The following is a 57,671-nucleotide window of genomic DNA, read 5'->3' on the forward strand; positions in this document are numbered from 1 at the left end:
CGGTATAAAACCAGCAGTGCAGAAATAAGAGGTAAAGTGAGATCGTAAAAATGCAGGGTTATACCCGCAACATCCTCTTGCTTACTGAGATGACCAGCGATCAGCTGTAATGCAAAAAACGCGATGCCTACACAAAAATAGTCTCTAAATGTATTAATAAAATTTATATTTTCAGTTTTTCTTAGCAATATCATCATTCGCAATTCTCAGTGAGTTATCACCGTTCTCGATTTAAGTCATCTACTTAAAACAGGTTAGACTGGAGGTTTGAAATGTGTATTTTTGGATGTTTTCGCTAATTGAAAACCATTCTAAAATATGTTATGTAAATTTTTTAAAGGTAACCCTCGATAATTTCCGTGTGTTTCACAACGCAGGGAAGAACAATCTTTATGGCTGTGCTGATAATAAAAATTCCGTCAGTAGCCATTATTTAAGACAGAATAGACGATCGATAAAAACGATCAATATAAATTTTTTGATAGATTTTATCGATAGGTTTGGCAGATCATAAATACCACGAAAGATCGATAAAAGCTATTAAAATGTTATTTTTTAATGGTGTTTATTTCATAAATGTTAATTTAGCACTTTGTTTATTAAAAATTAACCTATGCAGGCATCCTTCTAAAGGAATTATTATGATATTGGCGGGAAAGTGAGTTTCCCCACCTTCCCACAATACACTCAATTGTTAATCATTAACGAGGTTGCTGCTGTGTCGCGCAGTGAATGCCGCCGCCGCCAGCCGCAATGCCATCAATATTCAGTTGTATAATTTCACGATCGATAAACAGCTCCTGCAAAATAGCATGGGTATTACGATCGGTGCGCTTATCGCCAAATTGTGGTGCAATGACGGCATCATTACACAGATAAAAATTGATATACCCTGCGGCAAAATCATCACTCGCATAAGTCTGGCGGATGGTAGAAGGTCCTTCCAGCGTGACGACCTTCAACCGTCGGCCTTTGGCATCCGTGGCGGCTCGTAATATGTCCAGATGACGTCGGGTGATCGCGTAATCAAAGGACGACGGATCCTGCTCAAGACCTGTCACCACCGTACCCGGATGCGTGAACCTGGCATAAAAATCTGTATGGCCGTCGGTAATATCCTTGCCGGCAATACCCGGCAACCAGATGATTTTCTCCAGACCTAGCAGTCGCTTAAGTTCTTCTTCGCATTCGGCTTTGCTGACGCCGGGATTACGGTTGGAGTTAAGCACGCAGCTCTCGGTAATAATCGCCGTGCCTTCGCCGTCTACCTCAATACCGCCACCTTCCAGAGTCAGCGCCGAGCGGATGAACTCGGTATGAACGTAATCAGTAACGAATTCAGCCACATCGGCATCACGTTCGTGCTCTTGCTTATTGCCCCAGCCGTTAAAATTAAATCCCACACCGCCGAGCGCACCGCTGGCGCTTTTCACAAACACCGGCCCGGTGTCGCGGATCCACAGATCGTCTATCGGGTGAACCAGAAGATTGACCGACGGTCCGCACAGACGCGCGGCGAGTTCGCTGTCTTCTTCGCGTACCAACATATTTACGGGTTCAAATGCGGCGATGGTTTTAGCAACTAGCGCCAGGTTTTCCTGCACCACCGGTAGCAGATGAGGCTCCCAGATCTCCGCACTGGCACCAAACGCCATCCAGGTTGCTGCATGCGGTGCGCCTTCATCCGGCATTTGCCAGCGGCGGTCCTCTGTTGCGCGGGCAAATTGGCTAAAACTGATGCCTGTCATACCGGCGAGTAACATACTCGTTGAAGTCACCAAACCTTGCCAGACGAACGAACGTCTTGTCATCATAGGATTAACCTTTACGTATATTTATCTGATATTGGATGAATAAAATAATAATAGATAGTTAATGTTCTGCGTGTTTTAAATATTGAATAACAAATGAATTGATTGCGGATAAGTTTCATGCGGAATATATCACAGGAGATATTCGTTGCAATCTCTTCGTTTTATATTATGAGTGAAATTGACTACTATTAAAATTTCTCAACTATATATTTATATATAATTTATATTTATCAGCATGAACATGTGTCACACCGTTGGCTCTGAAGCCCCGTCTGACGGGCCTTGCCGCGGATTGTGATCTGGCCGATTGTTCTGTTGTATTTATTAATGCCATGAACCGTGTGGACTATAGTAAAGATGGCCGTTATTTCTCATCATTAATAACCGTGAGTGGGGGATGTGAATGAAGAAGATACTGATGCTGGTCGGAGATTATGTCGAAGATTATGAAACAATGGTGCCTTTTCAGGCTTTGCAAATGCTTGGGCATCGTGTGGATGCCGTCTGTCCGGATAAAAGTCAGGGTGACTACGTTCAAACCGCCATTCACGATTTTGATGGGGCGCAGACATACAGTGAAAAGCCGGGGCATCGTTTTACGTTGAATGCGAATTTTGCCGAGGCGCGGGCCGCCGATTACGACGCTCTGTTGATCCCCGGCGGGCGTGCTCCGGAATATCTTCGACTGAATCCAGATGTCATTAAGCTGGTGCAAGATTTCAACACTGCCGATAAGCCTATCGCTGCGGTTTGTCATGGGCCCCAACTATTAGCGGCGGCGGGAGTGTTAGAAAACCGGACCTGTAGCGCTTATCCGGCCTGTGCGCCTGAGGTCCGTCTGAGCGGTGGACATTATGCCGATATTGGCATTGATCAGGCCCACGTTGATGGCAATCTGGTGACGGCACCAGCATGGCCCGCGCATCCGCAATGGTTAGCTAAATTTGTTGAAGTATTAATGAAGTAAGCGACGATGAGATGAAAAAGTCGGTATAACCAGCCTGGCTATACCGACAGGATATATTACCTCTGCATGAGTGCGAACACGCCCCACCCGATATATTCCCGGGTGAAGGTAACGTGGCGTGCTGGTGAACTTCTCAGTTGCTCTCTGACTTCGACGGCAAACTCATCGTCCGGATTTGCCTCCAGCCACCGGCGCATCGTCAACCATTTTGCCGCCTCGTATCTGTCCCAACCCTCCTGGTCCGCCAGTACCATTTCGACCACGTCATAACCGAGCTGATCGAAAGACGAAACGCGTTCTGGCAGAGAGAGGAAATCAGTCACTGAGGTCGCGCCGCAAGACTTAGCGATCTCCTCCGTTGCGGGTATCTGGCGCCAGTACGGTTCGCCGATGAGCAGGATCCCGCCTGATTTGAGACTTTGTTCCAGCTGTTTGACCGTTCCGGCAACGCCGCCGGCAATCCAGGTTGCACCAATGCAGGCGGCAATATCGAATTTTTCTTCGGCGATATAACCTGTTGCATCGGCATGAATAAAACGCACGTGCTCAGTGACGCCCAATTCACTTGCCCGCAGGGTGGCTTGCTCGCTGAATAACTGGCTCATATCGATACCAACGCCGGAAATTCCATGATCGCGTGCCCAGGTGCACAACATCTCGCCAGAGCCGCTGCCGAGATCCAGGATGCGGGTTCCTGGGGCCATCCGTAAAACCTGACCTAACGTTGCATATTTCTGCGCGGTGAACGGATTATGAATGCGATGTGCGCTTTCGCTGATTGTAAAAATCTTCGGGATATCCATCTCTCTCTCCTTAGCGATTATCCAGTTGGGCGCGAACGTTGTTCAGCCCAGTGGTATTGATGCGGTAGGGCTGACCATTGACGGATTTGATCAGTTTTTTCGTTCTGAGCTTTTTGAATACATCGAGCGTGCAGTCGCAGAGCAGTAACCCTTCGCGGCTATAGCATTCGACGGAAGTGACACGGCCTGATGCATCACGGACGTGAGCAATACGGCCACCTTTGGCGAGTACGTGTAAGGTACGTTGTTCCTGACGGGATAAATTCATACTGGAAAACCTGTTTAATCATCATGTGCAAAACGTGCAAACACACAGCGGTGTCCGCATTCGATTTCGGCGCATTGATAACCAGGCCGGCCTGAAAAGGTCGGTAAGCTGATTATCTGATGATTACATTCTCCAGCATCAAAGCCTCGGGTTGAGTTGATAGATATTTACCTGCTGAATCATACCAGCCTGGACGAGTAGGGGAATCGTCCTGTCGGGAAAATGTGATCTATGACGAAAAATTGCGTTTAGTTTATTTTATAATTTTTTAACTCTCAGCTAGCTGAGCGGTGTATGAATGTATTAAATTTATTGAATTTTCAGACATCGTCAGTAGCGGTATTGGTCGTAATGATGTGTAGTTGGTCTCACTTGCGTCACACTATAGATTAGTGATATTTAATCTTTTCTTATCTTAATTTTGTTTTATTTGATAAACAGGTCTTTATTATAAAAAGAATTTTTAATGGTGTTTGTGTTTAATTCTATTTAGGAATTTTCTTAACGTCATGAAGTGTGTATACTCAATCCTGCAAGAAGCTCTTCTGTTATCATCAAAACTATAAAAATGTCCTTAACACCCGTATTACCTCTGCCCTGTATCTCTTCTCAGGGGAGAGGTTTTTTTTCTGTATATTATTTTGATAGTCATCATAAATAGATAATTTAATATTATTGTTCTTGTTGCTTTACATTAGTGATGACGACAGATTTTTTCTGTGAACCATACGGTACTATTGAAATAGTATCGCTATGAATCTATTTTATAGTGAATAGTGTAATTTTGTATTTATTTATAATGGTATTATATAGTTTTTCTTATAACTGCCTGTTTTTCAGCGTTATGTTAATTCTTGCTTTTGAAATAATTGTGATTTTGTTCACGGATTTTAGTGCGTTAAGTAGCTATTTGTAGAGAGGTGCAAACGGTTGCATTTTGCTGTTACAGCATTCGTTCATTAAAAAATATAGCGATGGTATATCTTGTGTCGGTATTGGGTGCAAGAATCTAAATGATTTTTATTATCTCTTAGATATACGAATACCGTTTATGACTTCTGTTAGCTTAACACCATGGAAAATGCAGTAAAAACAGACAGGGAATATGATTTTATCAATCAGAACGGAGCTTTTAATTACTGGCATAATTACTGGCTTTTTATCTTCCTTTTTATAAATCGTTGTCGTAATGCCCATAAAGTCAGCATTCTGGGATGAGTGCTGATTTTATTTTGTTCTCAGATTATTCAACCCACGCTGTATGCAGGTCTTCTCTTGCAGTACCTCGTAAATGATACATTAAAGGATCTCCTGGAATGGATATTGTTGAACGCTTTATTAACTACACGAAAATCAATACCACGACCTCAAGGGAAAATGGTGCTAATGGGATAATGCCTTCTTCACCTGGTCAAATGGAACTGGCAAAACTGCTGGCAGTAGAACTTGAAGCATTAGGAATGGAAAACATTGAGGTCAGGGATACCGCTATTGTGACAGCGACATTACCTGCAAATACGGACGACGCGATCCCTGTCGTTTCCTTTTTTGGTCATCTCGATACCAGTGCGGAACAGACTGCGGACACAAAAGCACAACGTCTTCACTACAGCGGTGGGGATTTGTGTCTGAACCAGGAGCTAAAAATTTATCTGCGCGAAAGTGAATTTCCAGAACTGAAAAATTATATCGGTGATGACCTGCTGGTGACGGATGGTACCAGTCTGTTGGGGGCAGATGATAAAGCCGCCATCGCCGCGATTATGAATGCCCTGGAGTACCTTGTCGCACATCCGGAGATTAAGCATGGGCCGGTGAAGGTCGGTTTTGTTCCTGATGAAGAGCAGGGATTACGAGGTGCAAAAGCATTTGATGTTGCGGCGTTTGGGGCTGATTTTGGCTATACCCTGGACTGCTGCGGCATTGGAGAATTTGTCTATGAGAACTGGAACGCGGGTGATGCGGAAATCATCTTTACCGGCCAGTCCGCACACCCTATGTCGGCCAAAGGTAAGCTTAAGAACTCTCTGCTGATGGCGCATAAGTTTATTGCGATGCTGCCCGGAGGAGAGGCGCCTGAGTATACGGAAGGACGCGAAGGGTATTACTGGGTAAAACAACTTCAGGGTAACAGCGCCCGTACGGTACTTAAGCTGGATATCCGGGATTTTACCGAAGAGGGGTATAAGGCGCGTATGGCATATATCCGCCAGCTGGCCGTCAGCACCTGCGCGCTGTGGGGAGAAAACAGCGTGGTCTGCCATTTAACCGATCGCTATGCCAATGTGTTCAATAGCTTGCAGGGCGATGCTCACTACCCGATTGATATTGCGTTACGCGCGTATCAGAAGTGTGGCATTACCCCGCAACCTGTCGCTATGCGTGGTGGATATGATGGCGCAGTGTTATCGCAGAAAGGACTACCTTGCCCGAATATTTTTACCGGTGCCCATAACTTTCATTCGATTTATGAATACCTGCCGGTGCGTTCACTGCGGGCCGCCAGCGATGTCGTGGTAGCGGTCATTGAGGAAACCTTTGCTGAGTTCGCGCAGGGGAGAGCTCAGTCATGATTCAGGTGTTAATTGCCCTACTGGTGATCGTGGTGGTCGCGCGTCTGATCCTGAAAGGTTATCGCGCTGAACCCGTGTTGTTCATTGCTGGCCTGGTGTTGATGATTTGTACGGCGTTAACCGGATGGGGTTCTGTATTACCGAAGGGGGTTGCCAGTACGGGGATTTCATTTCTCGATCCTTTCGAGGTGATGCGCGATCTCTTTAGTACGCGTGCCGCCGATCTCGGCCTGATGATCATGGCGCTCATGGGATTTGCGCATTACATGGATCATATCGGGGCAAATGAAGCGGTTGTGCGGGTTGTGACGAAACCTTTGCGCGCGCTGCGTTCGCCCTATGTGCTTCTATTTTTCTCCTATCTGCTCGCCAGCCTCCTGCAGTTGGCCATTCCATCCGCCACCGGGCTAGCCGTGTTGCTGATGGGGACGATGTTCCCCATTATGCTGGGGTTAGGGCTTTCTGCGGCCTCAGCCGCTGGGGTTATTGCCACCTCGCTTGGTGTGGCATATACCCCGACGGCCATCGATGCTATCAGGGGATCTAAAGCGGTCAATATGGATGTGGTGGAATACGTTGTTTACCACCAGGGACCCGCAGCGCTGGCAACCGTGCTGGTCGTCGGCGTCTGCCATTTCTTCTGGCAGCGGCATTGCGACCGTAAAGCGGGGACGCTTCCAAGAGAAATCGGTAGCGCTGAGGTGACTGACTCAGGAAAAGCCCCGGCTTTTTATGCGCTGCTCCCGATGCTTCCGATACTGATGGCGGTGGGATCATCGGAAATGTTTGTCAGTGGTATTAACCTGAATATTATCACCATTGTGCTCATTTCGATGGCTGTCTGTATGTTGATTGAATGGCTGCGGGTGCGTGATTTAAAGTCAGTATGCGAAGGATTCAGCCATTTCCTTAAAGGCATGGGCACTGCCTTTACCGGGGTAGTTGGGCTGCTGGTTGCGGCAGGTGTTTTTGCCCACGGGATTAAAGTTATTGGTGCCATTGATCAATTAATCCTGATGGCGGAGCACGTGGGATTACCCCCATTTGCTATGGCGGTGGTGTTTGCGCTGGTGACGCTGGCGGCAGCAATTATTATGGGATCGGGTAATGCGCCATTCCTTGCTTTCGTTGAGCTGATCCCGCAAATCGCGGCAAGTATGGGCGCTAACGCTGTTGCCATGATCCTGCCGATGCAGCAGGCATCACATATGGGGCGGGCAATTTCACCGGTTTCCGGCGTGGTGATTGCCGTTTCCAGTGGGGCGAAAATAACGCCATTTGATGTGGTTAAACGTACCGCCGTACCGCTGATTGTGGGCTTTGTAACTCATACCCTGATCATCGGTATTTTCTATTAACTTCGTTTGTAACAAGCAAACTTCCGGCTTGCTAAATGCCCGGTAGTTTGCTTTTTCTGATTACAGCTCTTATCACCGCAGATGATATTGATTACTGGTGATTATTATTAACTTTTATCTTTATCGCATTATTCTTATTGGACATTGTTGAGCTATTCTGGATTAATGATTAATAAGTATGATGTATTGTATTTGCACGTTTATTACATAGGGATAAGTTAATCTGGATCATATTTCGGCGATTTTAGTTGTAGTAATTTTTTAATAGAGTAATACAAGAATAACGTGGAATAACAATGACGATTTATTTGGGCAGGTTTAAGTGGTAAGGGATTCTGGAAGAGTTAGTACGTTACGACATCATTATCAGGATGATCTGGAAACATTTACCTGGAGTGCGTTAGTTGCAATTGGTATCGCAATAAAGGATCATAAGATCTACTCTAAAATGTCAGAGCATCTATTCATTATGCATTGGCTGGCTATTGCCAAAAAAAGAAAAATATTTTCGAAGAGCATTGTCAGTGAGCTTCAGTGGCTAATTGATGAGGGGAAGAAAAAAAGCATCAATGCACAACTTAAATTTAAAATAGAATATTTGTACGCCACATCGAGTGGTGACGTGACAATGCAAAACGACTATTTTAAATTTACTCATACGATTGAAGTATTGAGAAATAATGGATGGGAGAGCTTTCTGCTCACTCCAGAGAAATGGCAAGGACTTCATGAAAGTATTAAGGTCAGAAAAGGTGACTTTATCTTTATGGATGATGCCCGGCTTCAGGAGTGCTTTGGCGTGCAGGGCGAGATTGTCAAACCTTTCTGTATTCGAGTGTACGGCGATGTTGAGTTTGCAAAGTTAACGTTCATCAAACATAACCTGCCGGTTGAATTTGTGAAACACATTTCGAATGAGTTTCATTATTTCAATTTTCTTTCTGTTAAGTAATGCTTAATTGATATAGAGGAAAAATTTCTGTTTGTTCAAAGAGCAGTGATCTACTTGTGAAAGTATCGGATATATACCACGCGCAAAGGATAGCGAATGTTTACTCGAAAGTTAGTGATTACAACCGAATGGATAAGGTTGTCGGATACGTCAGACAATATGTCCATTTCTTTTCGGGGCGTTCTTGAGATCGGTGAAAGCACAGTTGTGCCAGATGACAATACACCTCTACTTCGTTTAGAAAATGACATGGCACCTATCGCCGTTGATGCGTTATCATGGGTGAGGGTGCCAGTTGAACGCCATGAAAATGTTATCGTCTATATTTTCTGAATCCGGGTTTATTAATCCATTAATAATATTAATGTCGATTTGTTCTTATTTTATCCTTCCCGGTGCAAGATGAGATGTCTGGCTGAACAATTTGTTGAGGATCACAGCGCGGGTGAGAGCATTTGTAGTGCGTGTACATTATAAATAATGCCAAACACCGCCACCGCGAGCAGAAAAAGAGAGGAGATAAAACCGCTGCATCTGGCAAAGCGCTCTGGTATCCAGCGTTTGAAAACCACGATGTAAAAAGACAGCACCGTCAGATCAAAAATAACCCACACCAGCGTTAGCGTCAGAATGCTGGTGGTGAAATCTTGCGTAATGGCAATGAACTGGGGGAAAAAAGCTACGAAAAACAAAATGTCCTTTGGGTTGGCGACCCCGGTCAGAAATCCGTGGATAAGCCCGCTGTTATCGCGTTTTCGCGCACCCAGCCCGGGGTTTGAGGCCCTGGCCCGCAGGCCGTTAATCGCCATCACTCCGATATACAACGATCCCACAAGACCCAGTACGCCAAGCCATATCGCAGAGATTGAAACCACGCCAGCTAGCATCAGTGCAGCCAGAGCAATCAGTACTAAAGAAGCGCCGTTAGTGCCAATCAGCGTGAGAAAAGCCCGGCGATAGCCGTGCTGCGCCGCGGTGGTGGTAATCAGCGCCACGACAGGACCCGGTGTTAACAGCAGGGTTACTACGCTGAGGCTATAGGCAGCCAGTAAAGTGAAATTCATACCTGATTATCCTGATGATATTTTCCACCAGTATTCCGTTTACGTAGCGCATTGAAAAACGAATAAAACTGCGCTCTACTGTGAGTAAAACTCAACATAGAAACTCACGATGACGCTACCTCCGTTGTATGCCCTGAGGGCTTTTGAAGCCGCAGCCCGTCTGGGAACGTTCAGCAAAGCCGCTATTCAACTTAACGTGACGGCGGGCGCGGTAAGCCGTCATATTCGCACGCTGGAGGCATGGTTTGGCTGTGAGCTATTTATCCGCAGCGGCCCGCGTATCGAGATAACACCTTCTGGGCAAGGGTTAGCGCAGCAGTTGACGGCTGGGTTTCAGAGTCTGGAACACGCGTGTCATGCCTTTCGCAGCAGCAGTCATGAGCTACGGCTGAAAGCGCCGTCTACGTTGACAATGCGCTGGCTTCTGGATGTGCTGCGTCTTTTCCGTGAAGCGCATCCGACCCCGGTGATCGAAATTTCCAGCGTCTGGATGGATACCGATTCTGTATCCTTCAGTCGTGAACCGTATGATTGTGCGATCCTGTTAGGGAATGGCCATTTTGGTGACGATACCGACAGCCGGTTGCTGTTTCAGGAGTGGCTTATCCCAGTGTGTTCACCCGCACTGCTGGTGCAGGCGCAGCGCGATCTTTCTGCCTGTGAACTGATTCATCCCTCAGCGGATCGCCGAGACTGGCGTCGGTGGCTGCAACGCACTGGGAAGTTTCCGGCGTTGAATCTTGCGCGAGGCAAAGTGTTCGACACCCTGGAGCAGGGTAGTCTTGCCGCGATGAGTGGTCATGGCGTGTCTGTTGCCGACCTGCTGTTAAGCCTGGCGGCCATTCAGGCAGGGATGTTGGCGTTACCGTTTAAAGATGCTGTGGCGACTGGCGAGGGGTATTACCTTGTCTGGCCAAAGGCTTCAACACGGCTCAGAAATATTGAGCTGCTGTATCGCTGGTTAAAAGAGGCTGCGCCGTCTGCTTCCTCGGCAGATCTAAACTGGCTGGATTAAGCTGTTTATTTTGCTGATTACCTATATTGATAATGGTTCTCATTATTATTGTCGTATTGTGCAGGTAATGGTAATGTTGCTTCAGTTATAAACCGTTAATCCCATTTCCTGTGCAGAAGACAGCATGAACAACACCACCGCCCTGAATGCCTCCGGACGCGTCGCTCGCACTTTCTCTGTCAGCGAGTTTATGGATTTTGGTGAGCGCTACGGGATCGATTACCGCTTTCCCCTGTTGGCACAAAGACCGGATTTGCCGTCTGGCAGCCCTGTTCTGCAAGGTGAAATTGAGGAGATGACTCTCCCCTGCGGGATGTGCGTGACGCACTCCGACGTACAGGTATTGCAACCCTACGAAACTACTTCTCGCCACGACAGTCCTCTGTATATGCTGGTGGTACTGGAAGGCTGCGTGATCCTGACGCTTAACGGACAGGAGCATGTGGTGCGCTCCGGCATGGCGTTTAGCTCACGCCTGAGTGAGCACCAGACGATGCGTGCCCGTCATCATGCTGATTGTAAACTCCGGACATTATCGCTCGGTTTATATCCCGACGGCGCGTATCGCACGGGGTTGCTTGAATCGTTGATGCGCGAGTGGGAAAGGTGCCAGACGCCGACGCTTATCTGGCAGGTACCGGGGTTTTTACTCAGCGGACTGCAGTACGCGCAGCAGAGTACGATTAGCCATGTTTCTCGTCAGCTGATGCTGGAAGGGCTGATATTACAACTGTTCGGTCATGGTCTCAGCATGTGTCAAGTCGAGAGCGGTAAACGTCTTGCGACGAGCGGTGAGCAGCAGCGGCTGGAGGTCGTTCGCCGACTGCTGGAGGAGAGTCCCGAAAATGACTACACCCTTAATGAACTGGCCCAACGCGCGGCGATGAGCCCCAGCAGCCTGCGCAGTAAGTTCCGTGCAGCCTATGGCTGTTCGGTATTCGACTACCTGCGCGATTGCCGTCTGGAACATGCGCGCGGCTATCTACTGGAAGGATATAGCGTACAGCAGGCGGCCTGGATGTCGGGTTATCAGCACGCCACCAACTTTTCTACCGCTTTTCGTCGCCGTTACGGCTTTTCGCCCGGCGATTTGCTCAAACCTTGCTAATCCATATTTGCGTTTTACGCACGTGATTTCCTGACAATTTGGCACTGCGCATAGGCAACCTGGCATCCGGCATAGCTATCTCCGTCAGCAAAAAGGTAATAATTCTCACTTACAATTAGACATGCCTTTGGAGATATTCATGTTCGCGAAGACTCGCTTGGCGCTGCTGGTGGGATGGGTGACCGGCAGCGTGGCTTTTCCTCTGCTGGCGCAGGAAACAACAAAAAACGATACGGTGGTTGTCACCTCGCAGATGCAGAGCGGGGCCACGAAGCTTGCCACGCCGGATATTGAAACGCCGCAGTCGGTATCGATCGTTACCCGTGAACAGTTTGAAGAGCAGGGCGCAACCAGCGTGCGCCAGGCCGTCAGCTATACGCCGGGGGTGTACAGCAATCAGATTGGCGCCTCCAACCGCTTTGACTACATCGTGCTGCGTGGCTTTTCTGACGGTAGCCTGGATAACGTCTATCTCGATGGTCTGAAGATGATGGGCGACACCAACTCACACAGCTCGCTGGTGGTCGATCCGTGGTTCCTCGAAGATATCGAAGTCGTACGCGGTCCGGCTTCCGTACTGTATGGTCGTTCCTCTCCGGGCGGTATTGTGGCGCTGACCTCACGTAAGCCATCGTTTGATGCGGGCGGTGAAGTGAAGCTGTTTGCCGGCAACAATAACCAGCGCGGCGCGGCGTTTGACGTCACCGGGGCGCTGGATGATAACGATCGAGTGGCGGCGCGATTGAGCGGGATGACGCGTTACGCGGACTCGCAGTTTGGTCCATTGAAGGAAGAACGTTACGCGCTGATGCCCAGCCTGACCTGGCGTATCACCGACCAGACGCGTCTGGATCTGATGGCCTATCTGCACCGTGACCCGGAAGGCGGAAGCCACTCCGGTCTGCCGTATGACGGCACCGTGGTTCCGCATTACGGGCAAAAGATCTCCAATACCTTTTACGAAGGCGAGGATGATTATGACAAATACGATCGCCGTGAAAACATGGTGGGCTACAACATTGAGCATATGTTTGATAGCGGTTGGTCGGTGCGGCAAAAGCTGCGCTATCTGCATACCGACGTTGAGCTGAACCAGGTGTATGCGGCGGGCTGGTTGAATGAAACCGAGCTTAATCGCGGCTACTCCGGTTCCGATGAAAAAATGTCGGCGATTACGCTGGATAACCAGCTCGACGGCAGCTTTGATACCTGGCAGGTAAACCACCGTCTGCTGGTGGGGATCGACTATCAGGATCGCAGCAACAATACTACAGGTTACTACGGCGCTTTCCCGCCGATTGACGCCTTTAATCCGGTGTACGGCGCGAAGCCTGATTACATTGACATGTATGCGCGTGAGAAACACAAGCTGCGCCAGACGGGTTACTATTTGCAGGATCAGATGTCATGGGATCGCTGGCGTATTACGCTCGGTGGTCGCTACGATCAGGTCAGCGTTTCTAATATTGATAAGATCAAGGATACTCGCAGCGATCTGGATAAAAACAACTTCAGCACCCGCGCCGCGTTGCTCTATTTGTTCGATAACGGCTTTGCGCCGTACGTGAGTTACTCCACTGCCTTTACGCCCACTAGTTTTGCCGATGAGAACGGCAATCTGCTGGATCCGATGAAAGGCAAGCAGTGGGAAGCCGGGCTGAAATATGAGCCGGAAGGTCTTAACAGTCAGTTCAGCGCGTCGGTGTTCCGTATCAATCAGACGAATATAGCCACTAAAGAAGAGCCGACCGATCCATACCGCTCGATTGGGGAAATTGAATCTGAAGGGGTGGAGCTGGAGGCAATTAGCCAACTGACGGATAGCTTCCGTTTGCAGGCGGCGTATACCTATACCGACATTCGCTATAAGAAAAGCAGCCCGGAAGAGCAGGGCAAGCGCGCAGTGTACGCCCCGCGTAACCAGGCCAGTGCCTGGCTGAGCTACGATGTAAAAAGTGGTCCGCTGGACGGTCTGACGTTGGGTTCAGGCGTGCGCTACGTTAACGGTATTACCAGCGATCGCCTGAATACTCACACCCTGCCGTCCTACACTCTGGTGGATATGGTGATTGGTTACGACTTAACGAATATCGGTATTAAAGGGTTGAGTGCGCAGTTGAACGTTAACAACCTGACCGACAAGCGCTACGTTGCGGCCTGTAACTCGCTCTCATACTGCTACTTCGGCGCCGAGCGCAGCATTGTCGGCAGTGTGTTCTGGAAATTCTGATGTTTTAGCCGGATGCAGCGCTGGCGCCTTATCCGGCCTGGTGCAGTGTGTAAATTGTATGCCTGATGAGCGTAGCGCATCAGGCATAGTGGATTGCGGTTATTGTGTAAAACCGTTTTGCATACAAATCTGCGCGCTGGTTCTCAGAGTAAAGGCGACTTTGTCTGGGTACTGACTGTAATAGTTATGCTCTTCTTCCAGCCCTTTTGCCTGCGCCAGACGTACCGTTTCCAGCGAGCAGGTACGGTAGATCAGGTCTTTATTCATATTGGTCTGCTTCTCGCGCTGTTTATCTGCGGACAGCGCCAGCCAGTTTTCGGACAGTGAGTAATCGTAGACCACCCGATTTCCTTTCGCCTGCACGTTCTCAATGGTAATAAATTCGTCGATTTTCAGCCTTGGCTGTCCACGCATTTTTTTCTTATCTTCTGCGGCGGCGTATTGGGCCAGCGCATGAATATCCATACTGGCTATTTTCTGTTTATAAGCATCTACATAGGCGGTAGGTTGCTGATAATGCTGAGCGTAAGCGTTTCTTAATTCCCCGTCACTCATCGTACAACCTGCCAGAAACAGAGGTAATAGCAGTGCCAGTTTTATTTTAGTCATGATGTTATCCCGTTCATTATTTTGATCCCAGTCGCCCATAACAAAATAGAAAAATTATTACGGATGATATTTAAGGTTGTATAAACGAGAGCACGATGGCACAAGTTCAATTGTCTTAAAATGGCAGGACAGACGGGAAACCCTGCCAGAATTGGCAGGGTTTTGAACATACTGATACAAAAATTAATGGCCGATCATCTTTGCCTTCGGGATCAGCTGGAAATACATATGATCGGGTACTGGCGTATCCCAGACATTGGCATAAACCGCATAACCAATGGTGGCAAACAGAATGCCAAGCACCAGTAGCGTCATGGCAACACCTGACAGCGTCCTCTGACGCCATAACGATTTACCACCGTTGCCTTGTGCTCCAGGCGGAGTCTGCAGTGAAAAGCTCAGCGTTGAGGCTACCGGGCAGGATTCAACGCAGGTCATGCAGCCAGTGCATTCCACGGTACGCACCTGAATCAGTCTGTCGACAGGGATATTCGACGGGCAGTTTTTCGCGCATTTTCCGCAGTCGATGCAACTGTCTGCGTTACGGCGGATTTTAAACGGCGAGAATAGCGAGAACAGGCCGAGCAGCGCGCCATAAGGGCACAGATAGCGGCACCAGGCATTGCGAATAAACAGGCTCAGGACGCTGATAACGACAAGAAAGATGAGCGTAGCGGAGCCAATATGGCGAAAGAAATCGAGCATCTTCACGTCGATAATCATGCCATAGGCCGACATTAGAAAATACTGAATCCCCTGTGCAGGCATCGACAGGGCGATATACAAAAAGAAACTCAGCAACAGATACTTCAGACTGAGCAGCGGGATATCCAGCCAGCGGGGCAGCGTGAAGTTGCGACCAAAGACTTTTTTCCCCAGATTGCCGAGCAGTTCGGACAGTGTGCCCACTGGACATAACCACGAACAGAAGGCTTTTTTTAACAACAGACTAATCAGGATAAACGCAACTAACAGCAGCATGGAGGCGGCATGGATAGGAGGAAGAAAACCAGTCTCCAGCGTATAGCGGATATTCATCAAGCCCGCGATCGGTAGCCATCCCTCAATACCACCAGGCCTTGGAATATCGACGCTGGTGCCGGCGGTTTCGAAATAGCGGACCCAGTAATAGAACGTTACGCCAATATAAATATTAATAGCCAGCAGGAGAAACTGGGTGGCTTTTCGCCAACTGCTGGCATTGCGCCAGTCATTCCACGGCAGTTTGCCTCCGATCGTGCCAGGACGGCGCTGCCAGCGCGTTCTCTTCTTCCCATTCATGATTTTATACTATCCCTCATATTTCCCCTTCTGCATTCAGAAGGCGTTATCACCGGGATATGCTAGCGCTATTTATATTTGGTGTATTTGATTTGCATCTTATTACGTGGCTGTTATTTTCATCATGCAAATATGCCTGAATAAAAATAACAGCTCGATATTTATCGCAAGCCAGATAAATACCCTGAACGGGGTATTTATTTCTCTGCAGGGCAATGGTTATTCCTGATAAACCTCAACGCGGTCGCGACCATTACTTTTTGCCAGATAAAGTGCGCGATCGGCTTTATCAACCAGCTGTTTGTAGTCGGGATGATAATCATATTCGGCAATACCGATACTGACGGTAATAGAAAACGTTTCTGTCGCAGAGGCTGCCATGCGCATCTCAGCAATTTTCATGCGCAGCGTTTCCAGAATAATACTGGCCTGCGATTCATCTGACTCGACGAGCAGAATCATAAATTCTTCACCACCGTAGCGGAACACGTAATCGCTGCTACGGATATGTTCATAAATGACCGCTGCGACATTTTTGAGCGTCAGATCGCCGATATTATGCCCGAAGTTATCGTTAATTTGCTTGAAGTAGTCGATATCCAGCATCGCCAGGCTAAAAGGCTTACGCGCATGTAACGCCAGCGAGATTTCACGTCGCATGATGGTCGGAATAAAGCGGCGATTAAGCAACTGGGTCAGCGAATCTTTACCATTTTCCTGCTTAACCAGCGCCTCAAACATTGAAGCGAGCAGGAAATGGATTTTTGCCGACAGCTGGCGAACATTCTGTAATAAGCTCATCCGCTCGGGTTCTGTGGGCTGATGCTGAGGTGACAGGGTTGTCGTCAGACGGGTGTCGATCTCTGCAATCAGTGATTCCATTTCTTTGAGCAAATTGCTGTTGCCAAGAATATGTTTTCCCTTATGTGAGAACCACATACCAAAATCAGAGTTCGCCAGAAACACCATTTCACCGAAAGGCATTCCGGTAGCAATGTTATAGATAAACTGGTTTTCCCAGTCGGTAAACGAACGGATTTGCCGCTCGCGCTCGACGTTAACGTCATCGTAAATAGTCTGCAGACGATACTGCTCCTGTGTATGCAGGGAGTTTTGGTAGCTTGGGGAATAGGAGACGGTCATGGCCTCCAGCGCAGTATCCATTGCCAGACTGCTGAAACAGATAGCATTGCTCAGCAGGGAAGACGAGTCGTCAGCTTTGGTTTTCAACACCCGATACAGCTCATCTTTGAGCTTACGCGCGCCGCGGTTCACCAGATCGATGGGCAGACCGATACGGGCATGCACTACGCCAATTTTGCGTTGTTTGGCCAGCAGCTGTGAGAGATCTTCGTGCGCGCTGCCGAGCACGCTGCGTAACCAGTCAAACATACTGCCGCTGAGGCGGGTACTGACCTGTTCTGTATTGAGGAACAATGCACTCTGGGCATGAGAGAGCATATAGTCATAAAAAACGGTCACTAAATGGTGGATCTCTTCATCGCTTAACGATGTGAGGAGCGTGTGAACGTCAGGCGATGTTTGTCGTATCAGCGCCTGCCATTCTGTAAGGAGTAATGTGTCGTTTACCGGTTCAATCTGTTCCATCTCGCTGCCACTCAACGTGCGATTAAAAATTCAGGCAGTATTACGGACAATTACCTCACGATGGTCAAGTTAAACTCTTTTATCGATGGCTAATACCCTCATAAATAAGCCTGAGCGCGAAGACACCTATTATTGCGCCAATGATTCGGCTGGCAACGCATTGGATGCGACCATACGCCCGTCGCACTGCAGGCAAAGAAAATGCCTGGCTGAGAAAAATACGCCAGATAACGGAAGACAACACAATACCTGCCCAGGCCATCAGTCTGGCCCACGTAGGTGTGTCTGCGCTTAAGGTGACCGAGAAGATACTAATAAAAAACAGTACGGTTTGCGGGTTCGATAAATCCGTTAGTAATCCTCGGCGGAAAAATACATACCAGGGGGCGGAAATCGGCTGCTGTAGCGTGGGCATTTGCGGTGTGGCCTGATGGCGGATGCTGTTCCAGGCAAACCACAGCAGATAGACGCCGCCGACAATCTTAATCAATGAAAATATCTCTTCACACTGGGTGATTAGCGTTGCCATACCAAAAAGCCCAAGGCCGGAGTAAAACGCATCACCTAAGGCGACCCCCAGACCGGTCATCACACCTGCGCGTCGTCCGGATGCCAGGCTAGTTTGTACCACTACGAACAGATTTGCGCCGGGGTTAAAAAAGGTTAAAACAAACAGGCTAACAGTGAGCATGACGGCGTGTAGCGGTTCCATAGGCAACCATTCCTCAAATATTCATAAAGTTAACACTATAATTTCAGCGAGCTGGCTGTTCTGAGGAGCAACTCACACTGGCTATTGAAACTTTGATCTGGTTGATGTGCTGATACTCGACGGCCGGTTTTTCTGCGCTGCAAAATTTCTATATATTTCTGCTGAGTGTGGATTTTTTATCCAGGCTGGACTAGTTATTAATCATCCTTGAATCGCGTTATCTCATGTTCAGGGATCGATGATGGCGTCATAACAAAACCTGGAGCTGGTCTATGAAAACTGGAATTAAAGTACTTATTGGTGCGTTAGCTTTTGTCGTGACCAACGCATATGCCGCGGAGTTTATGACAAAGCTTGAGTTTGAAAAGGTTGAGTCGCAGTACACAAAAATCGGTGATATCTCAACGAGTAATGAAGTTTCTGTCGCAGATGCCAAAGAAGAACTGCTGAAGAAAGCCGAAGAGAAAGGTGCCGATGTTGTGGTATTAACTTCCGGTCAAACGGATAATAAAATCCATGGCACAGCCAATATCTACAAGAAAAAATAATACGCTGCTGTAAAAATCACTATTCCCGCCGGTCATTGTACCGGCGGGTTTTCTTTTAATCTGCGCCAGAACGTGGTTCTGCTAATTCCGAGATAGCGTGCAGCCGCGGTTTTATCACCATTGAATTGTGCCAACACCTGCTGCGGCGTCAGCAATGACGATGATTGTGGTGAGTCTGCAACAATGGCCAGTTCCGGTAATAGCTGTTGTAAAAAATCAACATTCAGCTCCGGCTGCGGCTCGACGCTTAAAAATAGCGCCAGGCGCTCCATCATATTACGCAGTTCGCGGATATTCCCCGGCCAGCCATAATTCAGTAACGTCGGCTGACTTAAACCCAGCCCCTTGCGTACTGGCTCAGAAAACGGCACATCCAGTTCCGCCAGCGACTGTTTTAAAAAACCTTCCGCCAGCGGCAGGATATCGGGCAACCGCTCGCGTAGCGGCGGCAGCTTGAGGCGTAAAATGCTCAGGCGATAAAACAGATCGGTACGAAACTCCCCCTGTTTCATCTCCTGCTCCAGATTACAGTGTGTGGCGCTAATCACCCGGACATCGACCGGAATAGGCTGATGCCCACCGACTCGGGTGACCTCTTTTTCTTCCAGTACGCGCAGCAGCCGGGTTTGTAACGGCAGCGGCATCTCGCCTATCTCATCAAGAAAAAGGGTTCCGCCATGAGCAATTTCAAACAGGCCCGCGCGTCCTCCCCGACGAGAGCCGGTAAAGGCGCCATCTTCATAGCCGAACAGCTCCGCTTCCAGCAATGATTCGGTGATTGCTCCGCAGTTGACGGCAACAAACGGCGGCGAGGGTTTACCGCGCCGATTCTCCTGACGAGTGAAAAACTCACGGTGAATGGCCTGTGCCGCCAGCTCTTTGCCCGTACCGGTTTCACCCTGAATTAGCACCGGTGCACGCGAGCGGGCGTAGAGCATAATGGTGTGTCGCACCTGTTCCATCTGCGCAGAGTGACCGCGCATATCACCGAGCGCGTAGCGGGTGCGCAACGTATCGCCAGAAGCATACTGACCGTTTCTACGCAGCGTCAGGCGGGTCATATCAAGCGCATCGACAAAGGCCTGGCGCACGGTGGCCGCCGAATAGATAAAGATGCCGGTCATACCTGCTTCTTCTGCCAGATCGGTAATCAATCCCGCACCAACTATCGCCTGCGTGCCGCCGGCCTTCAGTTCGTTGATTTGCCCGCGGGCATCTTCCTCGGTGATATAGCTGCGCTGTTCAAGCTGCAAATTAAAGGTTTTTTGAAAGGCGAGAAGCGCAGGAATGGTTTCCTGATAGGTAATGACGCCAATCGACGAGGTGAGCTTTCCTGCTTTTGCCAGCGCCTGTAGCACGTCAAATCCGCTGGGTTTAATCAGGATCACCGGGATCGATAAACGGCTTTTCAGATACGCCCCGTTGGAGCCAGCCGCAATAATGGCATCACAACGCTCGGTAGCCAGTTTTTTGCGGATATACGCCACCGCTTTTTCGAAACCAAGCTGAATGGGGGTGATGGTCGCCAGGTGGTCGAACTCCAGGCTGATGTCGCGAAACAGTTCGAACAGGCGCGTGACAGAAACCGTCCAGATAACCGGTTTGTCGTCGTTCACCCGCGGTGGAAGATGCGTATCAGCCATAACTAACCCAAAAAGTAAGGAACCGAGTATTAGGGTTTAGTTGTGTTTCATAAATGTTGCAATGAAACATGAAGGAACGTTTCATGAAACGATAGCTGACACGCTTTTGTGCAATAAAGATACAGTAACTTATATTAATATATTGTTTTTTAAGGGAAATATATAAATTAATTAAAAATTAAGGTCTTTGGCATACCCCTTGCTTTAAGTAAATCAACGAATGCTAACAAGTTGATAACAAGAGGACGGGATATGTCTCTACACTCCCCAGGGCTGGCGTTTCGCGCCGCGCTCAGCAAAGAAAATCCATTACAAATCGTGGGCACCATCAACGCCAATCACGCTCTGCTGGCCCAACGTGCCGGGTATCAGGCGATTTATCTCTCCGGCGGCGGCGTCGCTGCGGGGTCGCTGGGGCTGCCGGATCTCGGTATTTCAACCCTTGATGATGTGCTGACTGATATTCGTCGCATTACGGATGTTTGCCCGCTGCCATTGCTGGTGGATGCGGATATCGGGTTTGGATCGTCAGCGTTCAACGTGGCGCGTACCGTGAAGTCGATTTCCAAAGCGGGTGCTGCAGCGCTGCATATTGAAGATCAGATCGGCGCTAAGCGCTGCGGCCATCGCCCGAACAAAGCGATCGTCTCTAAAGAAGAGATGGTCGACAGGATCCGCGCCGCGGTGGATGCACGTACCGATCCCAACTTTGTCATCATGGCGCGGACCGATGCGCTGGCGGTGGAAGGGTTAGAGGCAGCCATCGATCGTGCCCAGGCGTACGTCGAAGCAGGCGCGGACATGCTGTTTCCGGAAGCCATCACCGAGCTTGCGATGTACCGCCAGTTTGCCGACGCGGTGCAGGTGCCGATCCTCGCCAACATTACCGAATTTGGCGCTACGCCGCTGTTCACCACCGATGAACTGCGCAGCGCAAACGTCGCGATGGCGCTGTATCCGCTGTCGGCTTTCCGCGCTATGAACCGCGCTGCGGAAAAGGTTTACAACGTGCTGCGTCAGGAAGGAACGCAAAAGAGCGTGATCGACATTATGCAGACGCGTAACGAGCTGTACGAAAGCATCAATTACTACCAGTTCGAAGAGAAACTCGACGCGTTGTATAGCAAAAAGTAACCGTCGTAGGCCGGATAAGGCACAGCCGCCATCCGGCAATAAATTTGTACCCTACATATTATAAAAATGACGAGGACAACATGAGCGACACAACGATCCTGCAAAATAGTACCCATGTCATTAAACCTAAAAAATCGGTTGCGCTGTCAGGCGTTGCCGCCGGAAATACTGCGCTGTGTACCGTAGGCAAAAGCGGTAACGACCTGCACTATCGCGGCTACGATATTCTCGACCTGGCGCAGCAGTGCGAATTTGAAGAAGTCGCGCATCTGCTGATCCACGGGAAATTACCCACCCGCGATGAACTCACCGCCTATAAAAGCAAACTCAAAGCGCTGCGCGGACTGCCCGCTAACGTACGCACCGTGCTGGAAGCGCTGCCTGCTGCCTCGCATCCGATGGATGTGATGCGCACCGGCGTCTCCGCGCTGGGCTGTACGCTGCCGGAAAAAGAAGGTCATACCGTCTCTGGCGCGCGCGATATTGCCGACAAGCTACTGGCATCGCTCAGTTCAATCCTTTTGTACTGGTATCACTACAGCCATAACGGCGAGCGTATTCAGCCGGAAACTGACGATGATTCCATTGGCGGTCACTTCCTGCACCTGCTGCATGGCGAAAAGCCTTCGCGAAGCTGGGAAAAAGCGATGCATATTTCGCTGGTGCTGTACGCCGAGCACGAATTTAACGCCTCCACCTTTACCAGCCGCGTGATTGCCGGGACCGGCTCCGATATGTATTCCGCGATTATCGGCGCGATTGGCGCACTGCGTGGACCGAAACACGGCGGGGCGAATGAAGTGTCGCTGGAGATCCAACAGCGCTACGAAACGCCGGACGAAGCCGAAGCGGATATCCGTAAACGCGTGGAAAACAAAGAAGTGGTGATTGGCTTTGGTCATCCGGTTTACACCATCGCCGACCCGCGCCATCAGGTGATCAAGCGCGTGGCGAAACAGCTTTCTCAGGAAGGTGGTTCGCTGAAAATGTACAACATCGCTGACCGTCTGGAAGACGTAATGTGGGAAACGAAAAAGATGTTCCCCAACCTCGACTGGTTCTCGGCGGTCTCTTACAACATGATGGGCGTTCCCACCGAAATGTTCACCCCGCTGTTTGTTATCGCCCGCGTCACCGGCTGGGCGGCGCACATCATCGAACAGCGCCAGGACAATAAAATTATCCGTCCTTCCGCCAACTATACCGGCCCGGAAGATCGCGAATTTGTCCCGATTGAAAAACGTTGCTAATTCAAAACCTCATACCCTAAATAATTCGAGTTGCATGAAGGCGGCAAGTGAGTGAATCCCCAGGAGCATAGCGAACTATGTGACTGGGGGGAGCGAGCGTAGCCAACGCGCATGCAGCATGAAGTATGACGGGTATAAAGATAAAAAACAGGAAATGTACCCTATGTCCGCACATATTTTGAACGTCCGCCCCGAATTTGACCGTGAAATCGTTGATATCGTTGATTACGTCATGAACTACGAGATCACCTCGAAGGTGGCGTATGACACTGCGCATTATTGCCTGCTTGATACCTTAGGCTGCGGCCTGGAAGCGCTGGAATATCCGGCCTGTAAAAAACTGCTGGGGCCGGTCGTCCCAGGTACAGTGGTACCGAACGGCGTGCGCGTACCTGGCACCCAGTTCCAGCTCGACCCGGTGCAGGCGGCGTTTAACATCGGTGCGATGATCCGCTGGCTGGACTTCAACGATACCTGGCTTGCCGCTGAGTGGGGTCATCCTTCTGATAACCTCGGCGGTATTTTGGCCACGGCTGACTGGCTGTCGCGTAATGCGGTGGCGGTGGGGAAAGCGCCGTTGACCATGAAAACGGTGCTGACCGGGATGATCAAAGCTCATGAGATTCAGGGCTGTATCGCGCTGGAAAACTCGTTTAACCGTGTTGGTCTCGATCACGTCCTGCTGGTAAAAGTGGCCTCCACGGCGGTGGTCGCTGAGATGCTTGGCCTGAACCGGGATGAAATTCTCAACGCCGTATCGCTGGCGTGGGTCGACGGCCAGTCGCTGCGTACTTATCGCCATGCGCCAAATACCGGCACGCGTAAATCCTGGGCCGCAGGCGATGCGACCTCGCGCGCGGTACGTCTGGCATTGATGGCTAAAACCGGTGAGATGGGGTATCCGTCTGCGCTGACGGCGAAAACCTGGGGCTTCTATGACGTCTCTTTCAAAGGCGAATCTTTCCGCTTCCAGCGCCCGTACGGCTCTTATGTGATGGAAAACGTGCTGTTTAAAATCTCCTTCCCGGCCGAGTTCCACTCGCAGACCGCGGTAGAAGCGGCCATGACGCTGTACGAGCAGTTACAGGCCGCAGGTAAGACCGCTGCCGATATCGAAAAAGTGACCATTCGTACGCACGAAGCCTGTATCCGCATCATCGATAAAAAAGGCCCGCTGAATAACCCGGCGGACAGGGATCACTGTATCCAGTATATGGTGGCTATTCCGCTGCTGTTCGGGCGCTTAACGGCGGCAGATTACGAAGACGGCGTGGCGCAGGACAAACGCATTGATGCACTGCGCGAGAAGATCAACTGCTTCGAAGATCCGGCCTTTACCGCCGATTACCACGACCCTGAAAAACGCGCCATCGCCAACGCCATCACTCTGGAATTCACCGACGGCTCACGCTTTGAAGAAGTGGTAGTGGAATACCCAATCGGCCATGCGCGTCGTCGTACTGACGGCATGCCGAAGCTGGTCGAGAAGTTCAAAATCAACCTGGCGCGTCAGTTCCCGACCCGTCAGCAGCAGCGCATCCTGGATGTCTCCCTGGACAGAACTCGCCTGGAGCAGATGCCGGTCAATGAGTATATGGATCTCTTCATTATTTAAACCAGCGTGCAGCAAGGCGTAAGTTCAACAGGAGAGCATTATGTCTTATAGCGAGTTTTATCAACGTTCCATAACGCAACCTGAGTCGTTCTGGGCCGAGCAGGCCCAGCGTATTGACTGGCAGCAGCCGTATACGCAGGTACTGGACCACAGCAACCCGCCGTTTGCCCGCTGGTTTTGCGGCGGCACGACCAATCTGTGCCATAACGCCATCGACCGCTGGCTGGAGAAACAGCCTGACGCGCTGGCGCTGATTGCTGTGTCATCAGAAACTGAAGAAGAACGCACGTTTACCTTTCGTCAGCTGTATGACGAAGTGAACGTCGCGGCGGCGATGCTATTGTCGCTGGGCGTACAGCGTGGCGATCGGGTGCTGGTGTATATGCCGATGATCGCCGAAGCGCACATTACGCTGCTGGCCTGCGCACGCATTGGGGCAATTCATTCGGTGGTGTTCGGTGGTTTCGCCTCGCACAGCGTGGCGGCGCGCATCGACGACGCCAGACCGGTGGTTATCGTCTCGGCGGATGCCGGGGCGCGCGGGGGCAAGATCCTGCCGTATAAAAAGCTGCTCGATGATGCGATCGAACAGGCGCAGCACCGACCGCGTCATGTGGTGCTGGTCGATCGCGGTCTGGCGAAAATGGCGCGGGTCGAGGGACGTGACCTCGACTTTGCCGCCCTGCGCCAACAGCATCTCGGCGCGCGGGTACCAGTTGTCTGGCTGGAATCAAACGAAACATCCTGCATTCTCTATACCTCCGGGACAACCGGTAAACCGAAAGGCGTCCAGCGCGACGTTGGCGGCTATGCGGTCGCGCTGGCGACCTCGATGGACACCATTTTCGGCGGTAAAGCGGGCGGCGTGTTCTTCTGCGCGTCGGATATCGGCTGGGTAGTTGGGCATTCGTATATCGTGTATGCCCCGCTGCTGGCGGGGATGGCGACGGTGGTTTACGAAGGTCTGCCAACGTATCCGGACTGTGGTGTATGGTGGAAAATTGTTGAGAAGTATCAGGTCTGCCGGATGTTCTCCGCCCCGACCGCCATCCGCGTGCTGAAGAAATTCCCGACCGCGCAAATCCGTAATCACGATCTCTCCTCGCTGGAGGTGTTGTATCTGGCGGGGGAACCGCTGGACGAACCAACCGCCAGTTGGGTAACAGAAACGCTGGGCGTCCCGGTTATCGATAACTACTGGCAGACCGAATCCGGCTGGCCGATTATGGCAATTGCCCGCGGGCTGGACGACAGGCCGTCGCGTCTGGGCAGTCCCGGCGTGCCGATGTACGGCTACAACGTACAACTGCTCAATGAGGTGACCGGTGAACCTTGTGCGGCGAATGAGAAGGGCATGCTGGTGATTGAAGGGCCGCTGCCGCCGGGCTGTATCCAGACTATCTGGGGGGATGACGCGCGGTTTGTGAATACCTACTGGTCGCTGTTTTCTCGCCAGGTGTACGCCACCTTTGACTGGGGCATTCGTGACGCTGACGGCTATTACTTCATTCTGGGGCGTACGGATGACGTGATAAACGTGGCAGGGCACCGGTTGGGGACGCGCGAGATCGAGGAGAGTATTTCCAGCTATCCGAACGTTGCGGAAGTGGCGGTAGTCGGCGTGAAGGACGCGCTGAAGGGGCAGGTAGCGGTCGCGTTTGTTATTCCGAAACAGAGCGACAGCCTTGAAGATCGCGACATCGCACATTCGGAAGAGAAGGCGATTATGGCGCTGGTGGACAGCCAGATTGGCAACTTTGGCCGTCCGGCACACGTCTGGTTTGTGTCGCAGTTGCCGAAAACACGTTCCGGTAAAATGCTCAGACGGACGATCCAGGCGATCTGCGAAGGCCGCGATCCCGGCGATCTGACGACCATTGACGATCCCGCGTCGTTACAGCAAATCCGTCAGGCGATCGAAGAGTAACATCGCGTGATGCCCGGTGGCGGAATGCTTACCGGGCCTACGTTCTAATCCACTTTCTTATACGGCCCGTGATAGTAATCAAACGGCGCATAAACCGTATCGGCCACGAACGATAACGGCACATCAACAAACAACAGCGCTAAATCGAAATAGTTATAATCGTAAGCGCCTGGGTTTTTTAGTTTATCAATATCATGATGCATACCCACGTAATAGGTATCTGAATTCTCGCCTGCCGTGCGTGCATCAATGCTGCCACATCCTGAAAGTAGTGCGCTGATAAAGAGCGCCGTTACCGCAATTGTCTTTCTGCTCATGCTATGACCTGGCTTCTCACCCCGTTTTACCATAACGGTAAAAAAGCGGTTTGTTGCCCGCAGAACTTAAACCTCCAGGTCAGGATGGTCGTGTGAAGATGACGCGTTGTAGGCCGGATAAACCACGTGAGTGGTGCATCCGGCAAAGATGCTTTTACAGCGCGACGCTTTCGCGACGACGCAGCAGGGAAAACGGCCCCGGTCCACTTAGGGTAAATACGGAAATCAACGTGAAGCTCAGCGCAATAATCCCCAGCACCAGATAAGCTCCCTGGAAACCAATACTTTCATACATTTTTCCGGCCAGAACTGACATGAAAATCATTGCTAACTGTTTGAAGAAGCAGAAACACACCAGATAAATCGTCGCCGAGAAACGCACTTCAAACTGACTGGTGATGTATTTGAAGCAACCGACGATCAGGAACGGTATCTCAAACATATGTAACGTTTTGAGAATAACGACTTCCAGCGCAGTGGTGGCGAATGAGGAGCCAATAATCCTTACCGACATGATCGTACCAGCCAGCAGCAGGGCGTTCTTGCCGCCGATGCGATTCACAATCAGCGGCGCAAAGAACATGATTGAGGCGTTGAGTAATTCTCCCATTGTCGTGACGTAGCCAAACACGCGGGTGCCCTGTTCGCCGGTGGCAAAGAACGAGGTAAAGAAGTTGGCGAACTGCTGGTCAAACACATCGTAAGTACAGGAAACGCCAACTACGTACAGGGAAAGGAACCAAAGTTTTGGTTGTTTAAATAACTCCAGCGCCAGCTTCAGGCTGAATGCCGAGTTATTGGCGCCTACCGCATCCGCGACTTTTGCAGAAGAGGGGACATCTGTTTTTGAAAATAACAGCAGCAATGCCAAAATGACCGCGCATCCGGAGCCTAACCAAAAGACAAATTGGTTATTGATGGTGAACATAATGCCGGCAATCGAGGCGCACAGCGCCCAGCCTACGCAACCAAACATGCGCGCGCGACCAAATTCAAAGTTGCTTCGGCGGCTGGCTTTTTCAATATAGGCTTCAATCGCCGGAGCGCCGGCATTGTAAATAAAGCCAAGGTAAATCCCACCGACAATTGAACCCAGTAAAATATTAACTTGTAATAACGGACCAAAAACGTAAATAAAGAACGGGGCAAACATTACCAGCATGCCGGTAATTACCCACAGCAGATGTTTACGCAGGCCAAGCTTGTCGGATAGTAGTCCGAAAATTGGCTGGAATAACAAAGAAAACAGTGAGATACAGGCGAAGATGATGCCGGTATCGCCTTTGCTTATATGGTTTACCTCGTGTAACCAGATAGGGAAGAAGGGGAAATACGCGCCCATAATAAAAAAGTAAAAGAAGAAGAAAAAGCCGAACATCCAAAAGTTAGTGTTTTTTAAATAATACATAACAGACTTCCTATAAATGCGGGCAGGTTTGGGCCTGCCCAACTTATATTATTATTTTTGGCCCCAGACGAACTGGAAGTGGTAGCGTCCGGCGCTCAGCAGAAATTCCGGCGACACGGAAGGGCTCCACGAATCATCGCCGCCAACGCCCATATGGAAGCCATCAATATTGAGCCAGGTGCCCGCCTCAGGTTGCAGCAAATGGCGGTGGCTGGTTGCCATCAGTTGCTGCTGGCTAAAGCGGCTGATGTTGAACAGGAAGTCCCCACGCCACTGGTGCGCGCCGTAGTGCAGTTCGCGCGTGCCGCAGCGCAGACCGTTTTCACTTGGGAAAACATACGGGGTGTACATCTCATCAAGCGACAGATCCCAGCGATCAAAACAGGCGGCGCCCAGACGGTCCGGGTAGTTCTCATGTGGACCGAGACCTAACCAGTTCACTCGCTCTGCGATCTGCACTAACTGGCAGCTCAGGCCGATGCGGGCCGGATGCGGCGTATCGCTGGCAACGTCGACATCCACCGTTATCTGCATTTCACCCTTGCCGTCAATGCGGTAGCTTTTTCGGCTAATGAACAGCGTTTCGCCCTGATACTGCCACGCATGTTCAGTGGTGATCAGTACCGCATCGCTCAGCGTATTGGCAGCACAGTGCAGTAACGTTGCTTCAGCCTGATAGTGACCGGCGGCCTTCCAGCGTTCGACCCAGGCGTTAGGGTCGATGCGGGTTGACTCGCTCACGCCGATGTCGTTGTCCAGCGGGGCGCGGGTGAACTGGTCAGTAAGCGGAGTCAACAGTTGGGCTGAATCGCCAATCCAGTACTGTGTCAGCAGGCCAGACTGACGGTCGAATTGCCAGCGCTTGTTGTCGTTCTCAACGGTAAAGACGTTTTCGCTCACATTGAGCTGTGGCGCGGTGTGGGCAGACGGCAGTTGCGTCAGGCTGAGCTTCTCTTGAAGCTTCCATTGCTGCCAGGCGCTGATGTGTCCGGCGTCTGACCACGCGGTTGCCTGAGGTTGTTCTACGCGTATCGTCAGCCACAGCTGACCTGCGGTTTCCGGCATCGGGACATCTGGCAGGGTAATCACCTGGCGACCCTGTGGAGCGATATCCAGAACGATTTCTCCGGCGGCCAGCGGGTTGCCGTCCTGGGCAATAGACCAGTGCAGAACTTCGTTATCGCTGCGGCGGAACAGGTATTCGCTGGTCACTTCAATCTGGCGTTCAGCGCCCGGCAGTAACGTGAACTGGAAAAACTGCTGTTCATGTTTGGCCTCGTATAACGCCGGGTGTGGGGTGCGATCGGCGAACACCAGCCCGTTCATGCAAAACTGACGATCGTTAGGTGTGTCGCCAAAATCGCCACCGTAGGCTGACCATGCTTTGCCGTTCTCATCATATTTGGTCAGCGACTGATCCACCCAGTCCCAGACAAATCCGCCCTGCAGGCGCGGATACTGACGGAATGCTTGCCAGTATTTGGCAAAGCCACCGAAACTGTTGCCCATGGCGTGGGCATATTCACAAAGGATCAGCGGACGCTGCTCGCCGGGCATCGACAGCCACTTTTTAATCGACCATTTGGGGACGGCGGGGAAGGGCTGATCTTGATCGACGCGGGCGTACATCGGGCAAATAATATCGGTCGCTGCGGTATTTGCGCCGCCGCCTTCATATTGTACCGGGCGTGACGGGTCTTCTGATTTTATCCAGCGGTAGAGCGCGTCGTGATTGACGCCATGGCCGGATTCATTGCCCAGAGACCAGATAATAATGCTCGGATGGTTGCGATCGCGCTGCACCATGCGCGTGACGCGCTGGCTCATGGCAGGCAACCATGCGGGATCGTCGGTGAGGCGATTCATCGGCACCATGCCGTGGGTTTCAATGTTGGCTTCGTCGACGACATACAAGCCGTAGCGATCGCACAGGGTGTACCACAGCGGGTGATTTGGGTAATGGGAGCAGCGCACGGCGTTGAAGTTATTCTGCTTCATCAGGATGATGTCTTGCACCATCGTCGCCTCATCCATCACCTGACCGTTGATCGGATGGTGCTCATGGCGGTTGGTACCGCGAATCAACAGCGGCTTACCATTGAGTAACAGCAGTCCGTTTTCAATGCAAACCTGACGAAAGCCGACGTCACAGGCTTCGGCTTCGAGAAGCGTACCGTCTGCGGTCTGTAACTGCACCACGGCGCGGTACAGGTTGGGGGCTTCCGCACTCCACAGCGCCGGATTTTCGACATTCAGACGCAGGGTTACCCGGTCATGATAAGCGCCGCGTTCATCAATAATCTCGCTGCCGAGCGGGGAATTCGTTTCGGCTGTGAGCGTTTCTCCCTCCCACAATTGCAGGGCTACGCGTAAATCTTCGCTCTCGTTGCCCGCTACTCTGACTTCCACTGCCAGCATGGCGCGGCTGAAGTCGTCGTTAAACCGGGTATTAATGCGCAGGTCGCGAATTTGCGTTGTGGGCTTATGCAGCAAAGATACGTCGCGAAAAATACCGCTCATGCGCCACATATCCTGGTCTTCCAGATAGCTGCCATCGCTCCAGCGCAGCACCATCACCGCCAGACGGTTTTCGCCGTGCTGCAGATAATCGCTAAGATCGAATTCAGATGGCAGGCGGCTGTCCTGTCCGTAGCCGACCCAGCGGCCGTTGCACCACAAATGAAATGCGGAGTTCACGCCGTCAAAAATAATGCGCGTCTGACCCTCATCTAACCAGGTATCGTCAATATGAAATGTGAGCGAGTAACATCCCGTCGGGTTCTGTGCCGGAACGTACGGAGGGTTAACCGGGATTGGGTAGGTGACGTTGGTATAAATTGGCGCATCGTAACCGTCCATCTGCCAGTTCGAGGGGACGTTGATAGTATCAGCTTGTGGCAGATCGCTTGTCAGCCAGCTTTCCGGCACAGCCTCCGGCGCGGCAAACCAGGCAAATTGCCACTGGCCATTCAGCGAGCGTAACTGACTCGAACGCTGATTAGTACGTGCGTCATCTGCTGAACGCCAGCTACAGAACGGTGGATGCGCCTCCAGGCGGTTGAGCTGCGTGACGCCGGGATTTTCCCAGTCACGGCGGGCCAGAACAGCGGAGAGTGAATCTGTGTTCAGGTTCATAACGGTATCCTGTTTGAATTTGTTATTCGCTCACAATTTCAATCAAAATACGGATAAGCGATCCCAACTGTAAAGGCTGGGGCGTTCAATGAGTGAACTCACTCACACAATTGTTGTGCGTTCACAATTTGGGGGCGAGCTGAGAAGCTTGCCGCGCGAGCTGGATCAATGAATCGGCCAGCGCCTGGGGAGAGATAGTTTGCGTATTGGGTGGCAGAACCGTTTTGCGCTTAACCAGGGTGACGGGCAGCAGTTGGTTGCCCACGGTTGATTCGCCACGGGGAAGTTGCAGCAGCCTGTCGACGCTGGTTTCACCCAATAACGGAAAATCCTGCCTGATGGTGGTCAGCGGTGGAATGTAGCAGGCGCTGTCTTCGGTATCATCGTAGCCAATCACCGAGATATCTACCGCCACCCGCAGACCGAACTCGCTGATTGCGCGCATCGCGCCCAGCGCCATTTGATCGTTAGCGACCAGCATGGCGGTAGGGAGGTTACCGTTATTCAGCATATGCATCGTTTGCTGAAAACCAGACATCGCGCTCCAGTCGCCTTCCAGCTCCACAACGGGTTGTAGCTGGTAATGTGCCAGATACTTGTGCCAGCCCGAACGGCGAAGCCTTGCCGAAACGGAAGTGTGTGGTCCGCTCAGCAGGGCGATACGCTGATGTCCGTACTGCACCAGATGTTCAACGCCGAGGCGCGCGCCGTCGTCATGCGAGAAAATCACGCTGTTAATTGGCGTCAGGTCAGAGACATCGAGAAACAGCACCGGCACCGTACCGCAGGCGGCGGCCACGGCAATGGCGTCTTCTTCATCCAGTGGATAGTTGATGATAAGCCCGGTTACGCGCTGAGAAAGCAGGTTGTGGACCGCGGCTTTACATGCCTCAACGCCGCTGCGCTCGACCATGGCGATCACCACGCTGGCACCGGACTGGTCGGCACGGGATTTTATGGCGGCAACGATTTGTGAGGGGGCATGCAGGGCAAGGTTCGCCGTCACAACGCCAATCAGCGGCGTCTGTTTGCCAGCCAGCTGCTGTGCGACGCGGTTAGGGATGTAATTGAGTTCCGCCATCGCGGCCTCAACTTTTTGTCGGGTTTTTGCGGAAACGTGGCTGGCCTGATTAACGACGCGCGAGACGGTCTGGTAAGAGACACCTGCATGGTCTGCCACATCGTATAGCGTTACCGGTTTCACGTTTATCACCCCTGTCATGACGTTATCTGCGCGCTATGATGCCACAGCGGGACGGTTTTGGGGGATTTACGCATAGGTTCTGCGAGGCGCATTCCAGGGTTGCGGATCGTGTGCTGGAGCATTTATCGTCGTTCTTCTTAACAGAAGAAAAAAGTGAGGACATTGTGAGCGACTCTGCGGCAAATAATATTCTGTCCATCTACCGACGTCATGCGGATGCCTTTGCCAGCCAGCGCTCGCGCACCTTGTTCGAGAAAAGCTGGCTCGATAAATTCATTTCCGTGATGGGCGGGCAGGGCAGCATTGTGGATATTGGCTGCGGCAACGGTCAGCCGATTGCCGGTTATTTTATCCAGCAAGGTTTTCAGCTTACCGGCGTTGATGGTTCCCCGGCGATGCTGGCGCGGGCCCGAAACACTTTTCCCGCACAGCGCTGGCTGGAGCAGGATATGCGCGAACTGGCACTCAATGAGACTTTCGATGGTCTGATCGCCTGGGACAGTTTTTTCCATTTAACTCAGCAGGACCAGCAAAAGATGTTCCCGATTTTTGACCGCCTCAGCCATCCCGGCAGCGCGCTGATGTTTACCAGCGGTACGGACAATGGCATCGCGATGGGGCAATTTGAGGGTGAGCCGCTGTTTCACGCCAGCCTCGCGCCGGACGAATACCGCGCATTGCTGTCAGCGCATGGTTTTGCGGTAGTCGAGATGGTGATGGAAGATCCGCACTGCGCCGGGCACACTGTCTGGCTGGCGCAAAAAAGAGGCTAATCGCCGCGAAAGGTTTTACGCCATTCAGCCGGGCTAACACCAAAGTGGGATTTAAAATGCTGACGCCAGGTGACAGGCGACTGAAAACCAACCTGTTCTGCAATGCGTTCAACGGGTAACTGGCTGGACTCCAGCAACGTCTGGCTACGGCGCAGGCGCTCGGCAATCAACCATTCGGCTACGCTTGACCCGGTGGCCTTCATAAAATGACGAGTGAGGGTACGACGGCTCATCATCACTCGCTGCGCCAGCTCGTCGAGATTATGCGGTTCGTGGAGATGCTGGCGCAAATAGTCGAGCAGGGCGTTGATGCGCTGATCCTGGGTATTTTTCGCTACCGGTTGTTCGATAAACTGTGCCTGGCCGCCCTCGCGATGTGGCGGCACAATCATCCGTCGGGCAATCTGATTCGCCACCGTGCTGCCAAAACGCTGGCGGATGACGTACAGGCAGCAATCCAGCGCGGCTGCGGTCCCTGCCGAGGTAATAATACCGTCGTCATCCACGTATAGCGCGTTGATATCCAGACGGGCCGCCGGAAAGCGCGCCTGAAAATCCTGCTCGAACTCCCAGTGCGTAGCTGCCCGTTTGTCATCCAGCAGACCGGCATAGCCGAGAACAAACGCGCCCAGACATAACCCAACAATTTGCGCGCCGTTTTGTCGTGCGCGGTTGAGCGCATCAAGCAGTCTTTGTGGTGGTCGATGTGCCGTGGTGCCCCACCAGGGGATCACTACAATGTCGGCGGCCTCCACTGCTTCATAGCCGTAGGCTGCGGTAATGGCGAAGCCATCCTGCGAGGAAACTATGCCCGGCTGTTCGGCGCACAGTTGTACCTCAAAGCGCTTTTTCGACGCCACTTTGTCACTGAAAATAATGCACGGCACTGAGAAGTGAAACGGGCTGAAATCTTCCACGGCGACAATGGCGACGTTAAGCGGTTGCATACGATTCCTCTGTGGAGTTTAAAACGTCAGGGTTTCGCCATCTTCCGGCACGTTAATGAATTGCGCAATCTGGTTGTCGCGGGCGTACTCTTTCAAGGCCGCTCGGGTCAGCAGACAGTGGTTAATCGCCTCCATGTGGGTCGCCACAATTTGTGCCTCAGGTAGTACGAAGTGGGTTTTTAGCACATCTTCCGCGCCCATGATAATTGGGCCAAACCCGATAACGTGGGCAAAGCCTGCGTTCAGAATGACCACGCCTGGTTGAAAAGTCCGCATGTTGGTTTCCACCTCGTCGCGCCAAATGGTGTCCCCGACCAGATACAGCGTTTTTTCCGCCGGATGCTGGAAGATAACCCCGCAGGCATCACCCAGACGCTCAGCCATTTGCGGGATGGCGTAAGCGCGATCCGAACCGTGCTGGCCGCCGGTTTTACGCAGGGTGATATCACCAAGCGCGGTGTTTTGCGTCAGTACGGTCAGTTGCGTGAAACCTTGTTCCCGCAGTACCTGCGCATCGCGATCGTTTTGCACATAAATCGGTTTGTCTTTCGGCACGACACGAGCCGCTGCTTCATCCCAGTGGTCTTCATGCAGATGGGTCACGATCAGCGCATCAACGTTGAGCAGCCTGTCGATATCGACAGGCAGATCAACGGTCGGGTTGCGGATCTCGGCGCGAGCCGTTCCGGCAAAGCCCGGATAAGTACCTTTATCCGCTAGCATCGGATCAATCAGAAAAGTTTTACCGCCAAAGGTGATGTGCTGCGTGGCGTTACGGATTTGCGTGATGTTCATGATGTTTGCTCCACGTGTTGGATCAGTGGTGTCATCGTAGAGTGTTGTCCAGAAGATGAATGTGGGCAAATGGGCGACTAGCGATGGGATTGGGCCAATAACAGATTACATATATCAATTATGTAATTAAAGTAATTTAATATTTCCTTTGTGACTCGTTATTTAATTTGCTGCCATTATATCGAAATGAATAAGAGTGCTGTTACTTAAATACGGAAAAATTTATTAAATACGAAGCGGTGCCAGAAAACATTATTGATATATGTAATGCATAGTGACCAATAAAACAGATCGCGAACCATGAAATAAGAATGCTATCATTCACATCAGACGCGGCAGGCAACTGCTGGCACACGCATATCCCCCCGGAGCAACTGATGAACAACGACATTCCGCTTAAATATTATGATATCGCCGACGAGTACGCGACCGAGGCCGCAAAGCCGGTGAGCGACACAGAACGTGACGCGCTGGCGCACTACTTCCAGCTGTTGATTACCCGTTTGATGAACAACGAAGAGATCAGCGAAGAAGCGCAGCAGGAGATGGCAACCGTGGCCGGTGTCGACGCTCAGCGTATCGATGATATCGCGGAGTTCCTCAATCGTTGGGGTAACGAGTAGCCAAAGGTATGGCCTGTGTTTTACACTGCGCGCAAATTGAGTAGGTATACTCTACGAGTAATAGGTTTAATCAGGCGGAAACAGCAATGAACGGAACAATCACAACGTGGTTTAAAGATAAAGGCTTTGGATTTATCAAAGATGAAAACGGCGACAATCGCTATTTTCATGTGATTAAGGTTGCTAATCCTGAGCTGATCAAGAAAGACGCGGCGGTGACTTTTGAGCCCACCACCAATAACAAAGGCTTGTCTGCCTACGCGGTAAAAGTCATACCAGACAGCAAGTACATCTATATCGCAGGCGAGCGTCTGAAGCTCACCTCGATCAAGTCATTTCTGGTCTACAGCGAAGAAGTCCCTGCCGAGACCCGTATCGACAAAGAAAATGCAGTGCTGTCTGTCGGCGTGCTGATGAACAGCATCCGACCAAAATCAGACGTCAAGCCTGGCGAGATGCGCACGCTGAAAAAGCTGGCCATCACCACCTTCCAGGGTACGACGCTGATCTTCTCGGAAGATGAAATCGACATCGACGAGACGGTGAAACTGCTTAAGGTCTGAAGCCCATTCAGAGTGAATGAATGCCGAAACACTGCTCTTTTCAGAGCGGGTTTCGGTTTAGTATTGTGTGAATGGGTTGAAATAAGAATAGCTTTCTTTGACAACCCTAATCACACTTGCAGCAGCATAAGAATGCTTTTGATTATATTGAATTGTTTTGTAAGCATTCCAGATGATACAGTTATCCCGAAAGTGACTAAACCGAGGTCTGATGCTTACCTCATTATGAGGACATAAATGTCTGTCGGAATTGATCACTTCGTAATGAGTTTATATGAATTTTTCGGGCGAAAGATGAAAATATATAAAATAGTGATCATTATAGCGGGTTTGTTTGTTTTGCAGGGTTGTGATAGTCAGGAAACGAAAGTTAAAAAATTACTAAAGTGTGGTTTGGCAGTTAATGAGATAGGTAATTCCCTGGCACAAGAAAATTACGAAAAAAACGGTGTCACGGCTATATTTGGCCGCTCACCACCGCATATTAGCTCTTATGACATGATGAGAATAGGTCAGGATGCCAGAGATGAGTTATGGATGAATGGCCGAAACCGTAGAGGAGAGGCCCAAAGAATAATTGAAGAGTATGAAGAGAGCTACTGTGTTGACATACACCAGGTTCCGGATGATGAAAATATTAAAAAATTAAAATTGATGTTGCGATTATGAAAAGCAGAAGGAGAGACTATTGACGCCACTCTTTATTGATATGGCCCTGGCCTCTTTACAAGAGACCAGGTTCAGCATCTGGCTACTTAAGCTTGCCTCGTAATCCTTCATAGACATCCAGTGCTTTCTGCACATTTGCCTCGTCCATCGATATCTCTGAGAAGTCGATAAACCAAGTACCGGAGCTATGTTTATTAATGACAAAGAGCTTTTTGCTCTGAACAACACGATACTCAACATCGTATTCTTTGTTAAACGTTGAGCCTGTATCAGGAATGGTGAACGTTGTTGTTACACCTGAATCATTTGGATCCCATTTTAAGAAGCCAGAATAAAGTGTGATCCAGTTTTCAAGATTGCTTTTCGTGACATAGCCGAATTGGGTAACCACATTACCGCCGTTATAAATAACGATCATTGCATAATCGCCATCGTCGTCGAGGCGTAAAGTCCCATGGAAAGCATCATTATATTTAGGATCTTTTGGCAGCTGAATATCGATGCCCGTTTTGTACTGTGTCCAGGGGTAGTAAAAGGCTGGTTTGCCTGGCGTGGAGCATCCTGTTAAAAACATAATTAATAGTAAACCAAGTACTTTCTTCATTACCTATCCTATTTCTTAATTATGATGTGACCGTTGGATTTACCACGCCATCCATCAATATGTAACGTGCTTCCTGTCGCGTGTATTGATCAATTAACGGTACAAGTCGTCGGAAATGCTCACTGGCACAATGTTCATCGAGAGCCGCATGGTTTGGCCATTCTTCGATAAAAATAAAATGACCCGGATCTTTTTCATCAATATAGAGGTCGTAAGCAATACAATGCGGTTCTTTCTTCGTTGCCGATATTAGCTCACGATACAACGGGAGAACGGTTTCAATAAACTCAGGTTTGATGAAATCTTCGGCAATGACCTTTAACACGCAGCCTCCTGGCAAATAAACAATTCACACTATGTAATGTAGATATCATTTGGGCAAGACGTCACAAAGTTATATCGGCCGGTTAGTGAATTATGCCAGCTATCAATCAGATGATCCGCATAACTGTGATCCACTTCACCTCCCGGCCACCAAAATCTCCTGCGACTCGACGCCGTCCTCTATCTGTTTCGCCACCTTTTGTAAGGCCGGAAGGTGCTTTTCTGCCGCCTGTTCGATGGTCATGGCACTGGCCATATACACCAGATTCAGGCAGCCGATCACCCGCTGTTCGCTACGGATGGGGACAGCGATAGAAGCGATTTTCTCCTCCTGATCCCAGCCGCGAAAGTTCTGGCCAAAACCGTCTTTTCGCGCCCGGGTTAAAATGGCATTGAGCTTCAGCGGTTCGCGCGCAAGCTGGAACTCTTCTCCTGGTCGGGAGGCCAGCATTTCAATCAGTTCCTGACGTTCATTCTCCGGACAGAATGCCAGCCAGGTCAGGCCGGATGCGGTTTTCAGCAATGGCAAACGACGCCCGACCATCGCCCGGTGAAACGACAGGCGGCTGAAGCGGTGGGTTGTTTCACGTACCACCATCGCGTCCACATCCAGCGTGGAAACGTCGGTCGGCCAGATGACCTCGCGCAGCAAATCCCCCAGCAGCGGGGCGGCGAGTGCGGAAATCCACTGCTCGTCACGAAATCCCTCGCTGAGCTGGCGGACTTTAATGGTTAAGCGAAAGCTGTCATCGGACAGGCTGCGCCGAACGTAACCCTCATCTTGCAGGGTTTCCAGCAGCCGTCTGACCGTGGTGCGATGCAGGCCGCTTAACTCAGCAAGTAAGCCAACACTGGCCCCACCATCGAGCCGGTTTAACATATTTAATAACATTAATCCGCGCGTTAATCCGCGTACGGTTTTGTACTCAGTGCTCTCGTCATTTTTCATATTCATTGACAAATCTACAGGTAAAACAACGTTGTGCACTTAGTGCACATCCAGGCATGTTTTGATTGTAGCGCAAAAACTCACTCCTATACTGACCGCACAACAAAAAATTATTCACATATTTTTAACAAAACAAGTTGCGCCTCACCAGGGTCCGCAATTGCGTTTTGTCCGAGTCGTGAGGTTCTGAAATGACAACAAAAAACCCGGATATCCAACCCGCTGTGCAGCACACCGTGCAGGTGGCGATTGCCGGTGCCGGCCCGGTGGGGCTAATGATGGCCAACTATCTTGGCCAGATGGGCATTGAGGTATTGGTAGTGGAGAAGCTCGACACGCTGATCGACTATCCCCGAGCCATTGGCATTGACGATGAAGCGTTGCGCACCATGCAGTCTGTGGGGCTGGTCGAGCGCGTTTTGCCGCACACCACGCCGTGGCACGCGATGCGCTTTCTCACGCCGAAAGGCCGCTGCTTTGCTGATATCCAGCCGATGACCGACGAATTTGGCTGGTCGCGCCGCAATGCGTTTATTCAACCACAGGTGGATGCGGTGATGTTGGAAGGGCTGTCGCGTTTTCCCAACGTGCGCTGCCTGTTCTCCCGCGAACTGGAGGCCTTCAGCCAGCAAAACGGCGAAGTGACGCTGAATCTGAAAACGCCGGACGGTCAACGTGAAACGGTGAAGGCCCAGTGGCTGGTGGCCTGCGACGGCGGCGGCAGTAACGTCAGACGCTCGCTGAATGTGCCGTTTGAAGGCAAAACCGCGCCGAATCAGTGGATTGTGGTGGATATCGCCAACGATCCGCTCAGCACACCGCATGTGTATCTGTGCTGCGATCCGGTGCGCCCGTATGTCTCCGCTGCGCTGCCGCACGCGGTGCGTCGCTTTGAATTTATGGTGATGCCGGGGGAAACCGAAGCGCAGCTCAGTGAACCGCAGAATATGCGTCAGCTTTTGAGCAAAGTGCTGCCGAACCCGGACAACGTCGAACTGATCCGCCAGCGCGTGTATACCCATAACGCCCGTCTGGCCGAACGTTTTCGCATTGACCGCGTGCTGCTGGCGGGCGATGCGGCGCACATTATGCCGGTCTGGCAGGGGCAGGGGTACAACAGCGGCATGCGCGATGCTTTCAATCTGGCGTGGAAACTGGCGCTGGTCATTAAGGGCAAAGCCGGTGATGAGCTGCTGGATACCTACCAGCAGGAACGCCGCGACCACGCCAAAGCGATGATCGATCTCTCCGTGACCGCTGGCAACGTGCTGGCGCCGCCAAAACGCTGGCACGGCGCGGTGCGCGACGGGGTTTCCTGGCTGCTGAATTATATTCCGCCGGTCAAACGCTACTTCCTCGAAATGCGCTTTAAGCCGATGCCGCAATACCATGTTGGAGCACTGGTGTGTGAGGGTGACGCGAGAACGTCTCCGGTCGGCAAGATGTTTATCCAGCCGAAGGTGACGCTGGAATCGGGCGAAGTGACGCTGCTCGACAACGTTATTGGACCGAATTTCGCGGTGATTGGCTGGGGCTGTAACCCGCTATGGGGCATGAACGAGGCGCAGATCCAACAGTGGCAGGCGCTGGGGACGCGTTTTATCCAGGTCGTGCCGGATACGCAGATACATACCGATCAGGATAACCACGACGGCGTTACCCGCATTGGTGATACGCAAAACCGCCTGCGCGCGTGGTTTGCCCAGCACAACGCCGCGCTGGTGGTAATGCGCCCGGACCGCTTCGTGGCCGCCATCGCCATTCCGCAAACCCTGGGTAGTACCCTGAATAAACTGGCGTCGGTGATGACACTTACCCGCGCTACTGCCGATATTCCTGTTGAAAAGGTGGCCTGATATGCACGCTTATCTTCACTGTCTTTCCCACTCGCCGCTGGTGGGCTATGTCGACCCGGCTCAGGCTGTGCTTGACGAGGTTAACGGCGTGATCGCCAGCGCCCGGGCGCGTATTGCGGCGTTCGACCCGGAACTTGTAGTGCTGTTTGCCCCCGATCACTACAACGGTTTTTTTTACGATGTGATGCCGCCGTTCTGTTTAGGCGTGAGAGCCACGGCGATCGGTGATTTCGGCAGCGCGGCGGGGGAACTGCCGGTGCCGACAGATCTCGCTGAAGCCTGCGCCCACGCGGTGATGAAAAGCGGCATCGATCTTGCCGTGTCCTACAACATGCAGGTCGATCACGGCTTCGCGCAGCCGCTGGAGTTTTTGCTCGGCGGTCTGGATAAGGTGCCGGTGTTGCCGGTGTTTATTAACGGCGTCGCCACGCCGCTGCCGGGCTTTCAGCGTACCCGCATGCTCGGTGAAGCGATTGGCCGTTTCGCCAGCTCGCTGAATAAGCGCGTGCTGTTTTTAGGCTCCGGTGGTCTATCGCATCAACCGCCGGTCCCGGAGCTGGCGAAGGCTGATGCCCATATGCGTGACCGCCTGCTCGGCAGCGGCAAACAGTTACCTGAAAACGAGCGCGAGCTGCGCCAGCAGCGGGTGATCAGCGCCGCCGAGAAGTTCGTGGCCGATCAAAACACGCTGCATCCGCTGAACCCTGTCTGGGATAACCGCTTTATGAGCCTGCTTGAGCAGGGGCGTTTGCAGGAGCTGGACGCGGTCAGTAACGAAGAGCTGTCCGTGATGGCGGGCAAATCAACGCACGAAGTTAAAACCTGGGTTGCCGCCTTTGCCGCCATTTCTGCCTTTGGTAGCTGGCGTAGTGAAGGCCGTTATTACCGCCCGATCCCGGAGTGGATCGCCGGATTCGGCTCCCTGAGCGCTACCACACAGAACTGAAACAGAACTGAATATGCAGGAGAACATCATGACTTACCAACCGCAAACCGAAGCCGCTACCAGTCGTTTTCTGGAGGTGCAGGAAGCAGGCGAAACACTACGCGTGCATTTCAATGACTGTGGACAGGGTGAAGAGACCGTCGTGCTGCTGCACGGCTCCGGTCCTGGCGCGACGGGCTGGGCAAACTTCAGCCGCAATATTGATCCGCTGGTACAGGCCGGATACCGGGTGATCCTGCTGGATTGTCCTGGCTGGGGCAAAAGCGATGGGATCGTTAACCGCGGTTCGCGATCTGATCTCAACGCTCGCATCCTGAAAAGCGTTGTCGATCAATTGGATATTCAAACAGTCCACTTGCTGGGTAACTCGATGGGCGGTCACAGTGCTGTCGCGTTTACCCTGAGCTGGCCGGAGCGCGTGGGCAAACTGGTGTTAATGGGCGGCGGAACGGGCGGCATGAGTCTGTTTACCCCGATGCCGACCGAAGGTATCAAGCGCCTGAATCAGCTGTACCGCGAGCCGACCATCGAGAACCTGAAGCTGATGATGGAGATCTTTGTCTTCGACACCAGCGACCTGACCGAGGCATTGTTTGAGGCACGCCTGAATAACATGCTGTCGCGTCGCGATCACCTGGAAAACTTTGTCCAGAGTCTGGAGGCCAACCCGAAACAGTTCCCGGATTTCAGCCCGCGTCTGGGTGAAATCAAAGCCCAGACCCTGATTGTCTGGGGACGCAATGACCGCTTTGTGCCGATGGATGCCGGTCTGCGCCTGCTCTCCGGAATTGCCGGTTCTGAGCTGCATATCTACCGCGACTGCGGACACTGGGCGCAGTGGGAGCATGCGGATGCCTTTAACCAACTGGTGCTGAACTTCCTCGCACGCCCTTAAGGAACGGACATGACGAATCATAATCTTGAGCAGTTGGCCGCCGATTTACGTCAGGCTGAAGAAAAAGGGGAAGCTATCGCCCCACTGCGTGAATTGATTGGTGTGGACAACGGCGAAGCGGCCTACGCCATTCAACGCATCAACGTGCAGTATGAAGTGGCGCGCGGGCGTCGCGTGGTCGGGCGCAAAGTAGGGCTGACACACCCGAAAGTGCAGCAGCAGCTTGGCGTCGATCAGCCGGACTTCGGTACGCTGTTTGCCGACATGTGCTACGGCGATAACGACAACATTGCGTTTGAGCGCGTGCTGCAACCGCGTATTGAAGCGGAAATCGCGCTGGTGCTGAACCGCGATCTGCCCAATGCCGACACTACCTTTGACGAGCTGTATAACGCCATCGAGTGGGTGCTGCCCGCGCTGGAAGTGGTCGGCAGCCGTATCCGTGACTGGTCAATCAAGTTTGTTGATACCGTGGCGGATAACGCCTCCTGCGGGGTGTATGTGGTCGGCGGCCCGGCACAGCGTCCGGCAGGATTAGATCTGAAAAACTGCGCGATGAAAATGACGCGCAACAACGAAGAGGTTTCCAGCGGACGCGGCAGCGAATGCCTGGGACATCCGATCAACGCCGCCGTCTGGCTGGCGCGCAAAATGGCCAGCCTCGGCGAGCCGCTACGTGCCGGAGATATCATTCTCACCGGAGCGTTAGGCCCGATGGTGGCGGTGAATGCGGGCGATCGTTTCGAGGCCCATATCGACGGTATTGGTTCAGTTGCCGCCACTTTTTCAGCGGCGGTTACAAGAGGAAGTCAGTCATGAGTAAGCGTAAAGTCGCCATTATCGGCTCCGGCAACATCGGTACCGATTTGATGATAAAAATTCTGCGTCACGGGAAGCATCTGGAAATGGCGGTGATGGTCGGTATCGATCCAGATTCTGATGGTCTGGCGCGTGCCCGACGCATGGGCGTTGCCACCACCCATGAAGGGGTGACAGGGCTTATCGCCATGCCGGAATTCGCCGACATCGACATTGTTTTTGATGCCACCAGCGCAGGCGCGCATGTGAAGAACGACGCCGCGCTGCGCGCCGTTAAACCAGCGATCCGCCTGATCGACCTGACGCCCGCGGCAATCGGCCCGTACTGCGTGCCTGTGGTGAATCTGGAGGCCAACGTTGATCAGCAGAACGTTAATATGGTGACCTGCGGCGGGCAGGCGACTATCCCGATGGTGGCGGCAGTTTCTCGCGTGGCAAAAGTGCATTACGCCGAAATTATCGCCTCGATAGCCAGTAAATCTGCGGGTCCAGGCACGCGCGCTAATATCGATGAGTTTACCGAAACCACCTCGAAGGCGATTGAAGTGGTTGGCGGCGCGGCAAAAGGTAAAGCGATTATCGTCCTTAATCCAGCCGAGCCGCCGCTGATGATGCGCGACACGGTGTATGTGCTGAGCGAAGCGGCCTCTGAGGTTGAAGTTGAAGCATCGATTAATGAGATGGCGGCGGCGGTGCAGGCGTACGTGCCGGGCTATCGTCTGAAACAGCGTGTCCAGTTTGAAGTCATCCCGCAGGATAAACCGGTCAATCTGCCGGGCATCGGCCAGTTCTCCGGGCTGAAAACCGCGGTGTATCTGGAAGTGGAAGGCGCGGCGCACTATTTACCTGCCTATGCGGGCAACCTCGACATTATGACCTCCAGCGCGCTGGCGACCGCTGAGAAAATGGCGCAGTCACTCACTCGTCAGGCAGGAGAAGCAGCATGAACGGTAAAAAACTCTATATCTCTGACGTGACCCTGCGCGACGGCATGCACGCCATTCGTCATCAATATTCGCTGGAAAACGTGCGCCAGATTGCCAAAGCGCTGGACGACGCGAGGGTGGATTCCATTGAGGTGGCGCACGGCGACGGTCTGCAGGGTTCCAGTTTTAACTATGGCTTTGGCGCGCACAGCGACCTGGAGTGGATTGAAGCGGCGGCGGACGTGGTCAAGCACGCCAAGATCGCCACGCTGCTGTTGCCGGGCATTGGCACGATTCATGACCTGAAAAATGCGTATCAGGCTGGGGCGCGCGTTGTGCGTGTGGCGACCCACTGCACCGAAGCGGACGTGTCGGCCCAGCATATTCAGTATGCGCGTGAACTGGGCATGGACACCGTCGGCTTTCTGATGATGAGTCATATGACCACGCCGGAAAACCTCGCACAGCAGGCGAAACTGATGGAAAACTACGGTGCGACCTGTATCTATGTGGTCGATTCAGGCGGGGCGATGAACATGTCTGATATCCGTGACCGCTTCCGCGCCCTGAAAACGGTGCTGAAGCCGGAAACAGAAACCGGGATGCACGCCCACCACAACCTGAGCCTTGGCGTGGCGAACTCGATTGCTGCGGTAGAAGAGGGTTGTGATCGTATCGATGCCAGCCTGGCCGGTATGGGCGCAGGCGCAGGCAACGCGCCGCTGGAGGTGTTTATCGCCGCGGCGGATAAGCTTGGCTGGCAGCACGGCACCGATCTGTATGCGCTGATGGACGCCGCCGACGATCTGGTGCGTCCGCTGCAGGACCGCCCGGTGCGGGTGGACCGCGAAACGCTGGCGCTGGGCTATGCCGGCGTGTACTCCAGCTTCCTGCGCCACTGCGAAGTGGCGGCGGCGCGTTATGGCCTGAGCGCGGTAGATATTCTGGTTGAACTGGGCAAACGCCGGATGGTGGGCGGCCAGGAAGATATGATCGTCGACGTGGCGTTGGATCTGCGCAACAGAAAATAAAAATGATTACGCGGTTGGCAACGTATCAGCCGCGATTCACCTGCATCGTGACCTCAGAGGTACATCTTATGACTACCCGTACCCCCGCATCCTCATCCCGCCTGACGTTGACCGTCGGGCTGTGTTTTTTAGTCGCCCTGATGGAAGGGCTGGATTTACAGGCCGCCGGGATCGCTGCCGTCGGTATCGCCCATGCGTTTGCATTGGATAAAATGCAGATGGGCTGGATCTTCAGCGCGGGCATTCTTGGGCTGCTGCCCGGCGCGCTGGTGGGCGGCATGCTGGCCGATCGCTATGGCCGCAAACGCATTCTTATTGCCTCCGTGGCGCTGTTCGGCCTGTTCTCACTGGCAACAGCGATATCCTGGGATTTCTCATCGCTGGTGTTTGCTCGCCTGATGACCGGTGTTGGGTTGGGTGCGGCGTTGCCGAACCTGATCGCGCTGACTTCTGAGGCGGCGGGCCCGCGTTTTCGTGGGACGGCGGTGAGCCTGATGTATTGCGGTGTGCCGATTGGCGCGGCGCTGGCGGCAGCGCTCGGGTTTAGCGGTCTGGCCTCTGCCTGGCAAACCGTGTTCTGGGTCGGCGGGGTGATCCCTCTGCTGCTGGTTCCGCTGTTAATGCGCTGGCTGCCGGAATCACAGGTGTATACCCAACAAACGCAGGTGGCTGCCGCGCCGCTGCGCGCCCTGTTTGCACCAACCACCGCGACAGCCACGCTGCTGCTGTGGCTGTGCTATTTCTTCACCCTGCTGGTGGTGTATATGCTGATCAACTGGCTGCCGATGCTGCTGGTCGAGCAGGGCTTTCAGCCCTCGCAGGCAGCAGGAGTGATGTTTGCTCTGCAAATCGGCGCGGCCAGCGGGACGTTAATTCTCGGGGCGTTGATGGACAAACTGCGTCCGGTGATCATGTCGCTGCTGATCTACACCGGGATGTTGGCTTCACTGCTGGCGCTGGGCACGGTATCGTCATTGAGCGGCATGCTGATGGCGGGATTTGTGGCGGGGATGTTTGCCACCGGTGGGCAAAGCGTGTTGTATGCGCTGGCACCGTTGTTTTACAGCACGCAGATCCGCGCCACCGGCGTGGGAACCGCCGTCGCCGTCGGGCGTCTGGGCGCGATGAGTGGTCCGTTGCTGGCAGGAAAAATGTTAGCGCTCGGCACCGGAACGGTAGGGGTGATGGCGGCTTCTGCGCCGGGGATATTGCTGGCAGGGCTGGCGGTATTTATTCTGATGAGCCGCAAATCGCAGATGCCGATCCCTGCCAGCGGTGCTTAAGCGCTCATTCGGTAGTATGAGCAGGGAGATACGGTTCCCACTTCCGGGTGAACGCCAGTCGGTGAGGACGTTGCCAGAGTTTACATAAAGCCTGGCAACGGAGGCGTTATGAGCTGGCGGCCCTTTTTGTATTTGATTATTAATCCCCACCCGATATTAAGCGCCCGGCGCGGGCATCTGCGCCTGGTGCAGGGTTGACTTTGCATTCTGTTAACAAACGCGGTATAACAAACCTTCTTTGGATGTTTAGATGTCCATACGTTTAGAAGGTTACATGCAAACAACACAACAAAATGCGCCACTGAAGCGCACAATGAAAACGCGTCACCTGATAATGCTCTCCTTAGGCGGCGTGATTGGGACAGGGTTATTCTTCAATACCGGGTACATCATCTCCACCACCGGGGCGGCGGGAACGCTGCTGGCTTATCTGATTGGCGCGCTGGTGGTCTGGTTGGTTATGCAGTGTTTGGGCGAGCTGTCGGTCGCGATGCCGGAGACCGGGGCGTTTCACGTCTATGCTGCGCGTTATCTCGGCCCCGCAACGGGATATACCGTGGCCTGGCTCTACTGGCTGACCTGGACTGTAGCGCTGGGTTCGAGTTTTACCGCCGCCGGATTCTGTATGCAGTACTGGTTTCCACAGGTGCCGGTTTGGGTCTGGTGTGTGGTGTTCTGCGCGATTATTTTTGGCCTGAACGTCATCTCCACGCGCTTTTTTGCCGAAGGGGAGTTCTGGTTCTCGCTGGTAAAAGTGGTCACTATCATCGCCTTTATCATCCTCGGCGGGGCGGCGATTTTTGGTTTTATCCCGATGCAGGATGGCTCGCCCGCGCCTGGACTGAGTAATATCACGGCGGAAGGCTGGTTCCCACACGGTGGCTTACCGATCCTGATGACGATGGTGGCGGTGAATTTTGCTTTTTCGGGAACCGAGCTTATCGGTATTGCCGCCGGAGAAACAGAAAACCCGCGCAAGGTCATTCCGGTAGCGATTCGTACCACTATCGCGCGACTGATTATTTTCTTTATCGGCACCGTGTTTGTGCTGGCGGCGCTGATCCCGATGCAGCAGGCGGGCGTGGAGAAAAGCCCGTTTGTGCTGGTGTTTGAGAAGGTGGGGATTCCTTACGCCGCCGATATTTTTAACTTCGTGATCCTGACGGCTATTCTATCCGCGGCGAACTCCGGGCTGTATGCCTCCGGGCGCATGCTGTGGTCGCTGTCAAATGAACGTACGCTACCGGCCTGTTTTGCGCGAGTAACGAAAAATGGCGTGCCGCTGACGGCGCTGTCGGTCAGTATGCTCGGTGGTGTGCTGGCGCTGTTTTCCAGCGTGGTGGCCCCGGATACGGTATTTGTCGCGCTGTCGGCAATCTCCGGATTTGCGGTGGTGGCGGTGTGGCTGAGCATTTGTGCTTCACACTTCGTCTTTCGCCGCCGTCATCTGCAGCAGGGTAAGGCATTGAGTGAATTGCATTATCGCGCGCCGTGGTATCCGCTGGTGCCGGTACTGGGATTTGTGCTGTGTCTGGTGGCTTGTGTCGGGCTGGCATTCGATCCAGCGCAGAGAATTGCGCTGTGGTGCGGGTTACCGTTTGTGGCAGTGTGTTATGGTGCTTATTTCCTTACTCAACCGCGTAAAGCCAAACAGGAGTCCGAACATGTCGCAGAATAATCCGTTAAGCGCCATCCTCGATAAACAGGATTTCCTGTTGCTCGATGGTGCGATGGCGACGGAGCTGGAAGCGCGTGGCTGTAATTTAGCCGATAGCCTGTGGTCAGCCAAAGTGCTGGTCGAAAATCCGGAGCTTATCCGCGAAGTCCATCTCGATTACTACCGGGCGGGGGCGCAATGCGCGATCACCGCTAGCTATCAGGCGACGCCGGCGGGCTTTGCCGCGCGAGATCTGGATGAAGCGCAGTCGAAAGCGCTGATTGGCAAAAGCGTGGAGCTGGCGCGTAAAGCCCGTGAAGCGTATCTGGCCGAGAACCCGCAGGCGGGTACGCTGCTGGTAGCAGGATCGGTCGGGCCTTACGGCGCGTATCTGGCGGATGGTTCTGAATACCGTGGTGATTACCAACGTAGCGCTGAAGAGTTTCAGGCGTTTCACCGCCCGCGCGTGGAAGCCTTGCTGGATGCCGGGGCCGATCTTCTGGCCTGTGAAACCCTGCCAAATTTTGCCGAAATTAGCGCGCTGGCTGAGTTATTGACTGCATATCCGCGTGCGCGGGCGTGGTTCTCATTTACCCTGCGCGACAGCGAGCACCTGAGCGACGGTACGCCGCTGCGTGACGTGGTTGCGTTGCTGGCGGCGGGTTATCCGCAGGTGGTGGCGCTAGGTATTAACTGCATTGCGCTGGAAAACACCACCGCTGCGTTGCAGCATTTACACGGTTTAACGGCGCTGCCGCTGGTGGTGTATCCGAACTCGGGCGAGCAGTATGATGCCGTGAGCAAAACCTGGCATCATCACGGTGAGCATTGTGCGCATCTGGCGGATTATCTGCCGCAGTGGCAGGCCGCTGGCGCACGGTTGATTGGCGGGTGCTGTCGCACCACGCCGAAAGATATTGCCGCGCTAAAAGCGCGAAGCTGAGAGTTTATCGGGCCTACATCGTTCACTGTAGGCCTGATAAGCGCAGCGCATCAGGCATTGCCGGATGGTGGCATAAGCGCCTTATCCGGCCTACAAAGCCACAAAACGTTATGCTGCATCCGCCAGAACAAACATGCCGTACGGATGGATTTCGAGATAATACTGCTCGCCGACGTCCGGCTGTAAACGCGTAGCGTTGACCTGCAATAAGATCTCCTGCCCGTGCCATTCCACCGTGACTTCATACTGGGGGCCCATATAGGCCACGTGGCGGATCACGCAGCGCTGACTCTCTTCGCCGCGATCGCTGAGCGTGATCGCTTCCGGGCGCACGCCGACCATGCCTTCGCCTTGCGTATCAAAGTGCAGCGGGCGCGGCAGGTGGTAACCGTAGATATCAACGTATTGGTCACTGAAGGTGGCCGGGAACAGGTTGGCGTCACCCATAAAACTTGCCATAAAGCGCGAGGCGGGCTGGCGGTAAAGATCCTGTGGTGAACCGATCTGCATGATGTGTCCCTTGTTCATCACCAGCACGGTATCGGAAACCGCAAAGGCTTCGCTTTGATCGTGGGTGACGTACAGCGAGGTGATATCAAACTGCTTTTGCAGTTCGCGGATCTTGTCGCGCATGCTGCGACGCAGGTTGGCGTCGAGGTTACTCAACGGCTCATCAAACAGCAGCACTTTCGGCTTGAGGATCAATGCGCGGGCCAGCGCTACGCGCTGCTGCTGACCGCCGGAGATCTGATCAACATAGCGTTCTTCGAATCCTTCCAGATCGACCATCGCCAGTGCTTCTTTGACACGGGCTTTCACCTCAGCGCGGGACACGCCGAGCATCTTCAGGCCATAACCAACGTTCTCTCCCAGCGACATATGCGGGAACAGGGCATAGGACTGAAACACCATACAGATATCACGCTGCTGAATTGAGCGATGGGTGACGTCTTCGCCATCAATGAAAATCTGCCCTTCGCTCGGTTTTTCCAGCCCGGCGACCAGGCGCAAAATGGTGGTTTTACCACAACCGGACGGGCCGAGCAGCGTCACCATTTGCCCCTGCGGGATGGTGAGGTTGATATTGTCAATTACCGTATTACTGCCAAATCGTTTGGTGACGTTGCGCAGTTCAACGAAATTTTTCTGAGTCATAGTGCGCTCCATTACGCCTGGTTTTTGGCTTTTGAACGGGAGGTACGTGATTCACCGATCAGCCAGTCAAAGATGAAAATAATCGCCAGCATCACCACGATCAGAATGGAACCGTAGGCAATCGCCACACCGTATTCGCCGTCTTCCACTCGGTTAAGGATGTAGGCCGTCGCTACGCGGGTATCCGGCGTGACGAGGAACACAATGGCGCTGACGGTGGTAATGGCGCGCACAAAGCTGTAAATCAGCGCCGAAAGGATCGCCGGGCGTAGCAGCGGCAGCAGGATATGCGTAATGGTACGCAGCGAACCGGCGCGCAGGCTGAGCGAGGCTTCATCCAGTGATTTATCGATCTGGCCTAAGCCCGCGATACCCGCGCGAATGCCGACCGGGACGTTACGCATTACCATCGAGATAATGACAATCGCCGCCGTACCAGTGAGGTACACCGGGGCGCTGTTAAAGGCCAGAATGTACGATACGCCCGCGACGGTGCCTGGAACGGCAAAGCACAGCATGGTGGTGAACTCGATGGTCTTCTTGCCCTTAAACTGTTGGCGCACGACTACCCAGGCGATCAGCAGACCGAAGATGGCGGTGATCGGCGCGGCAATACCGGCGTAGAGCAGGGTGTCGAGCAGTGAAGGCCATGCGCCGTCGCTCATCCCCTGACCGAACAGTTTGGTAAAGTTCGCTAACGTCAGGGTGTAGTCCACGCCCCAGTTAACGGTGAAACTGCCGTAGAAAATGCTGCCGTACAACAGGGCGTTAAAGGCAATCCACACCGCCAGCAGCGCGACCACGCTCCATACCAACGTCACAGGTAACGGTTGCACGTCGCCCCGGTAGGATTTACCGGAAACGGTGACGTATGAGCGTTTACCAATCCACATATATTGCACGCAGAACACCAGCAGTGAGAACAGCAGCAGGAAGGCACCCAGCGTACTGGCGGCCTGGTAGTCGAGCTGCGAACCGGTGATGTAGAAGTAGATTTGCGTTGCCAGCACGTCGAAGTTACCGCCGAGCACCAGCGGGTTACTAAAGTCAGCCAGCGACTGCACAACCACAATCAAAAAGGCGTTCGCCAGCGCTGGTTTCAGCAGCGGGACAAACACGCCGTTAAAGGTCTGCCAGCGGCTGGCACGCAGGGTGTATGACGCTTCTTCCAGCGACGGATGAATGGTTTTAATTGCTCCGTCGAGGATCATAAACGCCATCGGAGTGAAGGCCAGCACCTGCGCCAGCCAGATGCCGGTAAAACCGTACAGCCAGTTGGTGTTGGTTAAGCCAAACCATTCGACCATAAATTCGGTGATGTAGCCGGAGCGTCCCATCATCAGCGTGACGCCTAAACCCACGACAAACGGCGGGGTGACGATCGGCAAAATCGAGAAGATACGTCCGATTATGGCGCTGCGTCTGGCGATCCGGGTGGTATAGATAGCCAGTACCAGACCAAAGAAGGTACAGCCGATGCCGACGGCAATCGACAGCATAATCGAGTTGAGGATCACCTGAATGATATGTGCCTGCGACAGCACATTCATAAACGCCAGCGGGGCAAATTCCCCGGCGTCGTTGGTGAACATCGGAATAAAAATAGCGATACTCGGCCAGACGATAAAAATACCGATTAGCGCGACAATCGCGGTGAGCGAACCGATGACGAAACGGTCGCCGCCCAGCCATTCCAGACGGGTGAGCGCCAGGGTCATGATCGCGCCAAGTGCCACAAACAACACAATGGTGGCATAGCCTAAGCCACGCCCCTCAAGAGTCGCGCTGGCGACGATAAACGCCATACAGAAAAAAGCCCAGCCCGCATCAAGATAATGGCGGCCGCGCTGTTCGCGCCTGGCCTCATGGAACGGACGCACCAGTAGCAGGCTCGGCAGCAGATACCATAACCAACTGATATTGAACTGTGACCAGCCGTAGGCGGCGAGTATTTCCTCGCCTGTCGACTCCAGCAGACCGTAGTCCAGGCTCCAGCTTGGCAACAGGGCAAACGCCAGCCAGCCAAGCAAAACCCAAAGAAATATCGCATCCCGTTTTTTCACGGGATGGAGTGCAAGTGTGTGTGACATAGCGGTTCCGGTATTCCAGGCCGGATGCGGTATTTACGCCGCACCCGGCAAATGATCGCCGATGTAGGCTTATTTACCCATCTTCACTTCGCTGACCCACTTATTGATCAACGCTTTACGCACGTCGGTCGAGCCGTACTTATCCATGTCGTAATTGATAAGTTTCAGGTCGTCGAGCTTCAGCGAGTTAGGAGACGTCTCGGCGGTGGTGTTGGTCAGGATCTGATAGGACTTACCTTTCTTCCACGCCAGTTCCTGGGCATCTTTTGACAGTACCCAGTCAACGAACAGTTTGGCGTTATCGAGGTTGCGCGCGCCTTTCAGAATGCTAACGCCGCCGATCTCATAGCCAGTACCTTCGCACGGTGAAATTAGCTCCAGCGGTGCGCCCTGTTCTTTTTCCAGCGAGTAGTCGTGCAGGAAGCCAATGCCAATCGCCGTTTCGCCACGGGCGGCGTTACGCGCTGGGGCAATGCCTGATTTAGTGTATTGAGAGACGTTGGCGTTGAGCTGTTTCAGGTAGTCAAAGGCCTGATCTTCACCCCACAGCTGGGCAAAAGTCGCCAGCGCGGTATAGGCGGTACCGGAGCTTTGCGGGTCAGCAATCTGGATTTCACCTTTGTATTCCGGTTTGGTCAGATCCTTCCAGCATTTTGGCACCGGCAGGTTTTTCTCTTTCAGGCGCTGGGTATTGACGCCAAAGCCCAGAATACCGACGTAAACCGCCGAGGAGAGATTGCCTTTCACCTTCGCGGGATCGCGGAATTTCTCCATGATCTGTTCGAGATTGGGTGATTTATACGGCTGCAGCAGGCCCATTTCCCCGGCCTGGGACTGCGGATCCAGCGTACCGCCGTACCAGACATCCGCCTGCGGATTTTTCTTCTCGGCATCCACTTTCGCCAGCGTACTGCCCGAGCCGTTGCGAATGAATGAGGTTTTCACATCATATTTTTCACCGAAGGCTTTGGTTTCGGTTTCGCACATCTCGTTAGTGGCGCTGCAATACACCACCAGACGGCCCTGCGCCTGAGCTGCATTGCTGAAGGCTGCCAGCGTCAGAGCGGAGGCAATTAGTGTAGAGGTAAGCGTCAGTTTCATTGTTTTATCCTTTGACTGAGAGAAGGGGTAATGCCTGCAATGAGCAGTGGCATCAGCAATAAACCCATAAAGACAGCGGCGACCGAGAGCAAACTGAACATTCCCGACCAGCCGTAGTGTTCTATGACCAGCGACAGCGGCCAACCCGCCAGCGCGGCCCCCAGATAGGCGAACAGCCCGAGAAAACCGGTAATTGAACCTGCTGCCGCTTTGTGTCCGCACTCCACTGCCGCGAGGCCAATCAGCATCTGTGGGCCAAACACAAAAAAGCCCACCGTAAAGAAACACATTGCCAGTAGCGCGTAGTGGTGCACCGGCGCCAGCCACAGCGCGGCGACGGATACCATCAGCCCCAGCGTGAACAGCAAAATCATCGGCGCACGCTGACCGCTGAACAGCAGATCCGATCCCCATCCGGCAAATAGCGCCCCCAGCAAACCGCCAACTTCAAACAGCATCACCGTGGCATTGGCGCTGAGCAGATTCACGCCGTGGCTTTCCGTCAGCCAGATGTTGCCCCAGTCGTTGAGCGCAATGCGGATCAAATAGACCAATACATACGACACGCCGAGCAGCCAGATCATCGGGTTTTTCAGCATGGTGGTACGTAACATTTGCCACAGCCCCATCGGCGGACTTTGCTGTTCCTGACGCAGCTCCAGCGGGTCATGCCGCCATTCCCCAACCGTCGGTAATCCCTCTTCCTGGGGCGTGCCTTTCAGTTGCAGAGTGAGCCAAATGCCTAACGCCATGCTGATAATCCCCGGTGCCAGCATCGCTGCCTGCCAGCCCCACCAGTGGGCGGCAAAGGCGCTAATCAGCGGGATAACTGCCCCACCAATGTTGATCGACATATTCCAGCAGCCCCACCAGAATCCGCGTTCGTTGCGCGAGTACCAGTGGGTCAGTAGTCGGGCGCAGGGCGGCCAGCCCCAACCCTGGAAAAAACCGTTCAGCGTCCAGACCACCAGCAGCAGCGTCAGCGATTCACCAAAGGCGAACAGCACATTCAAAACACCGGTGGCGAAAAGGCCAATGCCCATAAACGCGCGTTGTCCGTGGCTGTCGTGCCACAGGCCGGCGGTAAATTTCGACAGACCATAGGTCAGGTAAAACAGCGACCCCAACAGACCGATATCGCCTTTATCCAGACCGAGGTCCGTTTGTAGCGCCGGGAGGACGTAGTTAACGCTTTTGCGCGTCAGATAAAACGCTGCGTAACCAATGACCATACACATCAGCAGCCGAGGGCGTAGCGCCCGGTATTGTTGGTCTGTTTCGCTGGCTGGGCGTGCGTGCATGGCTGTCTCCGTTTGTGCTGACTATAGGAAAGTGAAAGCAAAAGAGGATGAGAGAAAGTCCAGAGTGGCTAAGACTTTTTCCTGGTTAGCGGCTGATTTGTTGCAAATTTGTGGGCAGGTTAACAATTACCCGCGTGCCACCGTTTGATTCGAGCGTCAGTTCGCCGCCAAGAGCGCTGACCCGCTCACGCATTCCCTGGATACCGAAACCGGGAATTTTTTCCGGCAGAATACCCACGCCGTTGTCAGCGACGTCCAGAAACAAGCGCTGTTCCTGCTGGCGCAGCGTAATCGACACATCGCTGGCATCGGCATGTTTACAGACGTTATTGAGTAACTCCTGCAACAGGCGATACAGCGTGAAGCGCACCGTTTCGTTTTCTGGCGTATTCTCTAGCTGATAATCAAAGCGGCAGCGAATACCCCGTTCAGCAAAAGCAAATTCATTCACCAGATGATGTAGTGCATCTTTAAAAGACAGTTCATCGAGCGCGGGTGGGCGCAGCTGGCGCAGTAGCTGGCGGGTGGAGTGGTGAATGCGCCGGGCCAGGTCGTTGATCTGATTTGCCGCCTCAAGCGTTTGCTCGCGACCCGGTGCGCGTTTGACCAGTTGTGATTGAATTTGAATGGCGGTGATGTTCTGACCAATCTCGTCGTGCAGTTCCCGCGCCAGGCTTTTGCGCGTGTTTTCTTCGGTGCGGATCAGCTGTTCGGTCAGCGCGCGACGCGCCGCCAGTTCAGTTTCCAGACGCTGGCGATAATGGTGCAGGTTTTGCGCCAGATGCTGCTGGCGGCTGATGGCGATCCCCAGCCCTATGCCGAGCAGCGCCTGGGTGGCGAGGAAAATCTCCAGCTCCAGTAAATTACTGAACCCGACGCCGATTTGCCGGGCGATGGTGATCATCATACTGCCGAGCAATCCGGACAACACGCCGCCCTGCCAGCCAAATTTCCACGCCATCACCACGTTCGGTAAGAACACCACGATCAGCAACAGGCGCTCGATCTCCGGCGACAACACCATCTGGGTGCCGATGCCAATAATAAAAAACAGGCTGCACCAGATGATAAGCGAGGTGCGCAGCGGGGGATTGGTGGTATCCAATCCGAGCAAATGATAGCGGTGCTGCTGGCGCAGAAATTCATAGATCAGATAGACAAACGGCGTCAGCAGCACGCCGCCGGTAAATGACGCCAGGCCAATTAACGTTGCCGGACTTTGGATAAACGGTGAAAGCAGGGCGGTATTGAGCAATGAGGTGAGCGTCACCGCGGCCAGCAGCAGCGTTAAGCGCTGCCAGTAAAGGGGGAAGCGGTGCCAGTATGACTGGCCGATGCTCGCCGGAATCAGGCTAATTAACGGCGCAGCCAGCAGGATATAGCCATTCAATAATTGCTCACTGTGCAGCCAGAACAACATCAGCACCGGCGGCAATACCAGCGCGGGCCAGTAACGGCGAGAAAGCAGGATGAGCAGCGCGAGATAGACGCCGTGTGGCAGGAACAGCGCCGCCTGCTGGCCGTTGTGGGTCAGGTAAAACCCCAGCGTCCACAGCATCAACCAGCCCGATCCCCAGGCCAGCAGAATAAACAGAGAAATAACCCAATGCCGAAGGCTACGCGACATTAATGCCCCGTTAATAGCTGGTGGTCGAGGGCAAAATGCACCAGATCGATGGTGCTGTGGCATTGCAGTTTGCCCAGCACGTTCGCCCGATGAACGTGTACCGTCTTGTGGCTGAGGTCGAGCTTGAAGGCGATCTCTTTTACGCTGTCGCCTTTGACCAACAGCTCAAACACTTCGCGCTCGCGTGGGGTCAGTACTTCCAGTACCTGCGCGGGCTGTTCGCCGCCGCGTAGCGCCCGCAGCGCATCGGCGCACAGGTAATGCCCGCCCATACCGACCGATCGTACCGCCTGCACCAGCTCCTCTGGTCCGCAGCGTTTGGTCAGGTAGCCACTGGCGCCGGCATCCAGCGCACTTTGCACAAACGTGGGTGAGTCATAGATGCTGAGAATGATGGCGCGAAAACCGGGCTTCTGTGCCCGCAGTCGTTTTAACAGGCTCAGACCATTTTCATCCGGCATGGCGATATCCATCACCGCAACGTTGACGTCATCATGCAGAAGTGCAGGCCAGGCCTCCGCTGCGCTGCTGTACTGACCGGTAACGTTGAGATCGTCTTCGAGACTGAGTAATTGCGCAAAGCCGGAACGCACCACCACATGGTCATCCACCAGCACAACATGAATCATGATTTTACTCTCTTGCCTGATAATGGCGTCTATGATGCCGGTCAGCGCCGCGCTGGCAATCATCCAGGTGTAGTTATGTAACGAATGTAACAAAATCGCAATAATTTGCCGGGTGTTGTAGGGCGGATAAGGCGCTTGCGCCGCCATCCGGCAATAGTGCCTGATGGCGCTGCGCTTATCAGGCCTACGAATTCCATCTGTAATGAGCAAAATCGCTAACTATTGCCGCTTTTTTTCTAAAAACGCTTTGTTCTTAGCCAGAATTTTTAATTCCTTTATCAAATTGTGCCGCAACGAAATACTGCCTCCATAACAAGACAGGGGAGCAGACAATCATGGCTATTTCATCGCGTAACGCACTTCTCGGTGCACTGGCATTCATCGCATTTCAGGCGCAGGCGGTGAACGTCACCGTCGCTTATCAGACCTCCGCCGAACCCGCCAAAGTGGCGCAGGCGGATAATACTTTTGCCAAAGAGAGCGGCGCTACCGTTGACTGGCGCAAATTCGACAGCGGCGCGAGCATCGTCCGGGCGCTGGCCTCCGGCGACGTGCAGATCGGTAATCTTGGCTCCAGCCCGCTGGCGGTCGCCGCCAGTCAGCAAGTACCCATTGAAGTTTT

The 57,671-nt window shown here is 52.9% G+C and carries 52 protein-coding genes (2 of these 52 running past the window's edge); 27 read left to right on the forward strand and 25 right to left on the reverse strand.

The annotated features are described in order from the left end of the window. Together G4551_RS05205 and G4551_RS05210 are read right to left on the reverse strand one after the other, a co-directional pair. A protein-coding gene (locus G4551_RS05205; RefSeq protein WP_003838698.1) for an EAL domain-containing protein crosses the window boundary here: on the reverse strand, window positions 1-197 show its beginning. Its footprint begins 2,026 nt before the window's first position; 197 of the gene's 2,223 nt are visible here — the first part of the coding sequence; it begins with the start codon at window positions 195-197; its stop codon lies off the left edge, out of view. Window positions 198-701: 504 nt separating this feature from the next. Further along, window positions 702-1,814, reverse strand: coding sequence for an agmatine deiminase family protein (locus tag G4551_RS05210; protein WP_032941280.1), 1,113 nt, complete (start codon window positions 1,812-1,814; stop codon window positions 702-704). A gap of 403 nt (window positions 1,815-2,217) precedes the next feature. Here G4551_RS05210 and G4551_RS05215 point away from each other — a divergent pair, with 403 nt between their 5' ends. After that, window positions 2,218-2,781: a DJ-1/PfpI family protein gene (locus G4551_RS05215; protein WP_003838695.1), complete on the forward strand. Its 564-nt coding sequence runs from the start codon at window positions 2,218-2,220 to the stop codon at window positions 2,779-2,781. A gap of 56 nt (window positions 2,782-2,837) precedes the next feature. On the opposite strand, the gene G4551_RS05220 is transcribed toward G4551_RS05215, so the two are convergent. Together G4551_RS05220 and G4551_RS05225 are read right to left on the reverse strand one after the other, a co-directional pair. After that, window positions 2,838-3,584, reverse strand: coding sequence for an SAM-dependent methyltransferase (locus tag G4551_RS05220; protein WP_003838692.1), 747 nt, complete (start codon window positions 3,582-3,584; stop codon window positions 2,838-2,840). 10 nt (window positions 3,585-3,594) lie between these two features. Then, entirely contained in the window at window positions 3,595-3,852 is a 258-nt protein-coding gene (locus tag G4551_RS05225) for a YjhX family toxin (RefSeq protein ID WP_003021255.1), read from the reverse strand. Between the two features lie 1,316 nt (window positions 3,853-5,168). Here G4551_RS05225 and pepT point away from each other — a divergent pair. From pepT to G4551_RS05245, 4 genes are all read left to right on the forward strand, one after another. Then, on the forward strand, window positions 5,169-6,425 hold the full coding sequence (gene pepT / locus G4551_RS05230; protein ID WP_003021259.1) for a peptidase T: 1,257 nt from the start codon (window positions 5,169-5,171) through the stop codon (window positions 6,423-6,425). Next, window positions 6,422-7,783 carry a C4-dicarboxylate transporter DcuC gene (gene dcuC, locus G4551_RS05235; protein ID WP_003830889.1) on the forward strand — a complete coding sequence of 454 codons (1,362 nt, stop codon included), beginning with the start codon at window positions 6,422-6,424 and terminating at the stop codon, window positions 7,781-7,783. Before pepT ends, dcuC begins: the two co-directional genes overlap by 4 nt. Window positions 7,784-8,105: 322 nt before the next feature. After that, window positions 8,106-8,735, forward strand: coding sequence for a DUF2913 family protein (locus tag G4551_RS05240; protein ID WP_032937024.1), 630 nt, complete (start codon window positions 8,106-8,108; stop codon window positions 8,733-8,735). 96 nt (window positions 8,736-8,831) lie between these two features. Beyond that, on the forward strand, window positions 8,832-9,068 hold the full coding sequence (locus tag G4551_RS05245; protein WP_003838687.1) for a hypothetical protein: 237 nt from the start codon (window positions 8,832-8,834) through the stop codon (window positions 9,066-9,068). A 101-nt stretch (window positions 9,069-9,169) separates the two neighbouring features. On the opposite strand, the gene G4551_RS05250 is transcribed toward G4551_RS05245, so the two are convergent. After that, window positions 9,170-9,799, reverse strand: a complete 630-nt coding sequence (locus G4551_RS05250) for a LysE family translocator (RefSeq protein ID WP_003838685.1) — start codon at window positions 9,797-9,799, stop codon at window positions 9,170-9,172. A gap of 109 nt (window positions 9,800-9,908) precedes the next feature. Between G4551_RS05250 and G4551_RS05255 the strand changes: the two genes are divergently transcribed. The 3 genes from G4551_RS05255 (at window position 9,909) to foxA (ending at window position 14,152) form a co-directional block, all read left to right on the forward strand. Beyond that, window positions 9,909-10,814: a LysR substrate-binding domain-containing protein gene (locus G4551_RS05255; protein WP_003838683.1), complete on the forward strand. Its 906-nt coding sequence runs from the start codon at window positions 9,909-9,911 to the stop codon at window positions 10,812-10,814. Between the two features lie 124 nt (window positions 10,815-10,938). Continuing rightward, entirely contained in the window at window positions 10,939-11,922 is a 984-nt protein-coding gene (locus tag G4551_RS05260; RefSeq protein WP_003838681.1) for a helix-turn-helix transcriptional regulator, read from the forward strand. A 121-nt stretch (window positions 11,923-12,043) separates the two neighbouring features. Next, a complete protein-coding gene (gene foxA / locus G4551_RS05265) occupies window positions 12,044-14,152 on the forward strand; it encodes a ferrioxamine B receptor FoxA (protein WP_085951573.1) in 2,109 nt (702 codons plus the stop codon). Between the two features lie 99 nt (window positions 14,153-14,251). Here the strand turns inward: foxA and G4551_RS05270 are convergent, their stop codons facing one another. The 4 genes from G4551_RS05270 to G4551_RS05285 form a co-directional block, all read right to left on the reverse strand. Next, entirely contained in the window at window positions 14,252-14,761 is a 510-nt protein-coding gene (locus G4551_RS05270) for a hypothetical protein (RefSeq protein ID WP_003021281.1), read from the reverse strand. A 183-nt stretch (window positions 14,762-14,944) separates the two neighbouring features. Then, window positions 14,945-16,042, reverse strand: a complete 1,098-nt coding sequence (locus tag G4551_RS05275; protein WP_003838677.1) for a 4Fe-4S binding protein — start codon at window positions 16,040-16,042, stop codon at window positions 14,945-14,947. A 219-nt stretch (window positions 16,043-16,261) separates the two neighbouring features. After that, window positions 16,262-17,650 (reverse strand): diguanylate cyclase, encoded by a 1,389-nt coding sequence (locus G4551_RS05280; RefSeq protein ID WP_003838675.1) that lies wholly within the window; start codon window positions 17,648-17,650, stop codon window positions 16,262-16,264. A gap of 79 nt (window positions 17,651-17,729) precedes the next feature. Then, window positions 17,730-18,362: a LysE family transporter gene (locus tag G4551_RS05285; protein WP_003838673.1), complete on the reverse strand. Its 633-nt coding sequence runs from the start codon at window positions 18,360-18,362 to the stop codon at window positions 17,730-17,732. A gap of 272 nt (window positions 18,363-18,634) precedes the next feature. On the opposite strand from G4551_RS05285, the gene yahO reads away from it, so the two are divergent. Then, window positions 18,635-18,910: a DUF1471 family periplasmic protein YahO gene (gene yahO, locus G4551_RS05290; RefSeq protein WP_003021310.1), complete on the forward strand. Its 276-nt coding sequence runs from the start codon at window positions 18,635-18,637 to the stop codon at window positions 18,908-18,910. Window positions 18,911-18,942: 32 nt separating this feature from the next. Here yahO and prpR read toward each other — a convergent pair whose 3' ends face one another. Further along, entirely contained in the window at window positions 18,943-20,553 is a 1,611-nt protein-coding gene (gene prpR, locus G4551_RS05295; RefSeq protein ID WP_003838670.1) for a propionate catabolism operon regulatory protein PrpR, read from the reverse strand. A gap of 252 nt (window positions 20,554-20,805) precedes the next feature. On the opposite strand from prpR, the gene prpB reads away from it, so the two are divergent. The 4 genes from prpB (at window position 20,806) to prpE (ending at window position 26,479) form a co-directional block, all read left to right on the forward strand. After that, on the forward strand, window positions 20,806-21,687 hold the full coding sequence (prpB, locus tag G4551_RS05300; protein WP_003021316.1) for a methylisocitrate lyase: 882 nt from the start codon (window positions 20,806-20,808) through the stop codon (window positions 21,685-21,687). 80 nt (window positions 21,688-21,767) lie between these two features. Continuing rightward, window positions 21,768-22,937 (forward strand): bifunctional 2-methylcitrate synthase/citrate synthase, encoded by a 1,170-nt coding sequence (prpC, locus tag G4551_RS05305; protein ID WP_003838667.1) that lies wholly within the window; start codon window positions 21,768-21,770, stop codon window positions 22,935-22,937. Between the two features lie 163 nt (window positions 22,938-23,100). Beyond that, complete coding sequence (locus tag G4551_RS05310) at window positions 23,101-24,552, forward strand: bifunctional 2-methylcitrate dehydratase/aconitate hydratase (protein WP_003838665.1); 1,452 nt, start codon at window positions 23,101-23,103, stop codon at window positions 24,550-24,552. Between the two features lie 40 nt (window positions 24,553-24,592). After that, entirely contained in the window at window positions 24,593-26,479 is a 1,887-nt protein-coding gene (gene prpE / locus G4551_RS05315) for a propionate--CoA ligase (RefSeq protein WP_003838664.1), read from the forward strand. A gap of 44 nt (window positions 26,480-26,523) precedes the next feature. Here the strand turns inward: prpE and G4551_RS05320 are convergent, their stop codons facing one another. From G4551_RS05320 to G4551_RS05335, 4 genes are all read right to left on the reverse strand, one after another. After that, window positions 26,524-26,796 (reverse strand): YceK/YidQ family lipoprotein, encoded by a 273-nt coding sequence (locus G4551_RS05320; RefSeq protein WP_003838662.1) that lies wholly within the window; start codon window positions 26,794-26,796, stop codon window positions 26,524-26,526. A gap of 154 nt (window positions 26,797-26,950) precedes the next feature. After that, window positions 26,951-28,204, reverse strand: coding sequence for an MFS transporter (locus G4551_RS05325; protein ID WP_003838660.1), 1,254 nt, complete (start codon window positions 28,202-28,204; stop codon window positions 26,951-26,953). A 51-nt stretch (window positions 28,205-28,255) separates the two neighbouring features. Next, the gene (locus tag G4551_RS05330; protein ID WP_003838658.1) at window positions 28,256-31,339 is read right to left on the reverse strand and encodes a beta-galactosidase; all 3,084 of its coding nucleotides are present in this window, start codon (window positions 31,337-31,339) and stop codon (window positions 28,256-28,258) included. Window positions 31,340-31,460: 121 nt separating this feature from the next. Further along, entirely contained in the window at window positions 31,461-32,543 is a 1,083-nt protein-coding gene (locus G4551_RS05335; RefSeq protein ID WP_003838656.1) for a LacI family DNA-binding transcriptional regulator, read from the reverse strand. Window positions 32,544-32,707: 164 nt separating this feature from the next. Between G4551_RS05335 and G4551_RS05340 the strand changes: the two genes are divergently transcribed. Further along, the gene (locus G4551_RS05340) at window positions 32,708-33,316 is read left to right on the forward strand and encodes a class I SAM-dependent DNA methyltransferase (protein ID WP_088902679.1); all 609 of its coding nucleotides are present in this window, start codon (window positions 32,708-32,710) and stop codon (window positions 33,314-33,316) included. Here G4551_RS05340 and G4551_RS05345 read toward each other — a convergent pair. Together G4551_RS05345 and G4551_RS05350 are read right to left on the reverse strand one after the other, a co-directional pair. After that, window positions 33,313-34,263: a GlxA family transcriptional regulator gene (locus G4551_RS05345; RefSeq protein ID WP_003838653.1), complete on the reverse strand. Its 951-nt coding sequence runs from the start codon at window positions 34,261-34,263 to the stop codon at window positions 33,313-33,315. The genes G4551_RS05340 and G4551_RS05345 overlap by 4 nt on opposite strands. A gap of 18 nt (window positions 34,264-34,281) precedes the next feature. Continuing rightward, window positions 34,282-35,058 carry an MBL fold metallo-hydrolase gene (locus tag G4551_RS05350; RefSeq protein WP_003838652.1) on the reverse strand — a complete coding sequence of 259 codons (777 nt, stop codon included), beginning with the start codon at window positions 35,056-35,058 and terminating at the stop codon, window positions 34,282-34,284. Between the two features lie 377 nt (window positions 35,059-35,435). On the opposite strand from G4551_RS05350, the gene G4551_RS05355 reads away from it, so the two are divergent. From G4551_RS05355 to G4551_RS05365, 3 genes are all read left to right on the forward strand, one after another. Then, window positions 35,436-35,681, forward strand: a complete 246-nt coding sequence (locus G4551_RS05355) for a YmjA family protein (RefSeq protein WP_003838650.1) — start codon at window positions 35,436-35,438, stop codon at window positions 35,679-35,681. Window positions 35,682-35,767: 86 nt separating this feature from the next. Then, a complete protein-coding gene (locus G4551_RS05360; protein ID WP_003838649.1) occupies window positions 35,768-36,244 on the forward strand; it encodes a cold-shock protein in 477 nt (158 codons plus the stop codon). Between the two features lie 237 nt (window positions 36,245-36,481). Then, on the forward strand, window positions 36,482-36,913 hold the full coding sequence (locus G4551_RS05365) for a hypothetical protein (protein WP_003838647.1): 432 nt from the start codon (window positions 36,482-36,484) through the stop codon (window positions 36,911-36,913). 82 nt (window positions 36,914-36,995) lie between these two features. Here G4551_RS05365 and G4551_RS05370 read toward each other — a convergent pair whose 3' ends face one another. The 3 genes from G4551_RS05370 to G4551_RS05380 form a co-directional block, all read right to left on the reverse strand. Continuing rightward, window positions 36,996-37,517, reverse strand: coding sequence for a hypothetical protein (locus tag G4551_RS05370; RefSeq protein WP_003838645.1), 522 nt, complete (start codon window positions 37,515-37,517; stop codon window positions 36,996-36,998). A gap of 19 nt (window positions 37,518-37,536) precedes the next feature. Next, window positions 37,537-37,842: a putative quinol monooxygenase gene (locus tag G4551_RS05375; RefSeq protein WP_003838643.1), complete on the reverse strand. Its 306-nt coding sequence runs from the start codon at window positions 37,840-37,842 to the stop codon at window positions 37,537-37,539. Window positions 37,843-37,977: 135 nt separating this feature from the next. Beyond that, complete coding sequence (locus G4551_RS05380) at window positions 37,978-38,790, reverse strand: DNA-binding transcriptional regulator (protein ID WP_003838640.1); 813 nt, start codon at window positions 38,788-38,790, stop codon at window positions 37,978-37,980. A gap of 191 nt (window positions 38,791-38,981) precedes the next feature. On the opposite strand from G4551_RS05380, the gene G4551_RS05385 reads away from it, so the two are divergent. The 9 genes from G4551_RS05385 to mmuM all read left to right on the forward strand — a co-directional run bounded on the left by G4551_RS05385 (window position 38,982) and on the right by mmuM (window position 49,146). Then, complete coding sequence (locus G4551_RS05385; protein WP_003838638.1) at window positions 38,982-40,646, forward strand: bifunctional 3-(3-hydroxy-phenyl)propionate/3-hydroxycinnamic acid hydroxylase; 1,665 nt, start codon at window positions 38,982-38,984, stop codon at window positions 40,644-40,646. Between the two features lies 1 nt (window position 40,647). Continuing rightward, window positions 40,648-41,592, forward strand: a complete 945-nt coding sequence (gene mhpB / locus G4551_RS05390) for a 2,3-dihydroxyphenylpropionate/2,3-dihydroxicinnamic acid 1,2-dioxygenase (protein ID WP_003838634.1) — start codon at window positions 40,648-40,650, stop codon at window positions 41,590-41,592. Between the two features lie 28 nt (window positions 41,593-41,620). Continuing rightward, window positions 41,621-42,487: a 2-hydroxy-6-oxonona-2,4-dienedioate hydrolase gene (gene mhpC, locus G4551_RS05395; RefSeq protein WP_016149676.1), complete on the forward strand. Its 867-nt coding sequence runs from the start codon at window positions 41,621-41,623 to the stop codon at window positions 42,485-42,487. 9 nt (window positions 42,488-42,496) lie between these two features. Then, window positions 42,497-43,306: a 2-keto-4-pentenoate hydratase gene (gene mhpD / locus G4551_RS05400; protein WP_003838631.1), complete on the forward strand. Its 810-nt coding sequence runs from the start codon at window positions 42,497-42,499 to the stop codon at window positions 43,304-43,306. Further along, a complete protein-coding gene (gene mhpF / locus G4551_RS05405) occupies window positions 43,303-44,253 on the forward strand; it encodes an acetaldehyde dehydrogenase (protein ID WP_003838629.1) in 951 nt (316 codons plus the stop codon). Before mhpD ends, mhpF begins: the two co-directional genes overlap by 4 nt. Beyond that, complete coding sequence (mhpE, locus tag G4551_RS05410) at window positions 44,250-45,263, forward strand: 4-hydroxy-2-oxovalerate aldolase (RefSeq protein WP_003838627.1); 1,014 nt, start codon at window positions 44,250-44,252, stop codon at window positions 45,261-45,263. Before mhpF ends, mhpE begins: the two co-directional genes overlap by 4 nt. 68 nt (window positions 45,264-45,331) lie before the next feature. Next, window positions 45,332-46,546, forward strand: coding sequence for a 3-(3-hydroxy-phenyl)propionate transporter MhpT (gene mhpT, locus G4551_RS05415; RefSeq protein ID WP_016149678.1), 1,215 nt, complete (start codon window positions 45,332-45,334; stop codon window positions 46,544-46,546). Window positions 46,547-46,820: 274 nt separating this feature from the next. Next, window positions 46,821-48,224, forward strand: a complete 1,404-nt coding sequence (gene mmuP, locus G4551_RS05420) for an S-methylmethionine permease (RefSeq protein ID WP_003838622.1) — start codon at window positions 46,821-46,823, stop codon at window positions 48,222-48,224. Next, window positions 48,211-49,146, forward strand: coding sequence for a homocysteine S-methyltransferase (mmuM, locus tag G4551_RS05425; protein ID WP_003838620.1), 936 nt, complete (start codon window positions 48,211-48,213; stop codon window positions 49,144-49,146). The genes mmuP and mmuM overlap by 14 nt, the downstream gene beginning before the upstream one ends. Window positions 49,147-49,254: 108 nt before the next feature. Here the strand turns inward: mmuM and fbpC are convergent, their stop codons facing one another. The 6 genes from fbpC to G4551_RS05455 all read right to left on the reverse strand — a co-directional run bounded on the left by fbpC (window position 49,255) and on the right by G4551_RS05455 (window position 57,049). Beyond that, a complete protein-coding gene (fbpC, locus tag G4551_RS05430) occupies window positions 49,255-50,301 on the reverse strand; it encodes a ferric ABC transporter ATP-binding protein (protein ID WP_003838618.1) in 1,047 nt (348 codons plus the stop codon). An 11-nt stretch (window positions 50,302-50,312) separates the two neighbouring features. Beyond that, window positions 50,313-52,391, reverse strand: a complete 2,079-nt coding sequence (locus tag G4551_RS05435) for an ABC transporter permease (RefSeq protein WP_003838617.1) — start codon at window positions 52,389-52,391, stop codon at window positions 50,313-50,315. Window positions 52,392-52,460: 69 nt separating this feature from the next. Then, window positions 52,461-53,492: an ABC transporter substrate-binding protein gene (locus tag G4551_RS05440; RefSeq protein ID WP_003021397.1), complete on the reverse strand. Its 1,032-nt coding sequence runs from the start codon at window positions 53,490-53,492 to the stop codon at window positions 52,461-52,463. After that, the gene (uhpC, locus tag G4551_RS05445) at window positions 53,489-54,793 is read right to left on the reverse strand and encodes an MFS transporter family glucose-6-phosphate receptor UhpC (RefSeq protein WP_003838614.1); all 1,305 of its coding nucleotides are present in this window, start codon (window positions 54,791-54,793) and stop codon (window positions 53,489-53,491) included. The genes G4551_RS05440 and uhpC overlap by 4 nt, the downstream gene beginning before the upstream one ends. A gap of 85 nt (window positions 54,794-54,878) precedes the next feature. Further along, entirely contained in the window at window positions 54,879-56,420 is a 1,542-nt protein-coding gene (locus G4551_RS05450) for an MASE1 domain-containing sensor histidine kinase (RefSeq protein ID WP_003838612.1), read from the reverse strand. After that, window positions 56,420-57,049 carry a response regulator transcription factor gene (locus tag G4551_RS05455; protein WP_003021406.1) on the reverse strand — a complete coding sequence of 210 codons (630 nt, stop codon included), beginning with the start codon at window positions 57,047-57,049 and terminating at the stop codon, window positions 56,420-56,422. Before G4551_RS05455 ends, G4551_RS05450 begins: the two co-directional genes overlap by 1 nt. A gap of 335 nt (window positions 57,050-57,384) precedes the next feature. Between G4551_RS05455 and tauA the strand changes: the two genes are divergently transcribed. Further along, a protein-coding gene (tauA, locus tag G4551_RS05460; RefSeq protein WP_003838610.1) for a taurine ABC transporter substrate-binding protein crosses the window boundary here: on the forward strand, window positions 57,385-57,671 show its start. The gene runs 676 nt beyond the window's last position; 287 of the gene's 963 nt are visible here — the first part of the coding sequence; the start codon lies at window positions 57,385-57,387; its stop codon lies off the right edge, out of view.

Origin of the sequence: Citrobacter freundii ATCC 8090 = MTCC 1658 = NBRC 12681 (assembly GCF_011064845.1) — a bacterium.
GTDB lineage: Bacteria > Pseudomonadota > Gammaproteobacteria > Enterobacterales > Enterobacteriaceae > Citrobacter > Citrobacter freundii.

Coding starts and splice junctions, on each gene's coding strand:
- G4551_RS05440 (WP_003021397.1), bottom strand. CDS start 53,492: ATGAAACTGACGCTTACCTCTACACTAATTGCCTCCGCTCTGACGCTG.
- G4551_RS05450 (WP_003838612.1), bottom strand. CDS start 56,420: ATGTCGCGTAGCCTTCGGCATTGGGTTATTTCTCTGTTTATTCTGCTG.
- prpB (WP_003021316.1), top strand. CDS start 20,806: ATGTCTCTACACTCCCCAGGGCTGGCGTTTCGCGCCGCGCTCAGCAAA.
- G4551_RS05285 (WP_003838673.1), bottom strand. CDS start 18,362: ATGGAACCGCTACACGCCGTCATGCTCACTGTTAGCCTGTTTGTTTTA.
- yahO (WP_003021310.1), top strand. CDS start 18,635: ATGAAAACTGGAATTAAAGTACTTATTGGTGCGTTAGCTTTTGTCGTG.
- G4551_RS05365 (WP_003838647.1), top strand. CDS start 36,482: ATGTCTGTCGGAATTGATCACTTCGTAATGAGTTTATATGAATTTTTC.
- pepT (WP_003021259.1), top strand. CDS start 5,169: ATGGATATTGTTGAACGCTTTATTAACTACACGAAAATCAATACCACG.
- mhpE (WP_003838627.1), top strand. CDS start 44,250: ATGAACGGTAAAAAACTCTATATCTCTGACGTGACCCTGCGCGACGGC.
- foxA (WP_085951573.1), top strand. CDS start 12,044: ATGCCTTTGGAGATATTCATGTTCGCGAAGACTCGCTTGGCGCTGCTG.
- fbpC (WP_003838618.1), bottom strand. CDS start 50,301: ATGACTCAGAAAAATTTCGTTGAACTGCGCAACGTCACCAAACGATTT.
- G4551_RS05320 (WP_003838662.1), bottom strand. CDS start 26,796: ATGAGCAGAAAGACAATTGCGGTAACGGCGCTCTTTATCAGCGCACTA.
- mhpC (WP_016149676.1), top strand. CDS start 41,621: ATGACTTACCAACCGCAAACCGAAGCCGCTACCAGTCGTTTTCTGGAG.
- G4551_RS05225 (WP_003021255.1), bottom strand. CDS start 3,852: ATGAATTTATCCCGTCAGGAACAACGTACCTTACACGTACTCGCCAAA.
- dcuC (WP_003830889.1), top strand. CDS start 6,422: ATGATTCAGGTGTTAATTGCCCTACTGGTGATCGTGGTGGTCGCGCGT.
- uhpC (WP_003838614.1), bottom strand. CDS start 54,793: ATGCACGCACGCCCAGCCAGCGAAACAGACCAACAATACCGGGCGCTA.
- mhpB (WP_003838634.1), top strand. CDS start 40,648: ATGCACGCTTATCTTCACTGTCTTTCCCACTCGCCGCTGGTGGGCTAT.
- G4551_RS05250 (WP_003838685.1), bottom strand. CDS start 9,799: ATGAATTTCACTTTACTGGCTGCCTATAGCCTCAGCGTAGTAACCCTG.
- mhpT (WP_016149678.1), top strand. CDS start 45,332: ATGACTACCCGTACCCCCGCATCCTCATCCCGCCTGACGTTGACCGTC.
- G4551_RS05260 (WP_003838681.1), top strand. CDS start 10,939: ATGAACAACACCACCGCCCTGAATGCCTCCGGACGCGTCGCTCGCACT.
- G4551_RS05275 (WP_003838677.1), bottom strand. CDS start 16,042: ATGAATGGGAAGAAGAGAACGCGCTGGCAGCGCCGTCCTGGCACGATC.
- G4551_RS05370 (WP_003838645.1), bottom strand. CDS start 37,517: ATGAAGAAAGTACTTGGTTTACTATTAATTATGTTTTTAACAGGATGC.
- mhpF (WP_003838629.1), top strand. CDS start 43,303: ATGAGTAAGCGTAAAGTCGCCATTATCGGCTCCGGCAACATCGGTACC.
- prpC (WP_003838667.1), top strand. CDS start 21,768: ATGAGCGACACAACGATCCTGCAAAATAGTACCCATGTCATTAAACCT.
- G4551_RS05380 (WP_003838640.1), bottom strand. CDS start 38,790: ATGAAAAATGACGAGAGCACTGAGTACAAAACCGTACGCGGATTAACG.
- G4551_RS05245 (WP_003838687.1), top strand. CDS start 8,832: ATGTTTACTCGAAAGTTAGTGATTACAACCGAATGGATAAGGTTGTCG.
- mmuP (WP_003838622.1), top strand. CDS start 46,821: ATGCAAACAACACAACAAAATGCGCCACTGAAGCGCACAATGAAAACG.
- G4551_RS05270 (WP_003021281.1), bottom strand. CDS start 14,761: ATGACTAAAATAAAACTGGCACTGCTATTACCTCTGTTTCTGGCAGGT.
- G4551_RS05255 (WP_003838683.1), top strand. CDS start 9,909: ATGACGCTACCTCCGTTGTATGCCCTGAGGGCTTTTGAAGCCGCAGCC.
- mmuM (WP_003838620.1), top strand. CDS start 48,211: ATGTCGCAGAATAATCCGTTAAGCGCCATCCTCGATAAACAGGATTTC.
- G4551_RS05350 (WP_003838652.1), bottom strand. CDS start 35,058: ATGAACATCACGCAAATCCGTAACGCCACGCAGCACATCACCTTTGGC.
- G4551_RS05345 (WP_003838653.1), bottom strand. CDS start 34,263: ATGCAACCGCTTAACGTCGCCATTGTCGCCGTGGAAGATTTCAGCCCG.
- G4551_RS05360 (WP_003838649.1), top strand. CDS start 35,768: ATGAACGGAACAATCACAACGTGGTTTAAAGATAAAGGCTTTGGATTT.
- mhpD (WP_003838631.1), top strand. CDS start 42,497: ATGACGAATCATAATCTTGAGCAGTTGGCCGCCGATTTACGTCAGGCT.
- G4551_RS05325 (WP_003838660.1), bottom strand. CDS start 28,204: ATGTATTATTTAAAAAACACTAACTTTTGGATGTTCGGCTTTTTCTTC.
- G4551_RS05310 (WP_003838665.1), top strand. CDS start 23,101: ATGTCCGCACATATTTTGAACGTCCGCCCCGAATTTGACCGTGAAATC.
- G4551_RS05355 (WP_003838650.1), top strand. CDS start 35,436: ATGAACAACGACATTCCGCTTAAATATTATGATATCGCCGACGAGTAC.
- G4551_RS05330 (WP_003838658.1), bottom strand. CDS start 31,339: ATGAACCTGAACACAGATTCACTCTCCGCTGTTCTGGCCCGCCGTGAC.
- G4551_RS05280 (WP_003838675.1), bottom strand. CDS start 17,650: ATGGAACAGATTGAACCGGTAAACGACACATTACTCCTTACAGAATGG.
- G4551_RS05455 (WP_003021406.1), bottom strand. CDS start 57,049: ATGATTCATGTTGTGCTGGTGGATGACCATGTGGTGGTGCGTTCCGGC.
- G4551_RS05435 (WP_003838617.1), bottom strand. CDS start 52,391: ATGTCACACACACTTGCACTCCATCCCGTGAAAAAACGGGATGCGATA.
- prpE (WP_003838664.1), top strand. CDS start 24,593: ATGTCTTATAGCGAGTTTTATCAACGTTCCATAACGCAACCTGAGTCG.
- prpR (WP_003838670.1), bottom strand. CDS start 20,553: ATGGCTGATACGCATCTTCCACCGCGGGTGAACGACGACAAACCGGTT.
- G4551_RS05385 (WP_003838638.1), top strand. CDS start 38,982: ATGACAACAAAAAACCCGGATATCCAACCCGCTGTGCAGCACACCGTG.
- G4551_RS05220 (WP_003838692.1), bottom strand. CDS start 3,584: ATGGATATCCCGAAGATTTTTACAATCAGCGAAAGCGCACATCGCATT.
- G4551_RS05210 (WP_032941280.1), bottom strand. CDS start 1,814: ATGATGACAAGACGTTCGTTCGTCTGGCAAGGTTTGGTGACTTCAACG.
- G4551_RS05215 (WP_003838695.1), top strand. CDS start 2,218: ATGAAGAAGATACTGATGCTGGTCGGAGATTATGTCGAAGATTATGAA.